Annotated in this window: 45 protein-coding genes and 3 pseudogenes (2 of these 48 cut by a window edge); 27 read left to right on the top strand and 21 right to left on the bottom strand. The window is 56.8% G+C overall.

Features of this window, described 5'->3' with window-relative positions:
• Positions 1–4,275: the 3' portion of a glutamate synthase large subunit gene (gene gltB / locus G5332_RS03620; RefSeq protein ID WP_421311118.1), read on the top strand. Its footprint begins 183 nt before the window's first position; 4,275 of the gene's 4,458 nt are visible here — the last part of the coding sequence; its start codon lies off the left edge, out of view; it ends in the stop codon at positions 4,273–4,275.
• 12 nt (positions 4,276–4,287) lie between these two features.
• Positions 4,288–5,703, top strand: a complete 1,416-nt coding sequence (locus tag G5332_RS03615; RefSeq protein ID WP_005346752.1) for an FAD-dependent oxidoreductase — start codon at positions 4,288–4,290, stop codon at positions 5,701–5,703.
• 134 nt (positions 5,704–5,837) lie between these two features.
• Here the strand turns inward: G5332_RS03615 and G5332_RS03610 are convergent, their stop codons facing one another.
• The 5 genes from G5332_RS03610 to G5332_RS03590 form a co-directional block, all read right to left on the bottom strand.
• Positions 5,838–6,599 carry an amino acid ABC transporter ATP-binding protein gene (locus G5332_RS03610; RefSeq protein ID WP_107682170.1) on the bottom strand — a complete coding sequence of 254 codons (762 nt, stop codon included), beginning with the start codon at positions 6,597–6,599 and terminating at the stop codon, positions 5,838–5,840.
• On the bottom strand, positions 6,596–7,252 hold the full coding sequence (locus G5332_RS03605; protein ID WP_421231216.1) for an amino acid ABC transporter permease: 657 nt from the start codon (positions 7,250–7,252) through the stop codon (positions 6,596–6,598). Before G5332_RS03605 ends, G5332_RS03610 begins: the two co-directional genes overlap by 4 nt.
• A gap of 57 nt (positions 7,253–7,309) precedes the next feature.
• Positions 7,310–8,083 (bottom strand): amino acid ABC transporter substrate-binding protein, encoded by a 774-nt coding sequence (locus G5332_RS03600; RefSeq protein WP_263084026.1) that lies wholly within the window; start codon positions 8,081–8,083, stop codon positions 7,310–7,312.
• A gap of 270 nt (positions 8,084–8,353) precedes the next feature.
• Positions 8,354–8,749, bottom strand: coding sequence for a nuclear transport factor 2 family protein (locus G5332_RS03595; RefSeq protein ID WP_041208475.1), 396 nt, complete (start codon positions 8,747–8,749; stop codon positions 8,354–8,356).
• 32 nt (positions 8,750–8,781) lie between these two features.
• Positions 8,782–9,408, bottom strand: coding sequence for an O-methyltransferase (locus G5332_RS03590; protein WP_323071141.1), 627 nt, complete (start codon positions 9,406–9,408; stop codon positions 8,782–8,784).
• 281 nt (positions 9,409–9,689) lie between these two features.
• On the opposite strand from G5332_RS03590, the gene G5332_RS03585 reads away from it, so the two are divergent.
• Both G5332_RS03585 and G5332_RS03580 read left to right on the top strand, forming a co-directional pair.
• The gene (locus G5332_RS03585) at positions 9,690–10,985 is read left to right on the top strand and encodes a DEAD/DEAH box helicase (RefSeq protein ID WP_421171946.1); all 1,296 of its coding nucleotides are present in this window, start codon (positions 9,690–9,692) and stop codon (positions 10,983–10,985) included.
• 98 nt (positions 10,986–11,083) lie between these two features.
• The gene (locus tag G5332_RS03580; protein WP_421171945.1) at positions 11,084–11,734 is read left to right on the top strand and encodes a DUF2913 family protein; all 651 of its coding nucleotides are present in this window, start codon (positions 11,084–11,086) and stop codon (positions 11,732–11,734) included.
• 99 nt (positions 11,735–11,833) lie between these two features.
• Here G5332_RS03580 and G5332_RS03575 read toward each other — a convergent pair whose 3' ends face one another.
• The 3 genes from G5332_RS03575 to G5332_RS03565 form a co-directional block, all read right to left on the bottom strand.
• Complete coding sequence (locus G5332_RS03575; RefSeq protein ID WP_005350974.1) at positions 11,834–12,073, bottom strand: FeoC-like transcriptional regulator; 240 nt, start codon at positions 12,071–12,073, stop codon at positions 11,834–11,836.
• Positions 12,070–14,343: a Fe(2+) transporter permease subunit FeoB gene (gene feoB / locus G5332_RS03570; protein WP_266135580.1), complete on the bottom strand. Its 2,274-nt coding sequence runs from the start codon at positions 14,341–14,343 to the stop codon at positions 12,070–12,072. Before feoB ends, G5332_RS03575 begins: the two co-directional genes overlap by 4 nt.
• Before the next feature lie 127 nt (positions 14,344–14,470).
• Positions 14,471–14,698 carry a FeoA family protein gene (locus G5332_RS03565; protein WP_005337384.1) on the bottom strand — a complete coding sequence of 76 codons (228 nt, stop codon included), beginning with the start codon at positions 14,696–14,698 and terminating at the stop codon, positions 14,471–14,473.
• Positions 14,699–14,817: 119 nt separating this feature from the next.
• Between G5332_RS03565 and G5332_RS03560 the strand changes: the two genes are divergently transcribed.
• The 8 genes from G5332_RS03560 to G5332_RS03525 all read left to right on the top strand — a co-directional run bounded on the left by G5332_RS03560 (position 14,818) and on the right by G5332_RS03525 (position 21,155).
• Positions 14,818–15,147, top strand: coding sequence for a translation initiation factor (locus G5332_RS03560; RefSeq protein ID WP_108612541.1), 330 nt, complete (start codon positions 14,818–14,820; stop codon positions 15,145–15,147).
• Positions 15,148–15,406: 259 nt separating this feature from the next.
• Positions 15,407–15,964 carry a TMEM165/GDT1 family protein gene (locus G5332_RS03555; RefSeq protein WP_005346773.1) on the top strand — a complete coding sequence of 186 codons (558 nt, stop codon included), beginning with the start codon at positions 15,407–15,409 and terminating at the stop codon, positions 15,962–15,964.
• Positions 15,965–16,127: 163 nt separating this feature from the next.
• A complete protein-coding gene (locus G5332_RS03550; protein ID WP_064339965.1) occupies positions 16,128–17,066 on the top strand; it encodes a DUF2157 domain-containing protein in 939 nt (312 codons plus the stop codon).
• Positions 17,059–18,063 (top strand): DUF4401 domain-containing protein, encoded by a 1,005-nt coding sequence (locus G5332_RS03545; protein ID WP_267517439.1) that lies wholly within the window; start codon positions 17,059–17,061, stop codon positions 18,061–18,063. Before G5332_RS03550 ends, G5332_RS03545 begins: the two co-directional genes overlap by 8 nt.
• Positions 18,060–18,578, top strand: a complete 519-nt coding sequence (locus G5332_RS03540; RefSeq protein ID WP_421311117.1) for a GDYXXLXY domain-containing protein — start codon at positions 18,060–18,062, stop codon at positions 18,576–18,578. The genes G5332_RS03545 and G5332_RS03540 overlap by 4 nt, the downstream gene beginning before the upstream one ends.
• Positions 18,579–18,649: 71 nt before the next feature.
• Positions 18,650–19,396 carry a substrate-binding periplasmic protein gene (locus G5332_RS03535; protein WP_236350882.1) on the top strand — a complete coding sequence of 249 codons (747 nt, stop codon included), beginning with the start codon at positions 18,650–18,652 and terminating at the stop codon, positions 19,394–19,396.
• Positions 19,397–19,516: 120 nt separating this feature from the next.
• Entirely contained in the window at positions 19,517–20,272 is a 756-nt protein-coding gene (locus G5332_RS03530) for a substrate-binding periplasmic protein (protein WP_216953322.1), read from the top strand.
• A gap of 127 nt (positions 20,273–20,399) precedes the next feature.
• The gene (locus G5332_RS03525; protein ID WP_216953321.1) at positions 20,400–21,155 is read left to right on the top strand and encodes a substrate-binding periplasmic protein; all 756 of its coding nucleotides are present in this window, start codon (positions 20,400–20,402) and stop codon (positions 21,153–21,155) included.
• A gap of 391 nt (positions 21,156–21,546) precedes the next feature.
• Here G5332_RS03525 and G5332_RS03520 read toward each other — a convergent pair whose 3' ends face one another.
• Genes G5332_RS03520 through G5332_RS03510 form a run of 3 tightly spaced genes read right to left on the bottom strand, consistent with a single transcriptional unit; the run spans position 21,547 to position 26,658 of the window.
• Complete coding sequence (locus tag G5332_RS03520; protein ID WP_421249580.1) at positions 21,547–23,532, bottom strand: MtrB/PioB family decaheme-associated outer membrane protein; 1,986 nt, start codon at positions 23,530–23,532, stop codon at positions 21,547–21,549.
• An 11-nt stretch (positions 23,533–23,543) separates the two neighbouring features.
• Positions 23,544–24,518, bottom strand: coding sequence for a DmsE family decaheme c-type cytochrome (locus G5332_RS03515; protein WP_227342431.1), 975 nt, complete (start codon positions 24,516–24,518; stop codon positions 23,544–23,546).
• A 55-nt stretch (positions 24,519–24,573) separates the two neighbouring features.
• On the bottom strand, positions 24,574–26,658 hold the full coding sequence (locus G5332_RS03510; RefSeq protein WP_421311116.1) for an OmcA/MtrC family decaheme c-type cytochrome: 2,085 nt from the start codon (positions 26,656–26,658) through the stop codon (positions 24,574–24,576).
• A 246-nt stretch (positions 26,659–26,904) separates the two neighbouring features.
• Here G5332_RS03510 and pdsA point away from each other — a divergent pair, with 246 nt between their 5' ends.
• The 4 genes from pdsA to nrfD all read left to right on the top strand — a co-directional run bounded on the left by pdsA (position 26,905) and on the right by nrfD (position 29,978).
• On the top strand, positions 26,905–27,516 hold the full coding sequence (gene pdsA / locus G5332_RS03505; protein WP_216953317.1) for a periplasmic diheme shuttle PdsA: 612 nt from the start codon (positions 26,905–26,907) through the stop codon (positions 27,514–27,516).
• Positions 27,517–27,669: 153 nt separating this feature from the next.
• Entirely contained in the window at positions 27,670–28,290 is a 621-nt protein-coding gene (gene nrfB, locus G5332_RS03500; protein WP_421311115.1) for a cytochrome c nitrite reductase pentaheme subunit, read from the top strand.
• The gene (gene netC, locus G5332_RS03495) at positions 28,287–28,955 is read left to right on the top strand and encodes an Nrf-like electron transfer protein NetC (protein ID WP_323912211.1); all 669 of its coding nucleotides are present in this window, start codon (positions 28,287–28,289) and stop codon (positions 28,953–28,955) included. The genes nrfB and netC overlap by 4 nt, the downstream gene beginning before the upstream one ends.
• Positions 28,956–29,024: 69 nt before the next feature.
• On the top strand, positions 29,025–29,978 hold the full coding sequence (gene nrfD, locus G5332_RS03490) for a cytochrome c nitrite reductase subunit NrfD (protein ID WP_421311114.1): 954 nt from the start codon (positions 29,025–29,027) through the stop codon (positions 29,976–29,978).
• A gap of 177 nt (positions 29,979–30,155) precedes the next feature.
• Here nrfD and G5332_RS03485 read toward each other — a convergent pair whose 3' ends face one another.
• The 4 genes from G5332_RS03485 to G5332_RS03470 all read right to left on the bottom strand — a co-directional run bounded on the left by G5332_RS03485 (position 30,156) and on the right by G5332_RS03470 (position 35,924).
• A complete protein-coding gene (locus G5332_RS03485) occupies positions 30,156–33,590 on the bottom strand; it encodes an ImpA family metalloprotease (protein ID WP_421311113.1) in 3,435 nt (1,144 codons plus the stop codon).
• Between the two features lie 297 nt (positions 33,591–33,887).
• Complete coding sequence (gene lpxH / locus G5332_RS03480) at positions 33,888–34,643, bottom strand: UDP-2,3-diacylglucosamine diphosphatase (protein WP_421171937.1); 756 nt, start codon at positions 34,641–34,643, stop codon at positions 33,888–33,890.
• Positions 34,640–35,437 (bottom strand): DUF4269 domain-containing protein, encoded by a 798-nt coding sequence (locus tag G5332_RS03475; RefSeq protein WP_421171936.1) that lies wholly within the window; start codon positions 35,435–35,437, stop codon positions 34,640–34,642. The genes lpxH and G5332_RS03475 overlap by 4 nt, the downstream gene beginning before the upstream one ends.
• A complete protein-coding gene (locus G5332_RS03470; protein ID WP_005337417.1) occupies positions 35,427–35,924 on the bottom strand; it encodes a peptidylprolyl isomerase in 498 nt (165 codons plus the stop codon). The genes G5332_RS03475 and G5332_RS03470 overlap by 11 nt, the downstream gene beginning before the upstream one ends.
• 212 nt (positions 35,925–36,136) lie before the next feature.
• On the opposite strand from G5332_RS03470, the gene cysS reads away from it, so the two are divergent.
• Together cysS and G5332_RS03460 are read left to right on the top strand one after the other, a co-directional pair.
• Complete coding sequence (gene cysS / locus G5332_RS03465) at positions 36,137–37,513, top strand: cysteine--tRNA ligase (protein ID WP_201946039.1); 1,377 nt, start codon at positions 36,137–36,139, stop codon at positions 37,511–37,513.
• A gap of 118 nt (positions 37,514–37,631) precedes the next feature.
• Complete coding sequence (locus G5332_RS03460) at positions 37,632–38,273, top strand: hypothetical protein (protein ID WP_421311112.1); 642 nt, start codon at positions 37,632–37,634, stop codon at positions 38,271–38,273.
• Positions 38,274–38,530: 257 nt separating this feature from the next.
• Here the strand turns inward: G5332_RS03460 and drt4 are convergent, their stop codons facing one another.
• Entirely contained in the window at positions 38,531–40,159 is a 1,629-nt protein-coding gene (gene drt4, locus G5332_RS03455; protein WP_421171933.1) for an antiviral reverse transcriptase Drt4, read from the bottom strand.
• A 1,069-nt stretch (positions 40,160–41,228) separates the two neighbouring features.
• Here drt4 and G5332_RS03450 point away from each other — a divergent pair.
• Both G5332_RS03450 and G5332_RS03445 read left to right on the top strand, forming a co-directional pair.
• Positions 41,229–42,584, top strand: a complete 1,356-nt coding sequence (locus G5332_RS03450) for an 8-oxoguanine deaminase (RefSeq protein WP_421171932.1) — start codon at positions 41,229–41,231, stop codon at positions 42,582–42,584.
• Positions 42,585–42,760: 176 nt separating this feature from the next.
• Positions 42,761–43,395: pseudogene (locus G5332_RS03445) on the top strand (integrase core domain-containing protein); the annotation flags it as partial.
• 63 nt (positions 43,396–43,458) lie between these two features.
• Here the strand turns inward: G5332_RS03445 and G5332_RS03440 are convergent.
• The 3 genes and pseudogenes from G5332_RS03440 to G5332_RS03430 form a co-directional block, all read right to left on the bottom strand.
• Complete coding sequence (locus G5332_RS03440) at positions 43,459–44,637, bottom strand: acyltransferase family protein (RefSeq protein WP_216953306.1); 1,179 nt, start codon at positions 44,635–44,637, stop codon at positions 43,459–43,461.
• Between the two features lie 220 nt (positions 44,638–44,857).
• A pseudogene (locus G5332_RS03435) lies at positions 44,858–45,709 on the bottom strand (IS5 family transposase); the annotation flags it as partial.
• Positions 45,710–45,802: 93 nt separating this feature from the next.
• Positions 45,803–46,538: pseudogene (locus G5332_RS03430) on the bottom strand (IS3 family transposase); the annotation flags it as partial.
• 655 nt (positions 46,539–47,193) lie between these two features.
• Here G5332_RS03430 and G5332_RS03425 point away from each other — a divergent pair.
• From G5332_RS03425 to G5332_RS03415, 3 genes are all read left to right on the top strand, one after another.
• On the top strand, positions 47,194–48,213 hold the full coding sequence (locus G5332_RS03425) for a Fic family protein (RefSeq protein ID WP_421311111.1): 1,020 nt from the start codon (positions 47,194–47,196) through the stop codon (positions 48,211–48,213).
• A gap of 403 nt (positions 48,214–48,616) precedes the next feature.
• Positions 48,617–49,399, top strand: a complete 783-nt coding sequence (locus tag G5332_RS03420) for a nuclease-related domain-containing protein (protein WP_421171930.1) — start codon at positions 48,617–48,619, stop codon at positions 49,397–49,399.
• A 198-nt stretch (positions 49,400–49,597) separates the two neighbouring features.
• Positions 49,598–51,097: a hypothetical protein gene (locus tag G5332_RS03415; protein WP_421249572.1), complete on the top strand. Its 1,500-nt coding sequence runs from the start codon at positions 49,598–49,600 to the stop codon at positions 51,095–51,097.
• Between the two features lie 96 nt (positions 51,098–51,193).
• Here G5332_RS03415 and G5332_RS03410 read toward each other — a convergent pair whose 3' ends face one another.
• Both G5332_RS03410 and G5332_RS03405 read right to left on the bottom strand, forming a co-directional pair.
• Positions 51,194–52,864 (bottom strand): hypothetical protein, encoded by a 1,671-nt coding sequence (locus tag G5332_RS03410; protein WP_421171928.1) that lies wholly within the window; start codon positions 52,862–52,864, stop codon positions 51,194–51,196.
• A 16-nt stretch (positions 52,865–52,880) separates the two neighbouring features.
• Positions 52,881–53,423: a hypothetical protein gene (locus G5332_RS03405; RefSeq protein WP_213391816.1), complete on the bottom strand. Its 543-nt coding sequence runs from the start codon at positions 53,421–53,423 to the stop codon at positions 52,881–52,883.
• Between the two features lie 495 nt (positions 53,424–53,918).
• On the opposite strand from G5332_RS03405, the gene G5332_RS03400 reads away from it, so the two are divergent.
• The 4 genes from G5332_RS03400 to G5332_RS03385 all read left to right on the top strand — a co-directional run.
• Positions 53,919–54,812: a helix-turn-helix transcriptional regulator gene (locus G5332_RS03400; RefSeq protein WP_421171927.1), complete on the top strand. Its 894-nt coding sequence runs from the start codon at positions 53,919–53,921 to the stop codon at positions 54,810–54,812.
• Positions 54,813–54,938: 126 nt separating this feature from the next.
• Entirely contained in the window at positions 54,939–55,607 is a 669-nt protein-coding gene (locus G5332_RS03395; RefSeq protein ID WP_421171926.1) for a TM2 domain-containing protein, read from the top strand.
• 12 nt (positions 55,608–55,619) lie between these two features.
• Entirely contained in the window at positions 55,620–56,309 is a 690-nt protein-coding gene (locus G5332_RS03390) for a hypothetical protein (RefSeq protein ID WP_421171925.1), read from the top strand.
• A 629-nt stretch (positions 56,310–56,938) separates the two neighbouring features.
• A protein-coding gene (locus G5332_RS03385) for a LacI family DNA-binding transcriptional regulator (protein ID WP_421171924.1) crosses the window boundary here: on the top strand, positions 56,939–57,671 show its 5' portion. It continues 281 nt past the right edge of the window; 733 of the gene's 1,014 nt are visible here — the first part of the coding sequence; the start codon lies at positions 56,939–56,941; the stop codon falls past the right edge of the window.

Genomic DNA, 57,671 nt, shown 5'->3' with positions numbered 1-57,671 from the left:
AAACCGGACAGCTTCTTCAGAGCTGTCGCCGAGGAGAAGGGATGGCACCTTGGCCGCAACTATGCGGTCGGCATGCTGTTTCTCAACCCTGACCCCGTATTGGCCCAGCAGACCCGCGACATCATCGACGAAGAGCTGGAAAAAGAGACCCTGAGTCTGGTCGGCTGGCGCAAGGTGCCCGTCGATACCAACGTACTGGGTACCATCGCCAAAGCCTCCCTGCCCAGCATTGAACAGGTCTTTGTCAACGCCCCGCCCGGCTGGGTCGACAAGGATCTCGAGCGCCGTCTCTATATCGTGCGTCGCCGCATCGAAAAGCGCGTCAACGACGACTACTTCTATGTGGTCAGCCTCTCCAACCTGGTCACCGTCTATAAAGGGCTGTGCATGCCGGTGGACTTGCCGCGCTTCTATCTGGATCTCGCCGACATCCGTATGCAGGCGGCCATCTGCGTCTTCCACCAACGTTTCTCCACCAACACCAGCCCGCGCTGGCCGCTGGCCCAGCCGTTCCGCTATCTGGCCCACAACGGCGAGATCAACACCATCGCCGGTAACCGCCAGTGGGCCAAAGCGCGCAGCTACAAATTTGCGACGCCGCTCATTCCCGATTTGCAGGAAGCGGCTCCCTTCGTCAACACCACCGGCTCTGACTCCTCCAGCCTCGACAACATGCTGGATCTCTTCCTCGCCGGTGGTATGGACCTGTTCCGCGCCATGCGCCTGTTGATCCCGCCTGCATGGCAAAAGCACCCGAACATGGATGACGACCTGCGCGCCTTCTACGACTTCAACTCCATGCACATGGAGCCGTGGGATGGCCCCGCTGGTATCGTCATGACCGATGGCCGCTACGCCACCTGCGCCCTTGACAGAAACGGCCTGCGTCCGGCCCGCTACGTCATCACCAAGGACAAGTTCATCACCCTCGCCTCCGAAGTTGGCACTTGGGACTACACCCCGGACGAAGTGCTGGAGAAGGGCCGGGTCGGCCCGGGCGAGCTGTTCGTGGTGGATACCAGCAACGGCAAGGTGTGGACCAGCTTCGAGATCGATGACGATCTCAAGACCCGCCACACCTACAAGCAGTGGATGGACAAACATTGCCGCCGACTGGTCCCCTTCGAGCAGATGGACGATAGCCAGACCGGTAGCCGCGAATTCTCCGACGACCAACTTAAAACCTATCAGAAGCTGTTTGGCTACTCCTTCGAGGAGCTGGACCAGATCATCCGGGTTCTCGGTGAAAATGGTCAGGAAGCGGTGGGCTCCATGGGGGATGACACCCCGATGGCGGTACTCTCTTCCAGCGCACGCACCCTTTATGACTACTTCCGCCAGATGTTTGCGCAGGTGACCAACCCGCCCATCGATCCGCTGCGGGAGAACCACGTGATGTCGCTCGCCACCTGTATCGGTCGCGAGCAGAACGTCTTCAACGAGACCTTCGGCCACGCCCACCGGGTGCTGTTCCAGTCACCGATCCTGCTCTACTCCGACTTCCACCAGCTGCTGGCTCTGGAAGGGGAGTACTACCGGCACAAGGTGATCAGCCTCAACTTCAAGCCCGAAGAGGGGCTGGAGGCCGCCATCCTGCGCATCTGCGAGGAGGCCAAGACTGCCGCCAGGAGCGGTACCGTGCTGCTGGTGCTGTCGGATCGCGACATCAGCATCGATACCCTGCCGATCCCGGCCGCCATGGCGGTGGGCGCGGTACAGCGCACCCTGGTGGACAACAACCTGCGCTGCGACGCCAACATTCTGGTGGAGACTGCAAGCTGCCGTGACCCGCACCACTTCTCGGTGCTGCTGGGCTTTGGCGCGACCGCCATCTACCCCTATCTCGCTTACGAAACCCTGGCCAAACAGGTTGAAGAGGGCGTGCTCACCATGTCCCTGCGCCAGGCGATGGTCAACTACCGCAACGGCATCAACAAGGGGCTCTACAAGGTGATGTCCAAGATGGGCATCAGCACGGTCGCCAGCTACCGCTGCTCCCAGCTGTTTGAAGCGGTGGGTCTGGCCAAAGCCGTGGTCGAGACCTGTTTCCGTGGCGTATCAAGCCGTATTCAGGGCGCCGACTTTGCCGACATCCAGCAGGATCAGCTCAAGCTCGCCCGTCAGGCCTGGCTGGCCCGCAAGCCTCTTGCCCACGGCGGCCTGCTCAAGTTCGTTCACGGCGGTGAGTACCACACCTACAACCCGGATGTGGTGCAGACCCTGCAAACCGCGGTGCGCTCCGGCAACTATGCCGATTACAAGGAGTACGCCCGCCTGGTGAACGAGCGCCCGGTCTCTACCCTGCGTGACCTGCTGGCCCTGAAGAAGGTCGACAATCCGGTCGCGCTGGATCAGGTTGAGCCGGCCGACAAGCTGTTCCCCCGCTTCGACTCCGCCGCCATGTCCATCGGCGCCCTCGGTCCTGAGGCCCACGAGGCACTGGCTGTCGCCATGAACCGCCTCGGCGGTCAGAGCAATTCCGGCGAAGGTGGCGAAGATCCCAAGCGCTTCGGTACCGAGAAGAACTCCCGCATCAAGCAGGTAGCTTCCGGCCGCTTTGGCGTCACCCCCCACTACCTGATGAACGCCGATGTGGTGCAGATCAAGGTGGCTCAGGGTGCCAAGCCCGGCGAAGGTGGCCAGCTGCCCGGTGACAAGGTCACCGCCCAGATCGCCCAGCTGCGTTATTCCGTGCCCGGCGTGACCCTGATCTCGCCGCCGCCGCACCACGACATCTACTCCATCGAGGATCTGGCCCAGCTCATCTTCGACATCAAGCAGATCAACCCAAGCTGTCTGGTGTCGGTGAAACTGGTCTCCGAGCCTGGCGTCGGCACCATCGCCTGCGGCGTGGCCAAGGCCTATGCCGACTTCATCACCATCTCCGGTTATGACGGTGGCACTGGCGCGAGCCCCCTCACCTCGGTCAAATATGCCGGCTCCCCGTGGGAGCTGGGCCTGGCCGAGACCCAGCAGGCGCTGGTCGCCAACGGTCTGCGCCACAAGGTGCGACTGCAGGTGGATGGCGGCCTCAAGACCGGCCTCGACATCATCAAGGCGGCCATCCTCGGCGCCGAGAGCTTCGGCTTTGGCACCGGCCCCATGGTGGCGCTCGGTTGCAAATACCTGCGTATTTGCCACCTGAACAACTGCGCCACCGGCGTTGCCACTCAGGATGAGAAGCTGCGTCGCGAGCACTTCACCGGCCTGCCGGAGATGGTGATGAACTACTTCAAGTTCATCGCCGAGGAGACCCGCGAGCTGATGGCCCAGCTCGGCGTCACCCAGCTGACCGACCTGATTGGCCGCACCGATCTGCTGGAAGCCCTGCCCGGCCTCACCGCTCGTCAGGCCAAGCTGGATCTCTCCGGCATTCTGGCCCGTCCGGTTGCTCCGGCAGGCTCCAGCCTGTTCAGCCAGCAGCACAACCCCACCTTCGACAAGGGGCCGCTCAACCTCAAGATGGTGGAAGATCTGCTGGAAGCGGTGGAAACCTCAAGCGGCGGCGAGTTCCGCTACGACATTCGCAACACCGACCGCTCGGTGGGTGCGCGCCTCTCGGGTGAGATAGTCAAACGTCACGGCAATCAGGGGATGGCGGCCGATCCGGTCAAGGTGCACTTCAACGGCACCGCAGGCCAGAGCTTCGGCGTCTGGAACGCAGGCGGCCTCGAGATGATCCTCACCGGTGACGCCAACGACTATGTGGGCAAGGGGATGACCGGCGGCAAGCTGGTGATCAAGCCCCATGTCGGCGTGGCGTTCAAATCCCATGAAGCGGCCATCATCGGCAACACCTGCCTCTACGGCGCCACCGGCGGCAAACTCTACGCCGCTGGCACTGCCGGCGAGCGTTTCGCGGTGCGCAACTCCGGCGCCCTGGCGGTGGTCGAGGGAATTGGCGACAACGGTTGTGAATACATGACCGGCGGCATCGTCACCGTACTGGGTCAGACCGGCGTCAACTTTGCGGCGGGCATGACCGGCGGCTTTGCCTACGTGCTCGACGAGTGCGGCAACTTCGCCAAGCGCACTAACCCCGAGCTGGTGGAACTGCTGGACGTGGCGGATCTCGCCATCCATCAGGAGCACCTGCGCGGCATCATCACGGCGCACCTCAATGAGACCGGCAGCTCGCGCGCCGAGGAGATCCTGGCCAACTTCGACTCCTATGTGCCCAAGTTCAGGCTGATCAAACCCAAGTCCAGCGACGTGAAATCGCTGCTGGGTCACACCAGCCGTTCCAGTGCAGAACTCAGAATCCAGGCGCAATAAGGAGGGAACCCTATGAGCCAGAACGTATTTCAGTTTATCGATGTCCAGCGGGTCGACCCGCCCAAGAAGCCGCTCAAGATCCGCAAAATCCAGTTTGTGGAGATCTACGAGTCCTTCAATCAGCCGCAGGTACAGATGCAGGCGGATCGCTGCCTCGAGTGCGGCAACCCCTATTGCGAGTGGAAGTGTCCGGTCCACAACTACATCCCCAACTGGCTGAAACTGGCCAAAGAGGGGCGCATTCTGGAGGCGGTGGAGCTCTCCCACCAGACCAACAGCCTGCCGGAAGTGTGCGGTCGGGTCTGCCCGCAGGATCGCCTCTGCGAGGGCTCCTGTACCCTCAACGATCGCTTCGGTGCGGTGACCATCGGCAATATCGAAAAGTACATCACCGACAAGGCGTTCGAGATGGGCTGGAAGCCCGACCTCTCGAACGTGGTCAAGACCGGCAAGCGGGTCGCCGTTATTGGCGCCGGCCCGGCGGGTCTTGCCTGTGCCGATGTGCTGGCACGCAACGGCGTCACCCCGGTGGTGTTTGACAAATATCCCGAAATTGGCGGCCTGCTCACCTTCGGTATCCCCTCCTTCAAGCTGGAAAAAGAGGTGATGCAGCGTCGCCGCGAGATCTTCCAGGGGATGGGTGTGGAGTTTCGTCTCGAGACCGAAGTGGGCAAGGACATCACCTTCGCCGATCTGCTCGGCGAGTTCGATGCGGTCTTCCTCGGGGTCGGTACCTACAAGTACATGAAGGGTGGCTTTGCCAACGAAGAGGCGCCGGGCGTCTATGACGCCCTGCCCTACCTCATCGCCAACGCCAACCGCTTGCTGGGGTTCGAGAAGGCACAAGCCGACTACATCGACTTCGCCGGCAAGCAGGTGGTGGTGCTGGGCGGTGGCGATACCGCCATGGACTGCGTGCGTACCGCCATCCGTCAGGGAGCCGCCAAGGTGATCTGCGCCTATCGCCGCGACGAGGAGAACATGCCGGGCTCCAAGCGGGAGGTGAAAAACGCCCGCGAGGAGGGGGTTGAGTTCATGTTCAACCTGCAACCGGTAGCGGTCGAGCTGGATGCCAGCGGTCGCACCGTCGGCATCAAAGTAGTGAGCACCGAGCTGGGTGAACCCGATGCCAATGGCCGCCGCAATCCGGTGGTCATCGAGGGCTCAGAGCAGGTGTTGGCCGCCGATGCAGTGGTGATGGCGTTTGGCTTCCAGCCCAACCCCCAGCCCTGGATGGCGGAGTTCGGCATCGAGCTCGACAACCGGGATCGCATCAAGGCCCGCGAGCAGGCGGAGTATGCCTTCCAGACCAGCAACCCCAAGGTGTTCGCCGGTGGCGACGCGGTACGCGGCTCCGATCTGGTGGTGACCGCCATCTACGAAGGGCGCAAAGCGGCCGAAGGGATCATGGACTATCTGGCGGTCTGATCCGACCGGCCAAGACCCTGATGCACTTTCACAATCAGCCCCGCCAATGCGGGGCTCTTCTTTTGAGGCTAGGAATTTAAGGCTCGGTGTTCTCGCTGGCGACTTATCACCTATCGCTCCCGTCCGGGGAGCGGCTAGATGCTCCAGCTCTCCGGCAACCGCTCGGTGAGGGTGGAGATGTACTCGAAGGTACGCGCCCGCTTGGGAGTGGTGAACATCTGGCGTGCACTGCCTGCTTCCACCACCTCACCCGCCTCCAGAAAGATCACCTGCTGCGCTATCTGGGCGGCCAGCCGCAGATCGTGGGTGGCGATTAGCATGGTGGTTCCCTCGCGGGCCAGCTGGCGCAGCACCGTCACCACCTCCTGGGCAAGCTCGGGATCCAGCGCCGAGGTGGGTTCATCACAGAGCAGTACCTTGGGCGATGGCGCCAGCGCCCTCGCAATGGCAACCCGCTGCTGCTGGCCACCGGAGAGGGTGGCAGGCACCGCCTCGGCCTTGTGCCTGAGCCCCACCTTGTCGAGCAGTTGCAAGCCGCGCACCTCCGCTTTCGCTCTTGGCCACTTCAACACGGTCACCAGCCCCTCAATCACGTTTTCCAGCACCGTCATGTGCGGGAACAGTTGGAAATTCTGGAATACCATGCCGGTCTGCTGGCGCAATGCCTGCACGCTCTGGCGAGGCAGATGGTGAGAAAAATCGAGTTCGCTCCCCCCCAACACCAAGTGCCCCGCATCCGGCCGCTCCAGCACATTGACACAGCGCAACAGGGTGCTCTTGCCACTGCCCGAGGGGCCAATCAGGGCGGTCACACTGCCCGCCACCATGGCAAGATCGATCCCCTTGAGCACCCGCTGCCCGCCAAACTGCTTCTCGATACCACGCAACCGGATCATAGGGCGACCTCCCGGGTCTCTTTGTGGGTCAACTTGCGCTCCAGCCGGTCTTGCAAGGTGGAGAGCACCGAGCTAAACAGCAGGTAGATGATGGCCGTCTCTATGTAAAGGATCAGCGGCTCATAGGTGACAGAGGCGAGCCGCTGGGCCGCCTGAAACAGCTCAGGCACGGTCACTGCCGCCGCCAACGAGGTGTCCTTCACCAGCGAAATAAAGGTGTTGGAAAGCGGTGGCACCGCAATGCGCGCCGCCTGCGGCAGGATCACCCGCCACATCACCTGGGGCCAGTTCATGCCAATCGAATAGGCCGCCTCCCACTGCCCTTTCGGGATCGCCGCCAGAGTGGCACGGATGATCTCAGAGCTGTAGGCGCCGATGTTGAGGGTGAACCCGATCACCGCGGCGGTGAAGGCATCCAGCACAATGCCAGCACTCGGCAAGCCATAGAAAATCAGAAAGAGCTGCACCAGCAGCGGCGTACCACGAATAAGCCAGACATAAAAACGAACCAGTGCCACCAATGGTGTCGGGCCATATAATCTGGCCAGCGCCACCAGCAAGCCGAGCAATATTCCCAAGACAAAGGTGATCAGGGTCAGTGGCACGGTAAAAATAAGCCCCGCTCTAAGCAGGGGCCAAAAAGAGTCGATCATTAACTGCAACCAGGCTGGCACGTTAATTACCTCGCTAGTTATTATTTTCCGGCAATATTATTGCGAGACATCAGTACCAAAATACTTAAGAGATATTTTCTGGTAGCTACCATCCTGTTTGGCAGTGCGCAGTGCCTGATTGATAGCGGCCAGCAATTCCGGCTGTCCCTTGGCGAGCAACACTGCCGATTGATCCCCCTTCGCCTCGGTCGCCGCCACCCTCAATTTGGCATCCGGTTTCTGTTTCTTGAAGTCGAGGAACGAGAGGCTGTCATTGATGGTGGCATCCACTCGCCCGGTCAGCACCAGCTGTAGTGACTGGTTGAAGCCCTCGGTGGCGACCACCTCGGCGCCCGAGGATTTCGCCAGCTGAGCAAAGTTGCTAGTCAGGGACTGGGATGATTTCTTACCCTTCAGATCCGCAAAGCTGTTGATGCTGTGATTATCGCTGTGCACCACGATCACCGCTTTGGAGGTGATGTAGGGATCTGAAAAATCATACTTTTTCAGCCGCTCCGGGGTGATGGCCACTTCGTTGAGCACCAGATCGTAGCGCTTGGCATCCACCCCGGCGATGAGACCATCCCACTTGCCTTCGACAAACTCCGGCTTCACCCCAAGGCCTTTTGCAATCAGCTCGCCAATCTCCACATCAAAGCCGACCAGCTTGCCGCTCTTGTCGTGATAGGTGAACGGAGGATAAGCCCCTTCGGTACCAATCTTGATCACGCCACTATGCTGAATCGCCGCAAGGGAGGATTGTGCCTCGGCAGAAGTCACCAAGGTCAACGGAAGGGATGCCAGTAAAAAGAGAGTGTGCCACTTGTTCATATTATTTACCTCGTTATATTTTTATTTCCCATGAGTCGCCAACGACAACCATATTAATGAAACCGTCTCTTGCATGGATGATGCAAATATCTAAAAACTCAGATGTATGCCTTGCAAATATCGAGCTGGCTTAGGCAAAACATATCGCGCCATATCCCATGTCCAAACCATGAAATATGGTGATATTTAGCGAAATAATGGATAACGAGGGTGGGATGGCTTGAACATGGCAAACACCGCCAGCCATCAGAGTGACCGGCGGCGCTCTTTTTAGACGAGTTCTGGCGTGCGGGTTAGCTTGCTCACCCAGGGACGGCGCCAGGCGGGGGCCTCATACTGTTCCGGCCAATATTCGGTCTGCTGCACAATGCGATCGCCCTCGACCCGATGAAAGGTGATGGCCCGGGCATGCACGACCCCATCGGTGATCTGCACTTCGCTCACCACCTCGTCTCCTTGTGCCAGCAGGCGGACTATGGTGAAACTCCACGGCCCGGCGGCCGGATAACGGCGATTGATCTCGACAAAGTTGCAGCGCCCGAGGATCCGCTCCCCCGATTGCGGCCAGTCACAGACAAACTCATCCCCCAGCCATCGCGCCGCTCTGGCAAAATCATTGCTCTGCATTGCCTGCCAGTAAGCTTCCACCACTGCCACCGGTTTCATCACTGCCACCTCCCTCTTCATGTTCAGGTTGCTCACACTCTCACCACCAGCCACTCCCCCTTGCCCACCGGCACCAGCGAGGTGACAAAACGGGGATCCTGCGCCACTTCAGCCATCCATTCCGCCAGCTCCTCCCGATGAGAGATGGCATTATCGACCACCAGCAAGCCGCGCGGGGGCAAGAGACGCTGCAACTGCGGCCACCACACCCGGTATTGCCGGCGATCGGAATCAAGAAAGATGAGCGGGAAGCCCGCCGATGGCAGGGTGGGCAACAGCGCTCCCGCCTCCCCGGCCAGCTGGGTGATCCGCCCGGCAAGACCGGCTTGTTCGAAATTGGCCTGCGCCAGTGCCCGCTTGCTCTCATCCCGTTCGATGGTCGTGACATGACCATCGAGCCGGGCCACCGCCTCGGCCAGCCAGAGGGTGGAGTAACCGTTGGAGGTGCCGATCTCGAGCACCGCCTGCGCCCCGCGGGTCTGCACCAAAACCGCCAGCAACTCGCCGGTATCGCGGGTAATGTTGAGCATCTTGTCGGCGCGATCCGTCTGCGCCAGGTCGTGCTGCTCGCCAAACTGCTCCAGCGCCTGCTTCAGACGCTCAAGGGGGGTATTGGCCCTCGCCGTCTGCAGTGGCAAACCGCGCTCGCACCCGGTCATCGCCCTCTCCTTTCATGACTATCAATAGCCACTATCCTTACGGCTGGCATTTTTGGAGTCAAATGGCGGCGACCAAAACCTTGCGCCGGTTAAAAAAACCGATAAAAAACTCTGGCCAATTGAGGCAGAATTTGCTGCGCCTATCTGTTACACTTCGCGCCCGCCATTTTCAGGCTGCGCTGATGCTTTATCAGGGTCGGCCACCAGTGGCAATCCGCGACCGTTCGCCCATGCCGGCTTGTCAAGCCGAACACAATCCAGTTGGATCACAGGAAACCGATATGAGATTTGAAGCATTCGATTTTGCCCCCGAGATTTTGCGCGCAGTCTCGGAGTGCGGTTATCAGGAGATGACCCCTGTGCAGCAACAGGCGATCCCGGCCATTCGCCGTGGCCGCGATGTGCTGGCCAGCGCCCAGACCGGTACCGGCAAGACCGCCGCCTTCGCCCTGCCCATCTTGCAGCGTCTGGTAGACAATCCGGCGCCGGTCCAGCCTTCCAACGCCCGGGTGCTGATCCTGACCCCGACCCGCGAGCTGGCGGCTCAGGTGGCGAGCAACATCAATGACTTCGCCAAGTATCTCGATGTCACCACCATCACCATCGTCGGCGGTGGCAAGCAGGACGTGCAGGCCAAGAAGCTCAAAGCGGGCGCTCACATCATTGTGGCCACCCCGGGCCGTCTACTGGAGCACCTCACCGCCTGCAACCTCAGCCTCTCCACCGTGGAGTGTCTGGTGATGGATGAAGCAGATCGCATCCTCGACATGGGCTTCAGTGCCGATGTGCAGAAGATCCTGCAAGCGGTCAACAAGACCCGTCAAAACCTGCTCTTCTCCGCCACCTTCTCCGACGCGGTGAAGAAGCTGGCCAACCTGATGCTGGACAGACCGCAGATCGTCAGCGTCAACAAGCAGAACTCCACCGCCGACACCGTCAGCCACACCGTCTATCCGGTCGAGCAGAAGCGCAAGCGCGAGCTGCTCTCCGAGCTGATTGGCAAGCAGAACTGGCAGCAGGTGCTGGTGTTCGCCAGTACCCGCGAGAGCTGTGATGTGCTGGTCGAGGAGCTGAACCTCGACGGCATCAAGTCCGCCGTTGTCCATGGCGAGAAGGCCCAGGGCAACCGTCGCCGCGCCCTGCGCGAATTCATGGAAGGCAAGGTACGGGTACTGGTCGCCACCGAGGTGGCAGCCCGTGGTCTGGACATTCCGGATCTGGAGTACGTGGTCAACTATGATCTGCCGTTCCTGGCGGAAGATTACGTGCACCGCATCGGCCGTACCGGTCGTGCCGGCAAGCGCGGCATGGCCATCTCCTTCGTCAGCCGTGAAGAGGAGCGTACCCTGCTGGAGATCGAGGCCCTGATCGGCCAGAAGATCCGCCGCATCATGGTACCGGGCTATGAGGTGAGCAGCCGTGACGAGCTGATCAAACAGCTGCAGGAGCGTCGCCGCTTCGGCAAGCGTCCGCAGCGTGAAGATAACGCCGTGGCCCAGGTGATGGCCGAAGCCAAGCTGCAGGGTCAGCGCCTCAAGCGTCTGGCCGCCGCCAAGAAGCCCCGCCAGCCGAAATAAGGCGGACAGTTGCTCTATTGAACCGCAAAGGCGCCACTGGCGCCTTTGCCATCTCTGTCATCGGTGTTGACCCCTGGTGGTCAACTCAAGGATTGCTTATGACCTCTCCGACCTACAATCAGGCCCTGCTCGAGATGGCCACCCAGAGCCTGGCCGAACTGGCCCGCACCGCCGAGCAAAAGGCGGGCAAGCGCACTCCGGCGCAAGAGAGCCACTTTCTCTGCACCTGGATGGCCGACTCCCTCAAGGAGAAGCGCTTCTCCCGTCTGGTGATGGAAGATTTGAAAGCTTGGGTGCAGCTTGGCCGCACGCTGGGTGCGGGCGCCGATCTCAAGGGATTGCTGGAGCGCATCGCCTTCCAATACCAGTGCGCCATGACCAATCCGCAGCAATTGGGAGCCAAGCTGGCGGCCCTGCTGGAGGATCTGACGGCGGCAGGCTGGCTGGTGCTGACCGAGAGCGAGGTGAACGCCAAGCTGCGCCTGCAATCGGGCGGTCAAGCGAGTCTGGTGGTAAGCCATAGCGAATATGAAGGCCATATCGAGGACGGTGAGCTTGTCAAACCCCTCACCCTCTATGTGCGCGGTGATGAGCAGGTGCTGGCCGAGGCGGCCTTCAAGCACGGCCTGCTGCTGAGCCAGGGCAACAAGAAGACCACCCTGGTCAAACACCACAAAGCCTACCGGCTGATGCCGAACAACGCCCAACCGGCGCTGGCACTGCTGAGCGAGGCTCGCCAGAGCGCCTGATCCCGCCAGTGTGCAGCAATAAAAACGGCAGACCCTCATTTAAAGCAGGGCCTGCCGTTTTTTATTGTTCGATGTTTGGTGATGAGGTTGGGTAGTCGTTTAGCGGATCTTGATGCCAATCTGGCCCGCGTCACACCACTCGAACATCACCTCCTCGCTCTTGCCGCAGCAACTGCCACCACAGACCCGACTCTCGCGCTTGATGACCCGCCCCTTGCGCATCCAGACGCCGAGCATGGCCTCCACCGCATCTTCCGAGGTGTGGAAGTGGCGAGCCAGATCACGCCGGCTCACCTTCTGCTGCGCGGCGAGGTAATCCCCCAGCTCGCGCAGGATCATAAGGTCACCACCTTGCGGGCGACGATGTCACCGTGACGGCGACCGGCCCACCAGAGCAGTACCAGAGAGAGGCCATAGCTGACGATCCAGAACAGGCTCTGCTCCGGATGAGCGGCGAAGGTGGCCACCTGATAGAAGAGGGTCGCGCACATAAAGGCCATATAGTTGCACCAGGCCGCGGTAAAGAGGGCCCACTGGCGACCGGTTTCCCGCACCAGGGCACCCATGGCGGCGGCGCAAGGCATGTAGAGCAGCACGAACAAGAGGTAGGCAAAGGCACCAGCCGCCCCATCGAAGTGGGTCTGCATGTTGCCGTAGGTGGAGACATCCACTTCCTGCGCCTCGGCGGCAGCTTTCTGGTCGTCGAGGTTGCCAACATCAAGCCCCATAGGGTCGCTCGGGTTGATCTCCGCCAGATTGGCTGCCACGGCATCGATCGCCTCATGGAAGCTGGCCACCAGCGAGAACTCGCTCGCCTCCTCTTCATCTGCGCCACCACCGGCGTAGAGGCTGTTGAGGGTACCGACCACCGCCTCTTTGGCGAAGATACCGGTGACGATACCGACCGTAGCCTGCCAGTTGTCATCGCGCACACCGATGGGGTGCAGCACCGGGGTCACCGCTTGGCTGATCTTGCTAAGGACCGAGCTCTCCTGCTCCTGATGGCCAAAGCTGCCATCGGTACCCAGGGAGTTAAGCACGCTCAGCACGGCAACCACCAGCACGATGGTTTTACCGGCGCCAAAGACGAAGGATTTGAGCTTCTGCCAGGTCTTGATGGCAACGTTGACCGGACGCGGCCACTCGTAATCCGGCATCTCCATCACCATGGAGTCGCTCTTGCCCGGCAGCAGGGTATTGCGCAGCAGCAGGCCAGTGAGCACCGCCACCAGAATACCGATGAGGTAGAGACCGAACACCAGGTTCTGGCCTGATTCAGGGAAGAAGGCCACCGCAAACAGGGCGTAAACCGGCAGACGGGCACCGCACGACATGAAGGGGGCCATGGCGGAGGTCATCAGCCGCTCCCGCTCGGAGTTGAGGGTACGGGTCGCCATCACCGAGGGGACGGTACAGCCAAAGCCCATCAGCATCGGCACGAACGCCTTGCCCGGCAGGCCGAGGCGGCGCATCAGGGCATCCACCACGAAGGCGGCGCGGGCCAGATAGCCGGAGCTCTCCAGTACCGCGAGGAACAGATAGAGGCAACCAATCACCGGAATAAAGGTGGCCACGGTCTGCAAACCAACCCCGAAGCCGTCAGCCAGAATGGCGCCCAACCATTCGGGGGCATTGATCAGCCCCAGCAGGTGGTGCACCCCATCGACAAACAGGGCGCCGCCCATGATGTCGAAGAAGTCGATAAAGGCGCTGCCCACCTTGATGGCGAACATGAACATCAGGTACATGACAAACAGGAAGAAGGGGATGCCAATCCAGCGATTGAGCAGCACCCGATCCAGCCACTCACTCTGGGCCTCGGTGAGCTTGCCCTTCTGCTGGCGAGCCTGTTGTACCCACTGGTGGATATGGCCGTAGCGGATATCTGCCAGTTGCAGGTCGATATCCTGCCCTTGATGAGCGCGAGCTACCACATTGGCGGCGGCCGCCTGCTGACCGGGCAGCAGGGTCTCCTGCATCACCGCATCCTCTTCCAGCAGGCGCAGGGCGCGGCCACGGGTAGTGAGGTGATGCGGGGCGAGCAGGGTCTCCAGCTCCGCCAGATCGGTTTCAAGCTCTTGGCCGTAATCGAGTTGCAAGGCTGCTTGCGGCTGACCGATAAACTGCCGGATCTGCTGCTTGAAGGCGGCAACCTGCTTGCTGTTGTGGGCAGAGAGGGCCACTACAGGGCAACCGAGGGATTTGCCGAGCTTGCTATCGTCGATGACGATGCGGCGCTTTTGCAGGATATCCAGCTTGTTGAGCACCACCACCATGGGCAGGCCCAGTTCGCGCAGTTGCAGCGTGAGGTAGAGGGAGCGCTCCAGATTGGCGGCGTCGATGACGTTGAGCAGCAGGTCGGGTTGTTGGCCCTGGGCAAAGCGGCTGGCGATCTGCTCGTCCAGACTGCCATCCTGACCCGCCAGGCTATAGATGCCGGGCAGATCCATCAGCTTGAAGTGATGCTCACCCGCGCTGAACTCACCCATCTTCTTGTCGACGGTGACGCCACTCCAGTTGCCTACCTGCTGGCGGGCGCCGGTCAGGGCGTTGAACAGGGAGGTCTTGCCGCTATTGGGGTTACCTACCGTTACCAGGGAATAATTCATACCAGCTCTACCTCTATTTTCTTCTGAACCCGCCGCGCGTGTGGCAAGCCGCTTTGCAGGTTCGACTTCTTGTCTCTGAACCGCTCCCGGTGACGTTTCTTGGCCGGAGCGGCAGCCGAGCAGGGGGTTATACCGGCTCGACTTCTATTTGCTGGGCCAGACTCTTTTGCATGGAGAGACAGATCCCCTGGCACTGGATCTGGAGCGGGTCCCCCAGGGGGGCGGAGCGCAGATAGATGACTTCAGTCTGGGGCAACAGGCCCATCACCATCAGTTTGCGGCGCAGCGGCCGGGCGAGCTGATTCATATTCTTGATGCGAGCACTCTGTCCCGGTGACAACTGCGTGAGTACCATGACTGACTCCTGAAGTTAAACAATAATAATTCGCTTTTACTTGGGGCATTATAAGCTGTGTCTTCAACTTTTATTTGAGTAAAATCAAACTCCGCTTAGCTAACCCATAAAGTATTGCCATGAGTCACGACAACAACAGCCGCCTCGTTTACAGCACAGATGGCGGCATGATCAAGGAGCAGAGCGCTCCCCAATCCGCCTCCCCCTTCCCCACCGACGGCACAGTGCGCATTCGCCGCGAGACCAAGGGGCGCAAGGGTGCAGGGGTGATCACCATTCATGGCATACCCGCCGATCAGCAAAAATCCCTGGCCACCCTGCTCAAGAAAAAGTGCGGCACCGGAGGCGGTATCAAGGAGGGAGTGATCGAGATCCAGGGGGATAAACGGGACCTGATCAAAACCGAGCTGGAGAAAGCCGGTTTCAGCGTCAAGCTGGTGGGTGGCTGATCCCCTTGTCACTCATGCGGTTTTTCCCTAGAATGCCCGCTCCCATCGAGGGGGAGTAGTCTCGCACGCCGGTGCCATCCATTGCATGAATACCGGTTTGCGACCCTGATCAACATACTTGGTGCCAAATCACCATGGTCAGGGTGATCCATGCAAGTCATGGATTTGACAAGACCTTTGACGGGCCAGTGCCAATACCGGGGACGGATGGCGCAGGCTTGTCTTTGGTTTATAACAATTCCGTCCCCCGGTCATTTTTATGGAAGCCTTGTTAACCTCAACCCTCAGCGTCGCTATTGCCGAAATCGGCGATAAAACCCAGCTGTTGGCGTTGCTGCTCATCTGCCGTTTTCGCAAGCCCTGGCCCATCATCGCCGGCATGCTGGCGGCTACCTTGCTCAACCATGCGGGCGCTGCCTGGATTGGCGAGTTCATCAGCCGCTGGCTCGATCCCAAGATAATGACCTGGCTGGTCGCCATCGCCTTTATCGCCATGGCTATCTGGATTTTGGTGCCAGACAAGATGGATGACGAGGAGAGCCCGCTGGATAAATACGGCCCCTTTATGGCCACCTTCGTGCTCTTCTTTATTGCCGAGATTGGCGACAAGACCCAGATCGCCACCGTGCTGCTGGCCGCCAAATATGACTCGCTGGTGCAGGTCATTACCGGGACCACCCTCGGCATGATGCTGGCCAACGTGCCTGTGGTGCTGATCGGCAAGCTGGGGGCGGACAAGCTGCCGCTCAAGGGGATCCGCATCGCCTGCGCCATTCTCTTCGTCGGCCTTGGGGTGAGCACTCTGATCTTTGCCTGATGGCCCGTATCCGATGACCAAGCCCTCCCCTGTGGAGGGCTTTTTTGTTTACTGGTGTCTATTGCGTAACCCGCTGTCGCAACCACCAGCCGCAGAGCCAAGGGGCAGTGCACGGTTGCGGGTGCCTCATGCCATAATGGGGCAAACCTCGCGGAGTCCCCCCATGCACAACGTATCAAGAGAGACGCTTCTCGAATGGGTCAAACAGGGACGGCTGGCGCCAGAGAAGCTGGCGGACGCCCTGACCCTCGCCGATCTTCCCCCCCATCCGGCGCGCTGGCAGTGGCTTTTTGACCGGCTGTTGCTCTGGCTCGGTGCCCTCTGCATCGGGGCTGGCCTCATCTTCTTTGTCGCCTTCAACTGGCAAGAGCTGGGCCGGGTCTCCCGCCTTGCGCTGCTGGAGGCGCCGCTGCTCGCCATGCTGCTTCTGCTGTGGCGCAAACCGCTGGGGGATACCCCCCGTCAAGCGCTGCTGCTGGCTATCGCCCTCAATATCGGCGCCCTGCTGGCGCTGGTGGGTCAAACCTACCAGACCGGCGCCGATCCCTGGCAGCTGTTCGCCACCTGGGCGCTGATGCTGGTGCCGCTGGCGGTATTTGGCCAAAGCCCCCTGCTCTGGACCTTAAGCTGGCTGCTCGGCCAGCTGGCGCTGGTGCTCTACTGGCGGCTCGGTTTGTTCACCTTCTTCTTTACCTTCGATGAAGAGGGATTGGGCTGGTGCCTTACCCTGCTCAACGCTGCCCTCTGGGCTCTGCTTCTGCTGGCACCTGCCCGCTGGCGCCTGATGCCAAGCTGGCTGGCGGGTCTGGCCGCGGGTCTGGGGGCCACCCTGCTCACCCTGCTGGCGCTGTTTGATGCCGCCTCCCCGCTGGTGTGGCCGCTCTGGCTTGGCTGGCTGGCCGCGGCCTATGCCCTTTGGCATCACAGATTTATCGCCGGACTCGCCATGGGGTGCCTCAGCCTGATTGCCGTCATCCTCGCGGCGCTGGGCAAGTGGATGGAGCCCGACATCAACGGCTTCTTGCTGCTGAGCCTGATTGCCATCGGCCTTTCTGTCACCGCCGCCCGCTGGCTGCAACAACAACGGAGGTCTCATGAGTGATCTGACCCTTTGGCAAGCACTGCAACAGGCCAATCTGGTGGAGGGGGATCAGCCCCGTGATACCCAGCCCCACTGGTCGAGCCGCTTTCTGCTCGGGCTGGTGGGCTGGATTGCCGCCCTCTTCCTGCTCTTTTTCCTGTTTCTCACCTTCGAGCAGCTGACCCGCGAAGCCAATAGCGCCCTGCTGCTGGGGGCCGTGCTGCTTGCGGGGGCCTACGCCCTCAATCGCAGCCAAAGCGGCGATCTCTGGGATCAGTTCGTGCTGGCCCTCACCCTGGCGGCCGATGCCTGGCTGCTCTATGGCCTGCTCGATCAGCTGGACCTTCATCACGCCCTGCTCTGGTTTGGGTTGTGCCTGCTATCCCTTGCCATCGCCGTGCTGTTCGATCACTGGCTGGTGCGGCTGTTTCACAGCGTGGCGGCGGCCCTGCTGCTCACCCTTGGTCTCGCCTGCCTCGGGCTGCAACTGCTGGCGCTGCCGCTGGTGATGGCGGCCATCACCTTCTGCTGGCTGCGGGCAGATAGGGATCCAGAGCGTCACCAGCTCTACCACTCCATCACGTTGGGGCTCGCCCTCTCCCTGCTGGTGCTGGGCCGTCTGCACCACCCATTGTGGGATGGCGGCAGCAGCGTGCTGGACGAACTGGGGCTGTCCCGCCTGCCGCTCTGGCTCAATCCGCTGATCTGCGCCGCCCTGCTGCTGGCGGTGATGGTGAAGCTGAGGCTCCCCCTGCTGTTTGGCCTGCCACTGGTGCTGATCAGCGCCATCATCCCCGGCATGGGGGCGGGCGCACTGGTACTGATCCTCGGATTTTATGCCGGCAGTCTGGGGCTGATGACCCTCTCGGCCCTGCTGCTGCTCGGCTATGGCTCGCTCTATTACTACGATCTGGGGCTCACCCTGATGACCAAATCCTGGCTGTTGCTGGGCTCCGGCATCCTGCTGCTGGGGGCCCGCCAGCTGCTCACCACCTTCGCGGCAAGGAGCGACTCATGAAACCTGTCACCCGACAACTCGCCCTGTTGCTGAGCGGCCTCGCCATTCTGGCGGGCATCAATGCCACCGTCTGGCGCTATGAGCACGCCATGAGCAGCGGCGAAGTGGTGCTGCTGCGGCTCGCTCCGGTCGATCCCCGCTCCCTGATGCAGGGGGATTACATGCGGCTCAACTATGAAATTGCCCGCGAGCTGACCAGCCGCGACACCCGTACGGCTCAAAACAAGGGCAGCGATACCCTGGTGATCCGCCTCGATGCCCATCAGGTGGCCACTCTGGTGGCCGATGGCAAACCGGATCGGCTCACCAGCGATGAGCGGCTATTGCAGGTGCACCAGAGCGAGCGGCAGTGGCAGATTGGCCCCGATGCCTACTTCTTTGAAGAGGGCACGGGAGAGCAGTACGAGGCAGCCCGCTACGGCGAGTTCCGGCTGCAAGCGGATGGCAAGACCCTGCTGGTGGGGCTGCGGGATGAGGCCTACCAGCCCATCGGGCAGATCCGCGCCCGCTGGTAACGGCAGTGAGTGGCTATTTACTCTGTTCATGGTCACACTCAAGGGAAGGTTGATCGCTAAGGATGTTCCCAATGAGGATATGGCTGATCTGTCATCTGTTGCTGCTCTGCTGGGCCTCGACGGCCCGGGCTGATCTGGGCAAGCTCGAGTACCTCACCGAAGAGTACCCCCCCTACAACTACAGCGATCCGCAAGGCCAGCCCACCGGCCTTGCGGTCGATCTGCTGCAGATGATCTGGCAACACAGCGGAGTGACACCCCAGCCGGTGCGCATCCTGCCCTGGGCGCGAGGTTATTACTTGCTAACCCAGAAGCCCAACGTGGTGCTCTTCTCCACCGCCCGCACCCAGGCGCGGGAGGATCTCTTCAAGTGGGTCTGCCCCATCGGCTACTCGGAGTACATACTGCTGGGCCGCAAAGCGCAGAACATCACCCTGACCGCCTTCGAACAGATGAGCCAATACAAGATCAGCGCGGTGCGCTCGGATGCCGCCGAGCAACTGCTGCTCAACAACGGCATGGATGACAACAACATCATCCCGGCCAACCGCCTGTCGCAGGGATTGAAGATGCTGCTCTCCGGCCGCGCCGACCTGCTCGCCACCAGCAAGCTGGCGGGATATGACGCCATCCGCGAACTGAAGCTCAATAGCGACGACTTCAATGTGGCCATGGTGCTGAGCGCCGAGCAGCTCTGCTACGCCTTCAGCCGTCAGGTGCCCGACAGCGAGATCACCCTCTTTCAGCAGGGCCTGACCCGCGCCCTCGCCTCGGAAGAGTTTCGCAAATTGCAGGCCAAATACCTGCCGGTGCGCTGACTCTCGGCTGCGGCTGGGATGGTCCCTCAGTCGCACTATGGTTGCCCTCAAGGAGCTGGCTATTGCGAACTCGAGCCGTCACACTGTTTGGCATTGTCGATATAGTGAAGGATCTCTTCCATGCGGAAATGGCATCTCTCCCACATCCTACTCCTTCTGTGGGCCAGCTTTGCCCGTGCAGATCTGGACAAGCTCGAATACTGCACCGAAATCTCCCCGCCTTTTAACTTCAGTGACGCAGAGGGTCAGCCCACCGGCCTTGCCGTCGAACTGCTGCAGATGATCTGGCAATATAGTGACCTTTCCCCCCAACCAATACGCATTCTGCCGTGGGCCCGCGGCTACAAAGAACTAAGCAGCAAGCACAATGTGGTGCTGTTTGCCACCGCACGGACACCCGAACGGGAAGCGCTTTTCAAGTGGGCCTGCCCCATCGACAACTCGGACTTTGTGCTTCTTGGCCGCGCAGCTGACAAGCTGACCCTTGTCTCTGCCGAACAAATGAAACAATACAAGATTGCGGTGGTGCGCTCGACCGTATCGAGTCAGCTGTTGCAGGAGCGGGGTCTGGATGAAAGCAACCTTGTCGAGGCAAACCGTCTCAGCCAGGCGGCCAAAATGCTCGCCTCGGGCCGTACCCATCTCTTTGCTACCAACAAGCTGGTCGGCTATCAAACCCTCAAGGACCTCAACATGGATCTGAATGACTTCAATGTGGCCTTTGTGCTCGACAGCAAGCCACTCTGCTATGCCTTTAGCCGTCAGGTGCCAGACAGGGATATAAGCCGCTTTCAACAAGCTCTGGATCGTGCCCGGGCCTCCCCTCAATTTTCGCAACTGCAAGCCAAATACCTGCCACTGCGCCAGTCTCTCTGACCCTCGCAACACAGCACAACATGCCGGCGGCCTCCTGCACTTTTTGCCAAACTGCAAACCCGCCTTGGCGAAATCATCCGGCTTGGTCACAATTGAGCATAGGTATTCCCTTGAGCAGGATAGAGAAATGAAACCATGGATCGGGTTGGCCACACTGCTTGTTACCTCCTTTGCCAACGCCAGCCCCGAGCTGGCCAAGCTTCACTACATTACCGAAGAGTACAAACCCTACAACTACGCCGATGCAAGTGGCGCCCCCACCGGCCTCGCGGTCGAACTGCTGCAACTGGTATGGAAAAAGACCAATACCCCAGCGCAGCCCATCACCATCATGCCTTGGGCGCGCGGTTACTACCTGCTGACCCAAAAGCCCAATGCGGTACTCTTCTCCACCGCCCGCACCCAGGCGCGGGATCCTCTGTTCAAATGGGCCTGTCCCATTGGTTACGCCGAAATCGTGCTGGTAGGGTTGGCCGAGCGCAATATCACCATCACCAAGCTCGATGATGCCAAAGCATTCAATATCGGGGCGGTACGGGCTGATGTGGGAGAACAGTTGCTACTCAACAACGGCTTTGACGAGACCAAGCTGATGGCAGCCAATCGGCTGGCACAAGCGCTGAAGATGCTCACCTCAGGTCGGATCGATCTGGTCTCCACCAACAAAACCACCATGGAACAGCTGATCGTGGAGCAAAAACTCGACCCCGCCCGCTTCAAGGAGCAGTGGGTACTTAGCTCGGAGCAGTTCTGCTTCGCCTTCAGCCATCCGGTAAGCGACGAACTGGTCAAAGAGTTCCAGACCGGCTTGACCCAGGTGCTGGCGAGTAGTGAATACCCGCTGCTGCACAGCAAATACTTCCCTGCCCCCGCCGCCAAATAGCGGCGCAGCGAAAAGCGCCAACAACAAGGGGCCCGCTGCGGGCCCCTTCGCTTTTTACCATTTGCTCTCACCTGGCCACGTACCAGCACAGCAGCAGCCACCTTGTGAAGGGCGATAAGCTGTTCGATATCGAGCCCCACGACGGCGCCATTCACACCCGCCACTTGTCGCCCACCATCACCCGATCGGCCCGTTCGGCGCCACACAAGATCAGCGGCCTAACGTCGCAGTGCCGCCATGCAACCCAGCTGCTGGGAAGATCTGAAATATAGAAAATCAATTAGATAGCAACATGCCTCGCGGCATCCAGGCATCAATTGCTATCCGCATTCGGGTGTCTGTGCCGGGCATGAAAAAGGGGAGCCAGGCTCCCCTTGTGGCACTTGCGGCGTTAGAACTTGTAGAGCCAGGAGATAGCGGTGAAGTAACCGTTATAGTTCTGGTTAACATGACCCATGCTGTACTCCTCACCGGTGTAGAGGTAGTCCACATCGTGGTAGAACTCGTAGCGCATATCCCAGCGCAGTGACTGCTTCTCGTCGAGCTGATAGAGGGCATAGCCTTCCAGACGGTGTTGCTTGCTGGTCAGGTCGGGGTAGTCATAACCCTTGCTGGCATCTGTCTGGCCACGGCCATAGGAGAAGCTGTAATCCACCCCCAGTTCCAGCGCCAAATCAAACGCCTTCTTCTGGCTTAGACCCACTCCCAGAGTAGTGATTTGGTCACGAACCCGGGTCGAATAGGGATCCCAGTCCGGGGCACCGGTGTAAGCATGGTTCTGGCTTGAGGTGATCCACTGTACATTGCTGAATAGATGGCCACTGAGATTCTCATCAAACTGCTGGTTAAGGGTCAGATCGATACCATAGTCCTCCCCTTCACTGAGTCCGATGTCAGGCTCCGGATAGTTTGCCCGTGCCCACCACCCTTCCAGCGAGGAGCTTAACTGCTCGCTGAAGGCATACTGCAGATCGCCACGCAGCTCGAACCTGTCACGATTGGCCAGATAGAACTGACGCAAGGTCGGGCTGACATTGGTATTGTTATTCTTCCACTCAGAGCCATCCCGGGTGCTCCAGGAGAGTTTCCCCCCCAGTTGCAGATCACCCACCGGGCGATAGCGACTCTTGAGGAACAATGTCTGCTCATCCGTCTTGCGACGATCCGCGTACTCCCGTTCATCGGCACGATACTGGTAACCCCCGGTTACCTTGACCGATCGACTAAGGCGGTAATCCGCTTCCAGATTGGCTTTACTGTGAGAACGATCCCCCGGCTGCCGTTGTTTGCCAATAACAACCTGCTTGTCCGAGTTGTCCTGCCGATCCCGGTATTCGCCCCCGGCCCGCAGAGTCAAATCCCGGCCAAAACGCCCCACCCATTTGGCATTGGTCTGGATGGTATCGATCTCACCGTGGAAATCGCTCTGGGTGATCGGCACCTGCCGGAAGGCGGCTAGATTGCCATCCGACGTTGTTCGGCTGCTGAGAATGCGACCGCTCAGACTCTGCCGGTTCCAGTTGTACTGGCCGGATAAACTGACCTGATGGAAGCTGTTGTCGGGTTCGTAAGCCCGCTCATTGGCATAGGGGTCGCTGGCCGAACCGAAATAGAATGCGGTCTCCTCGTTGCGATAGAGTGAGCCGTTGTAGGCCAGATCAACCAGCCAGCCTTCACCCAGGTAGCTGATGCCACTCTTGACCAGGGTGGTACTGCTGCCATCGACCAGCTTGGGTACAAAGCCCGGCATGCTGCCTATCCCCGGGATGCTGGACTGATAAGTGGCCAGCGTTGCCTCTTTTTTCTCATAAGAGAAATCGGCATAAGGGCGCCATGGGCTCTTGGGGGTATAGGCAAGCCCCATAGTCAGCTTCTTGCGGACCACCTCCTTGTCAAATTCGGCCAGCGCACCAGCCGCCATAGGCACATCGTCAGAGCGATAGACACTCTTGCCATGGCTGTTCCAGTAAAAGGGGGTTTCGGAGTAGCCAATTTTGGCGCGCGCGCCATCATAGAACCCTTGCTCCAGTGACATGCTGAAACGGCGCATTCCAAGATCCCTGGCCTCGAGTGCGCCATAACGGGATCCCTCTCCCCGATACTGCAGGTCAGCGTTAAAGATCCCCTGCATGCCGGTATCGTTGGCGGCGGGCACCCAGTTGCGAAAACGGGTCGCGCCATCATCGTTGATGTAGCCTGTCCCCAGCCCCACCTCACCAAACCAGCCACTCTCGCTTTCACAGGATGCGCAGCGCCAGCGCGCGGTTTTGGCCTCCCTGGCCGATTGCAGAGAGTAATCCTCGACAGCCAGCGGCTCCTCGGTGGCATGGGCCGAGAAGATGGTCAGCAAGGAGAGCCAAAGTGTTGAATGTTTCATGACTTCTCTCCTCAACGTCGCAGGGACTGCCCATTCGGATGGTTGGTCCCGTGGATCTGGTTATGACAGTTCAGGCAACTGCCGCCGCGCACCTTGAGATCCCCCTCGGGGATGGACACGTTGGCATGGGGGGCGCTGTGACACTCCTGACACAACTGGGGCACGCGCTTGTTGAGCAGCGCCTGATTGATGGAACCGTGGGGGCTGTGGCATAGAGAGCAATCCTCGGTCACCGGTTCGTGCTCCCACAGGAAGGGGCCCCGCTTCTCGGCATGGCACTCGTAACAGCTCTCGTTGACGGTTGGCTGTTTCAGGCTGGCCTCATTTTGTGACTGATGCGGGTTGTGGCAGCTGGAGCAGGGCATTTCGCCATTCAGGATGGGATGACTGGTGCGCTTGTGCAGATCCGATTTCTCTGCGGCATGGCAGCTGGTGCAGGTCTCGACCTGTTTCTTGCTGTCCATCACCGGATCCTTGGCCTGGTGCAATGTGTGGCAGCTGGTACAGGAGAGATCCTCGACCGCATGAACACTGGCATGCCAGCCCATCCGGTTGGTATCGGTATGACAGGAGAGACAGACACTGTTCTGCTTCTCGACCGGCACAGGTGAATCGGGACCAAAGGTGATCATCGGCTCCCGTTTCTCTCCTTTGCGAGGATTGCGCGTGTGGTTGCCTGCCGGACCATGACAAGCTTCACACTGCCGGTCGGCCATGGGGCCATTCTGGTTGCCCAGATTGCCGTGCACACTGTGGAATATGCCGGTCGCGGGTTTGCGTGAATCTGAATCGTGGCACTTGAGGCAGGTATCAGCTCCCTTCGGGGAGTATTTTCCCTGGTCAAATTTCTTGTCCAGAGCCGATTCAATCTGGAGTCGCGGATCTGCATCGCCAGCGGGTTGCGCGGCATCGCTCTTGGCCCAGGCTGACAGGCAGCTCAGGGCCAGCATGCCAGCCAATAACCACTGCGTGATGGTCTTTTTCATCTTGTTTCCTTCAACGGCGAAGGGCCAGGGGTTACCCCCTGACCGCAGGATTTCATCAACGGAAGTCGTAGACCTTGTGAACCTTGTCGACACCCTGCTCCTGCCCGACGGCATGGCAAGAGGCACACTGTTCAACACCGGTTGCGGCTTCGATCGTCTCTGTACCAAAGACGGCGCCGTTATTCTTCATGTGGGTAGCCCACTCATCCCCTGCCACCGGGCTATCCGGCTTGACCAACCCCAGCGGTGATTTGAGGTGGCAGCTGGAGCAGACCACCAGCACCGGGCTGAAGTATTTGGGCTGTTTGTTGTCAGCCGTGGTGGCGACCAGAGAGGGGCGCGCGTTCTGCTGGTTGGGCAGGTTGTATTGCCCCTGGGTATGACAGGACTCGCAGTTGCTGATATCGCCCGGGAAGGTAGCACTTCCCCCATGTTTGGCGCCCAGCGCGTGGAAGGAGTGGACGTGATATTTCAGGTCCCCCGGCACCCCCGCATAGAACGAGGTACGGGTCGCGTTGTGGCAACTGGTGCACTGGCTCATATCCTTGGCCGCATGATTGCTCATGTGGACTGCCAGATCCTTGTGACAACTGTTGCAGGAAGCGAGATCCGCACCGGCCTTGAGCAGATAGCTGCTGTCGATGCCCCCTTCGGCACGGAAGTAGGCGTTGACCGGATTGATGGCGATCAGGGAGAGTGCGCTGGCAGTGCTGCTGCAAGGCAGCAGATCCCCTGCGGCAAACGCCCCGTTGCGATCGGCTTTACGCGCCACACAGACTCTCAGATCGGCGATGGTCGCGGCCAGGGTGCCGTTGACCTCGTTGCCTGTCTCTTTGCTGCACAGGAAGCGACCTGTGCCCTGGCTGACACACTTGCTGAACTCGATCTTGTTGCCAGTGGCGAAAGTCTGCGGGTTGGTGGTGGCCAGCTCGAATCCCTGGCCCTGATCCCAATTGACCAGAATGGCCGGATTGCCATCTTTGACATATTTCAGCACGTCATTAACGCTCTCGGCCGGCGTACCGTCGACGGTGACGGTCAGTTCGATCTCGATATTGGGAGCGGCATAGCGAACGTCATCGAACGTGAACTGCAGCTTGTCGCGTCCAATCGCCTCGTTGGCCATGTAACCCAGGTGGACCATGTAGGGGGACTTGCTGCTGGCCGGATCAGCGCCATGGCACTGGGTGCAGACTGCGCCACTGTTTATCTTGCCAGTGATGTGAGCATCAAAACCTGTGGAGCTGGTTGAATCGGCATGACAGGCACCACACGCTTTTTCCTGGGCATGTTGCCAGTTACCGGCATTGAGGGTGGCTGGCGTGGCGTCCTTGTGACAGGTATCGCAGTTGCGCGAGTCTTGCGGGAAGTGGCTGACCGTCTTGGTATCCGTACTATCCAGATTGCCATGGTACTTGTGCACTATGGTCGTCAGAGAGCGGCGGGTAGCAATGGCCGGATTGCTCTCGTTGTGACAGGTGACACAGAGTTTGGGGTCAGCGCGATCCGCGTGTTTGATCGCTTGCTTCATGTGACAACTGTTACAACTGCTCTGATCCACGATATCCCGGGTCAAAGCGGCGCGCGTCCCAGCCGGCACCCAGTCCAGCACATAGTTGGTGACGGGGACATTGTTACTGCCACCAAAAAAGATACCCACACGATGAGTCGCCGTTTCATCCCAACTAATCACGCCATTGTTGCTCTGTGAATCAGCAGGATAGGGATCCGGCACTGTGGTGGGGTTAATAGCAAAGGTGTAGCGATATTGCCCATTGCCCAGTGACTCCAGCTTGCCGCTGTTTTCACTGGTGGCTTTGCCGGAACGGTAGATAAAACTCTTCCAGATGGCCGGGTCTTCACGTGTGGCATCGCGGCCGGGGATCACCTTGTTGAGGGTGAATGAGGGGATCGTAGCGCCCAGGTCGTAACCCGAGCCCTGTTTGTCCGTCACGTTGAACTGTACCGAGAGCTGACCATCCGGGGTGAGAACCGGTGTCGACGCCGAGATAATCAGAGATCCAGGGGTTCCTGGAGGAGGGGTGGGTGGCTCACTCTTGTCACTGCCATCCCCCCCGCCACCACAGGCCGAGAGGGTGAGCACCATTGCAGCTGCCACCAGCGCTTTCCAGTATTTCATCTTGTTTATCCTTTTTTATCGGATTTTTTATTTCATGTATGAGCTGTCTCAGAAAAGTCCCAAAAACATGCAACATTGAAGCCTTTTGAGCCCCACCTTGGTCAAAAACCATTTCCCCCCGAATTATAAGGTTTATGTGGCTCTCGACGTTGACAGAAGTCTCAAAAGCGGGACTAAGCCCACTTTTTCGAATAAAAAAACGGTATAAGCTGTCTTTTGCGATTTTTATGTCAAGAGGAGTGCAAAATGAAGCGAAGCATGAAATGGGAAGTGGTGGGGTTATCTCTGTTGATTGGTTCAATTGGGCCAGCCTTTGCCGGGGTCGACGAGATGGCCAAAACATGTAACGCATGTCACGGTAATCAGGGGATCAGCTCACATACAGATATTCCGACAATCGCCGGAATAGCAGAATCTAATCTTGCGGAGCAGATGCGAAGCTACCTAGATGGCCGCCCTGCTAAGACCGTTAATCATGTCACCGGTGACACCAGCAAACAGGGAAACATGACCGACATTGTTAAGGGTCTTAGCGACGATCAGATCGACGAATTGGCAGCTTACTATGCCGAACTGCCCTACCAGCCGATGAAGCAGCCGTTCGATGCCGCACTGGCCAAAGCAGGACAAAAACTGCATGAAGAGTCTGGTTGCAAGAAGTGTCACTCCGAAGGTGGCTCCGTTGCCGACGATGAAGCCTCCATCCTCTCCGGTCAGCCAAAAGGTTACATACTGATGGCCCTGCAAGAGTTCAAGGCCGGCAAGCGCAGCAATGACGAGAAGATGAATAACGCCATCATTGCCATGAGTGATGCCGATCTCCAGGCGTTGGCCGAGTACTACGCCAGCCAGCAATAACCAAAGCGGTCAGGTTTATCCATTGATCAAGCCCCCACTCTGTCGTGGGTGGGGGACTCTTGCCCGTTTCTGGCATTTTGGGAGGTATTTGTCGCTCTTTTTCTTGTCAGGGGGTGGATAACGCCGCTGAACCTCTTTGATCCGGAGTCCAGTATGAAAAAAATAATGCAGTGGGCCTTGCTTGCCACGATCTGTCTGGGTGCAAGCGAGTTTGCCCTCGCAGCGACCGCCGTCGAACCAGCGTCTGCTGCCGTCAGCACTGTGGCCGATAGCAGTGCCGCCGATGCACTGGCCGCACGCCAGGCCAAAGCCGCGAAGAAAGCCGCAGCCGAGAAAAAAGCGGCCGCCCGTTTCGCCAAGTGTGACAAGTGCCACGACGGAAACGAGGGGATGCATGGCAAGCATGCCAGCGTCACCAACCCCAATACCAATGAAGCGGTGACCTGTACCAACTGTCACGGCAACCCGTCAGCCCAGCACCGCAAACAGCGTGGCGGCATTGTCGACGTGATGCGCTTTGGCGACGATGCCTTCCCGCTCAGCCAGCAAAACGGCGTCTGCATGAGCTGCCATGAGCCCGATGATCTGCGCAAGGCGCTGTGGGCTCACGACGTGCATGCGACTCGCGTGACCTGCACCAGCTGCCATCAGTTGCACCCGGCCAAAGAGCCCATGGTCGGCATCCCCGAGAAGGCCCGCATCAAGCTGTGCGTCGACTGCCACAGCAAGCAGCATGAGGCCAGGCAGCAAGCCGCGGCCAAGGAGGGCACATGAGCACGACCCGTCGCGAGTTTATGGTGGGGATGAGTGCCAGCGCCTTGATCCTGATGACGGGGTCGCCCCGCGCCCTGGCCAACAGCATGACCATCGGGGGGGTGCGCTACGGCATGATCCACGATGAGACAGCCTGCATCGGTTGTACCGCCTGCATGGATGCCTGCCGGGAAGTCAATCAGGTGCCACAAGGGGTAGCCCGCCTGCAGATCCTGCGCTCCGGCCCTGTGGGTGAATATCCGGATCAGGAGTACCGGTTTTTCCGCAAGTCCTGCCAGCACTGTGATAACGCCCCCTGTGTGCATGTCTGCCCGACGGGTGCATCCCATATCCGGGCCGAGGATGGCATCGTCGACATTAACCCCGATCTCTGTGTCGGCTGCCGCTACTGTCTGGCGGCCTGCCCTTATCAGGTACGCTTTATCAACCCGGTCACCCGCATTGCCGACAAGTGCGACTTTTGCCGCAAAACCAATCTGGCCAACGGCAAGCAACCCGCCTGTGTCGAAGCCTGCCCTACCAAGGCGCTGGTGTTCGGCAATCTGGATGATCCTCACAGCCCGATCGCCAGACGGCTGGTTCATGAAACCACCTATCGCTACAAACAGTTCCTCGGTACCTCGCCCAAGATGTATCGGGTACCAAAAGGGGAGATAAAATCATGAGTCCACATAACCCGCATCATGGCGGTATCCCTCTGCAGATGGTGAGTAGCGAAACGGGAGGTGTGTACCATGTGGCATAACGCATTTCACTTCGACTCACTGGTCTGGGATGGTCCCATCGCCATCTACCTCTTTCTGCTGGGGATCTCCGCCGGTTCAGTCACCCTCTCGGTGCTGTTGCGCCAGCGCGGGGCCGGCAGCGAGAACGGCATCATCAGGGCGACCGCCATTCTGGCCCCGCTCAGCGTGATACTGGGGCTGCTGATCCTCATCTTCCACCTGGCTCGTCCCTGGACCTTCTGGAAGCTGATGTTCCACTATCAGTTCGATTCCGTGATGTCGATGGGGGTCATGCTGTTTCAGGTCTATATGACGGTGTTGTTTGCCTGGCTGGCGGTGGTCTTCAGAGCCGAGATCGAGGGGTTGCGGCGACACCTGCTGGCGGACAGGTTCGCCTTCATCGATACCCTGATAGGCAAGTTGGCACAGCTTGAGCGACTGCTTACTCCCCTGTTGTTGTTGCTGGCCGTACTGCTGGGGGCCTATACCGGCTTCCTGCTCTCGGCGCTCAAGACCTACCCCATGCTCAACAACCCGATCCTGCCGGCGCTGTTTCTGGTATCCGGTATCAGCTCGGGGGTAGCCTCCACCATCTTGCTGGCGGTGACTCTGTTCAAGGAGAGCAGCCATAGCAAGGGGGTGAGCTTTGTGCACCGCTTCGAGCGTCCCATGGTGGCTATCGAGATCTTCTTGCTGGTCTGCTTCTTCACCGGCCTCTACTTCGGTGGCGGCCAGCGGGAGGCAGCGATGTGGGCGGCCATAGGCGGCGGCTTCTGGTCGCAGGTCTTCTGGTTTGGCGTGATTGGCATAGGCATCCTGCTTCCCCAACTGTTGGGGCTGTTCAGCTCGCCAGCTCGCCAGCACCAGCACTCCCACCTGGTGCTGGTCTGCAGCCTGAGCCTGGTGGGGATCTTGCTGCTGCGCTACTTCATCCTCTATGCCGGTCAGATGACGGTGCTGTAACATGGCTGCGTGGATGGGCCAGAGATGTGTTTAGTCCTTACACAGGCTTACACATTTTCGGCTCGTTCTTCTCCACGCAGACTCCCCAACCTTCTCGGCATCCACCATGGGGCCAAAGGCCGGATAAACAACAAGCGCCCAGCCGGGCGCTTGTTGTGGTTATCGTGATGACCGGATTCAGGGTGTTGGGCAAGCGCTTGGCGAGCCACTGTTGCGGGGCCAGAGGGTGGATCCGTCGCTTTCAGAGAGCGGCAGGAATGTGACGCCTTCGCTCATGTTGGCTGGGGGAAGGTCATCCTCCAGCACATACATCCCCATCGGCAGGCTGCCATAACGCTGGTTGGCCTGCACCTGAGCGACCGCGAGGCTTGAGTAACGCAGGCCGAGCAGATCGAAATGATTGCGCCAGTCCCAACCGGTGAGCCGACTGAGTGCAACCAGCATAAAGTCATTGCCCGGTATGTCGCGCACCCGTTTGCCGCCATAGACCGCATGCCCCGAGTAGGGGAACAGGCTAAAGCCGAGCCTATCCTTGCTGGCATTCCACTGCACTTCACTGTCGGCTGCCGCGCCGAAGATCCGTGAATGCTGATAGAGCAGGGTGAAGAGAGTGAAGCCATCGTTCAGCCGGGTGCCATCAGTCAGGAGCATACGGTGGGCGCGTAATGCCATCTGGATATAAAACGCCATGCGATAGCCGTTGTGGACGGCGTAGGCATTGCTCTTCCAGGGGGCTTCGTAGCGACTCTCGCCGGTATCGAGCACCTTGCAGTTGGCCCCGAGCACGACGCGGTTGCCACTCCTGTCCCGTACCTGCGCCGCATCAGACATGAACACATAGAAGAGATCCTTGTGATTCATGTGTCCATCCTTGATGGGCGCCGTGTTGCCATCTCTCAGATAATGGGCGCGCCACTTCACCACATAAGGGAAGATGTTGTTGGAGTTTTCCCCCGCCCGGCTGCCGTAGCCACTCCAGTTGTCGGCATCGTCTGCCGCAGCGTACTGCACGTTCAACCGGTTGGTCTGTAGGTTGTGGCCCAGTTCGTGATTGTCGAGCCAGCCGGTCGGGCTGATGCTGCCGGAAGAGTCCCACGGGTTGCCACTGCAACCGCTGCCGCAATGGGCATTCTGGTCATAGTTGGCATGCTGGATGATGGTGCGGGTATGGAGCGATTCATCGAGACACCCCTCCCCCAACAGTGCCACGCAGGCGTTTTTAACATCCGCAGGCAGCGACTCATCGAGCCCCTTGCCCTGAATTTTCAGGCCCGCCAGGGTGTAGACACCATTGATGTGATCCCGGGCGATGCTGTCGAGCAGGGCATTGGTGTCGGGGATGACGCCACCCACCGCCTTGGTGAAGCGATCCCGGCGCAGATGCTGTTCGGCGCCATCGGCCCGCAGATCGATATGGGGCAGCTCGGTTTGTTCCAGCCGCTCGTTGAACTCTCGTATCTGCTGCTCATCACTGAAATCCATGATGGCCGGATGACGGGTGACGCCCGTGGCGCTCACCTGGACGGCCAGCGATGCAGCCGCCCCTTCCAGATAGAGGTAGATAGGGCCGCCATAGGGCGAGGTGAAGGTGACACTGCCCCCCTTGGCCAAGATCAGCCGCCCGGTGGCCAGCTCCAGCGGGGCTCGATAGATCTTCTGCTCATAGGCGCGATTGGTATTGGGCCTGTGGTAGTTGAGTCGGACGGTAGCGGACACATCGGCGTTATCGGTGCGTCTCAGGGTGATGGTTTGTCCCGGCAGGGCATACCAGCCGGTGGTGGTCCACTGCCCGCTGTAGGGAACCGCAATGCGCCGACTGTCGGTGAGCGTTGCGGGATAGGCGTAGTGAGCCGCTTGTCTCTTCACCACCTTGTTGCGATCGGTGACGTACTCCCCCAGATCGGGCTGGGCCGGGGTACGGGTGCGGGCATAGCTCACCAGCCAGTCGGCAAACATCGCCTGCTGCCAGGATTGATGCTCATCCCAGGCAATCGGGTAGTCGATGGCGGCACGGTATTTGTCGGCCAGCAGCAGGGTGGCGGGCAACAGTGTCACGCCGTCACGGGCAAAGGGACTGATCCCGGCCTTGTCGAGGGTGATGGCCCCATTTCTCAGCCAGTCGGCACCCAGCTTGAACTGCTGGTTGAAGCTCTCCGAGCCACCGCAATTGATAAAGTTGCCGCCGCAGCTATCGAGCCACTGGGTAGTGAAGTTGCGATCCAGAAGGTTGCCAAGCAGGGTATCGACCGCCATCAGCTGGGCGTCGGGTGCCATGATGGTGTTCACTGCCAGATCGCTGGCTCTGAGTTTTGACCAGTAGTTGCCCCAGGTAACCAGCCCCATATCGAGATAGAGGGGGCTTAGCAGCGGGCTGGCATCGCGCCGATAGTTGGAGAGCAGCAGCGGGATCCCGGCCGCTTTGGCCTTGGCAATCCCCTGTGCGATCCCCTGATACCCCAGCCCCTGGCGGTCGATATCGCTGATCACGATAAGCTCCGGCGCCATGGTATCGATGCAGTCACTCAACGCCTGATAATCGCAGGTATTGGCCGGGTTGATGCTGTGCTTGTCGGGATAGATCGCCTTGAGCCAGTCCCGCACGCCTTCGTTATGGGGAAAATACCAGCTATCGGTGCGGCTTGGCATCTGGGCGGTGAGGATGCGCAGGCCATCGCTATCCTTGCCCCGGGTCAGCCAACCAATCAGCCCCTTGAGCAGCGCCTCGCTCTGCGCTGTGCGGTCAACGGAAAACAGGTTCGCCCCCATGGCTGCCTGACGGTAATCGGCTTGCTCTGAGACCATCACCAGCCCCCGGATCTCGCTCTCCCCCTTGCCATTGATGTTGGAGGGGAGCAGGGTCACCGTGCTCTCCGGTTGGAAGCTGGAAAAGGTGATGGAGTCGTGGCTCGGGTTCCAGCTGATCTGTGCCATTCCGTGATAGAGGCTGCGAACCAGCTCAGTGCGGTGCGTCTCACTGTCGGCAATCGCCGCACGGGCATGGGCGATCAGGGATTGCTCGCTGGCAAGGGTATGATCTTCCCGGGCAATCGCATTGGCGGCATCGCTGATAAAGCGAGCCGAGATCTGACAATCGGCGCGCATGGGTGCTGTGGTATAGGTGTTGCCCGTCAGTGTGCCCTCACATCCTGCGATCTGCGCCAGCACGAAGCCACTCTCGGGCTGCACGGTGAAACGGCCCTGTTCACCGGCGTTCAGACGCAGGGCGTCGGGGCTGAGTGCGCCCCCCTGAGAAGCTTGGGTGGTGGCGTTGAAATAGACGGCGGCACTCTCCTGCGTGAAGCTGGCCGAGATCTGGCAATCGCTGCTCATGGGGCCAGTGGTATAGGTGAGGCCGTCCAGGGTGCCATCACATCCGCTTATCCCGGTCAGGAGGTAACCGCTGTCAGCCTGTACCGAGAAGCGCCCCTGTTCACCCGCCGCCAACCGCAGGCTGGTGGGGTTCAACTGTCCGCCCGCGCTGCTCTGGCTGGATGCCTCGAAATAGTTGGGGGTGACAGGGGGGCGGATAGGGGTCTCTTCCTGTTCGCCATCACCGCCGCCACAGCCTGTGATCAACAGCGCCAGTAAGGGAGTGAGAACCGTCTTTTTCATTGTCTGATACGTTCCTTGTGTTACGACGGGTAGGGGAGTCGGTAGTCTAATGAGCTGCCTTGCTTATTTCAACGCTGATTGAATGGTCATTTTGCTTTATTTTCAGCATCTTGGATGTTTTTTTGGCCGGCTTTTGCCGTATTTGGTGTTGCTGGTGCAGCAGAACCGATAGGGATGGGGCGAGCCCCCCATCAGCACAGGCCATACCAGCCTGAGCTCACCGTAATGAGTCGCTTCACCGGGTTAACAGGGGATGCTGGGCCGCAGGTTTTGCCTGCAACCCTCGCAGGGGGGATGTCAGACGGATGGGTGAGCGGCGGGGCCGATCGTTGCCAGCGCCCGCATTTCCAGCCGCTGCTCGCCGGGGCGGCAGATCAGCACCGAGCCTTGCTCGAACCAGTCTCCCAGCACGATGCGGCGGGCATGCTGGCCGTCCAGGGTGAAGTCGTGGATGGCGGGTCTGTGGGTGTGGCCGTGGATCATCATCCGGCAGTCGTGGGCGCGCAGGGTGTCGTCCACCGCCGCGGGCGTCACATCCATGATGATCTGGCTCTTGTGGGCATTCTCCATCTGGCTTTGGCCGCGCATCTTGCTGGCGATGGCCTGACGGCGGGCAAGCGGCAGTCGCAAAAAGAGCCAGCGCAGCCATTTGAGCTGGGTGATACGACGAAACTTCTGATACCCCAGATCCAGGGTGCAGAGCAGATCGCCGTGGCTCAGCACCACCCGCTCCCCATAGAGGTCGATCACACAGGGGTCCCCCAGCAGGGTCATCCCCGCGCGCTTGGCAAACTGCTGGCCCAGCAGAAAGTCACGGTTGCCGTGGATAAAGTAGATGGGCACGTTCTGCTGGCTCAGGGCCAAAAAGGCATCGGCCATCTGTTGATGGAGCGGATTGGGGTCATCATCGCCAATCCAGAATTCGAAGAGATCCCCCAGCACATAGAGGGCATCGGCGCCGGGGGCGTCGTGCTCGAGAAAGCGCACCAGTGCCGCGGTCATATCGGGCCGCTGGGCAGAGAGGTGAATGTCACTGATAAAGAGGGTGCTCATGATGTGGGGATCGGGCTCTCGGTCGAAACAGGGCAAACAGGGGTGGCAGAGATAGTAGACACAACAGGGGACGGATCGTGTGCTGCGGGCGCCATCGCGCTAGTTGAGGTATGGATATCGTCACGGGATGGCGGCTGCCATGCCAGCTCGGCCAGATTGCATCCCTCCAGCGTCAGCAGCGCTTCATAAGGATCGCCCTCCAGCCCCAGCAACCGGCACATGGCCGCCTCCCCTTTTAGTCCCTCTTCAAGGCGCAGACGTAGCACGTCACGGTAGAAGGCATCACCAAAACGCTCTAGCAGGGCCGCCATCAAGGTGAGGTGGCGCCAGCCGTTCTGCATCTCGATGGGAGCTGGGGTGACATAGAGCTCCAGTAGCCAGCAGGCATCGCTCTTGTAGCAATCGCTATCGATACTCTTCTGCTCGAGGCAGGAAAAGGTGCGCTCCAGCAGCCAGACATTGTCGCCTTTGTCGCTCGCCTGCCAGCCTTGCTCTGCAAAAGTAGCGGCAAACTCGGCGGGATCTGGATGCTGGCAGAGGATATCGAGATCGCTGCCCGGCCGATCCAGGCCGATGGCGAGCGTGCTCACCAGTGCCATATCGGCGCACTGCGCGGCCAGCTCATCCCACACACCGGCGGTGAGCAGGGCATGGGCCGAGCGCTGGCGCGGGTTGCCGTGGGCCAGATAGTCGAGGCGGCGCCAGTTTGGGCTGGCAGTGGAGGAGGCAGATGGAAAAACTGCGGCCGGGGCCGCAGTTTTGTCAGTGCCGAGTCGGCAGAGATCAGTCAGCAAGGGTCACCTTGGTGATCACCACGTCTTCTACCGGCACGTCCTGGTGGATGCGGCCGTAGTTACCGGTCTTGACGCCCTTGATCTTGTTGACCACGTCCATACCGGCAGTCACTTCACCGAATACGCAGTAGCCGAAACCCTGGGTGGTAGCGGATTTGAAGTCGAGGAAGTCGTTGTTGTTCACGTTGATGAAGAACTGGGCGCTGGCAGAGTGCGGCTCCATGGTGCGGGCCATGGCGATGGTGCCGATCTTGTTGGAGAGACCGTTGGCCGCTTCGTTCTTGATGGGAGCGCGAGTGTCTTTCTCTTCAAAGCCCGGGGCATAGCCGCCGCCCTGGATCATGAAGCCGTCGATGACGCGGTGGAAAATGGTGTTGTCGTAGTGACCGTCACGGCAGTATTGCAGGAAGTTGGCCACGGTTTCCGGGGCTTTTTCAGCGTTCAGGGTGAGGGTGATGTCGCCGTGATTGGTGTGCAGAGTGACCATGATATGTCCTTTCATTTGATGCGGGCGACCAAGTGCCCGCAGGTGTATGGCATAAAGTGGTGGCAATTCTAGCCCATCAGGGGCTGGCGGCATAGTCTCTCTGGCGCCGTAACCGTGCTGGCAGGCGGGATTGGCCACGTTTTCTGCCTCGTTTTCTGCCCCTGAACGGGGTATTATGACCAACCATTTTACTCACAGGCAGTGGTTAGAAGATGCTGAAGATATACAACACACTCACTCGTCAAAAAGAAGAATTCAAACCTATCCACCCGGGCAAGGTGGGCATGTATGTGTGTGGTGTAACCATCTACGATCACTGTCATATCGGCCACGGCCGCACCTTCGTCGCCTTTGATGTGGTCGCTCGCTACCTGCGTTACGCCGGTTACGACCTTACCTACGTGCGCAACATCACCGACGTGGATGACAAGATCATCAAGCGTGCCGCTGAAACCCGCGTCACCTGCGACGAGCTGACCGAGCGTCTGATTGGCGACATGCACGCCGACTTCGACGCCCTCGGCATGGTGCGCCCGGATATCGAACCGCGTGCCACCCAGCACATCGAAGAGATCATCGAGCTGGTGCAATCCCTGCTGGATAAAGAGCACGCCTATGTGGCCGATAACGGCGACGTTATGTTTATCGTCGAATCCTACGCCGACTACGGCAAGCTCTCCGGTCAGGATCTGGAGCAACTGCAAGCCGGTGCCCGCGTTGACGTGGTCGATGCCAAGCGCAACCCGCTCGACTTCGTGCTGTGGAAGATGTCCAAACCGGGCGAGCCGACCTGGGAAAGCCCCTGGGGCCCGGGCCGTCCTGGCTGGCACATCGAGTGCTCCGCCATGAACTCCAAGCACCTTGGCAACCACTTCGACATCCACGGCGGCGGCTCCGATCTGCAGTTCCCGCACCACGAGAACGAGATCGCCCAGTCCTGCTGCGCCCACGGTGGCGACTACGTCAACACCTGGATGCACAGCGGCATGGTGATGGTGGATAAAGAGAAGATGTCCAAATCCCTTGGCAACTTCTTCACCATTCGCGACGTCTTGGCTCACTACGACGCCGAAACCGTCCGTTACTTCCTGATGTCTGGCCACTACCGCAGCCAGCTCAACTACTCGGAAGATAACCTGAAGCAAGCCCGCGCCGCGCTGGAGCGGATGTACACCGCCCTGCGCGATCTGCCGGTCGCCGCTGCTGCCGGTGGTGACGAGCAGGTAGCGCGCTTCAAGGAGGCGATGGACGACGACTTCAACACCCCGGAAGCCTACTCCGCCCTGTTCGATCTGGTGCGCGAGATCAACCGCCAGAAGGGTGAAGACATGGCCGTTGCCGCTGCGCTGGGCGCCCGTCTGCGCGAGCTGGGCGCCGTGCTCGGCATCCTGCAGCAAGACCCCGAGGCTTTCTTGAAGGGTGACGAAGCGGACGAAGAGGTTGCCGAGATCGAGCGCCTGATCGCCGAGCGCAATCAGGCCCGTGCCGACAAGAACTGGGCCGCGGCCGATGCCGCCCGCAACCGTCTCACCGAGATGGGCATCGTGCTGGAAGACAGCGCCGGCAAGACCAGCTGGCGCCGTGCCTAAGGGCCGCCGGTTGACGATCTGACGCAGAGCGCAGCCCTTGGGCTGCGCTCTTTTTTTCAGGGCCCGGCGCTTTGTTCAAGGCGCGGCCCATGCAAGTGAACATAAGGAAGATGGCACCATGAAGATATCCAGCTGGCCCGTGCTGGCACTGGCCCTCTCTGCGGCGGCCCTGATCGCCCCGGCCCATGCGGGCACCACCACCAGCGGCAAACTCGATCCAGCCGCCAGTGCCCGCGCCAAGGCCAAGGTGGCCCAGTTTCTCGACTGGGAGCGCCAAGTCAAACCGAGCGGCCTCTATCAGAGCGATCTCGGCGGCACGCTGCCCACTATCGTCTCCCCCGAGCTGCTCTGCCTGCTCAATGCCGCCTCCAAGGCGCGCGAAATAGCCACTCGCGAGGCCCCCGACGAGAAGCCCCCCTTTGTCGAGGGCAACCCCTTCCTGCCCAACGCCTGGGATAACCTGCTGGGCTCGGAGATCCTCTCCTCGCGCGCCATCGCCGGCAGCCGGGATCGCAGCGAGGTCAAGGTGCGTTTCACCTTTGGCGAGCCGGGCACCCCGCTTGACGCCCCCAGCGGCACCTACCGTTTTGTCAGCACCTATCTGGTACTGGACGGGCCGCAAGGCGCCCGCATCACCGATATCGACGCTGGCGGCAGCTGCGACTTCTGCCAATCCGGCAGCCTGCGCGCCGCCCTCTATGAGACGCTCACCGCCTATCCCGCCGCAGGGGGAGAGCAGTGCAAGGGGTTGGGGAAATAGGGTTTTGGTTGGAATAGAAGCGTGTTTGGGGAATGTAAATAAAAACCGCAGCTCAAGGCTGCGGTTTTTTTGGGGGTGAAAATACCATTCTCGATGGTGTTTCGCCGCTGCAAGCGCTGCTTGGCAAGTGATTTTTTGAAGCCAAACAGAATTAGCCAACGGTAAATATTTTGTTGGTTCCGTTCTAATCTTTAGTGCCTATCACACGTAGGTACTGAATAGATAAATGTGAAATCTATGATTGAGGGGGTAAATAATTAAAACTCAACAGGTGTGTTTGAAAAAATATCTTTGAGCTGTTCAGCTTGTATCTCTCTGAGAATTTCATCACATTTTTCTTCATGTTTAGTTTTAGAGTTTCTAGGTATGAAATTTACGTTATGTTGTTTTAAAGTCTTAAAGACAGCATTTTCCTCTATTTCTTGGTAGGGTGCATCAATTATTCCCTTGTAATACATTTGATATAGTAATAGCCAATAGTTATCTTTAGTGTATATATCTGACGATACTATTTCGTTTGTAAAGTCAATAATTTTATTGTTGTGTTCATTTTGCTCTAACAATAGAGATAATGCGGCACAGTCTTGGCTTTTTATAATTTTATCTGCAGTTGATTCATCGCATGTTAAATTATGTTTCAACATTATGTGCAATGGCCAGCACATACCATCTGACCGTCTTGAAAGTGCATTGATATCGATTATCTTATTCAGTTGCTCTAGTATCTGTTCAGCAGGATAATTTGTTAGGTCAATGATTCTATCAATTAAGGGTACTAAAACGGGGTAGTGCCAAGATAAATTTATAACAGAATCCAGTAAGTTGATTGCAGCATAATCATCAATGTGATTAAGAATGATGCTTATGGCATATTTCAACACGCTACCATCAGGCGTTGTTTTATTTAAACGAATCGCTTGATTTATGAATGTCAACGTTTCTGATGTTGTTAATTTATTTTCACCGTCATGTTCATTGGCCAATCTGCTAGGGAGGAATGAAATTAATGTTAATATCCACTCATCTTCTGTTGGCGCTGGTAATGTCTCAATCCATGTTTTCTTTAAGTTTAGGGTGAGTTTGTAGATAGATAAGTAATTTTCTAGATCCAAGATGAAGTCATTAGCATGTTCATTTGTATCACAATAGCATGTGTAGTCATCGATATACCTTATGAAGTGATATCCTTTTCGATTTAGCGCTTCATCTACGGATTGTAAAATAACCTCTACCAAGATACTGGATGTGGCAGGGCCAATTGGTATACCTTGTGTTTCATTTCTTTTGGTTCTTCTTTGATGAAAATCTAAATCTTCAGGCCAAGATTTTTTCTCGTTTTCTTTGAGTCGTCTTTTAGATTCTTCAACACCAACAATGGCCCATGGAATTGCATGTGTGTATATACTGTGAAAACAATTGCTAATATCTGCATGTACTCTAAAACGCTTTGTAAACTCAGCGCATAGGGCTCGTCTAATTTTTTCTGATGGATCGTCGTAATTCATGACAAGTAGGCGCTTTTCATTGTGATGAAAAGTTGGTTTTATTTGGCTGCAATGGTTTTTTGTTATTTTTCTTATTTCATCCCAGTTCTCGTGAATACAGCTTGCAAGATGTGAGTAAGCTTTTGGATGAATAATTCCAAGTAATCTAGGAATGTTATTGAATCTTGTTGAGCGATACTCTGTAAGACTATACCCTAAAGTTTTTCTTACTTTTGCTGCTTGTAATTTAACGAGGGATGTCAGGACTTCTGGAGTAAACTGTCTCGAGTCAAATGATGGAGGTAGTTCACTTAACCCTAATCGTTGATTCGGGAAGTAATTGTATCTAGAAAGAGCTTCAATAAGTAATCTTTTTTCTTCTTGGCCACCTTCAATAAACATATTGAATTTCCTGTATAAATAAGGGACGTAGGTTCGATTAGCGAAGCGTAATCGGACGTTCGAGAAATAAGGTGTTATTACGGTAAAATACTCACTATCGGGCCTTCAATATAAAACCACTGTTCGATAAGCGTGGGTACCGTTCGTTGTTGTACTCACCATGATTTTTTTCACCTATGCAACCATGTCGATGGCGCTTGTTGCATAGGTGCGACAATCTGCTCTCGCCATGGGATGGGCGAGGGGGTGGCTGTGAGACAACAACCCGCCCGATCTTTGCCCCGAATAGGTTGGGGGGTGTTACAGCGGTGCAATGCGCTGCGCTTGTTGCACCCTACGCCTGTTAACTGGCCTCGGCACTGCGGGTTGGCTGTTGCCCCCTGTTGTTCGCCGGGGTGAGCCCGTTTGGCCATTACCGTAGGGTGCAATGAACGAAGTGAATTGCACCTCTATTCGACGCGGGTTTGCTTGCAGCGTCAGGCTTTGTGGATTGCGCCATGGGCTTCACCTGCAAGGGGTGCGGTTAGCACGGACGATTACGCTTCGCTAATCGACCCTACCGACCCTGCTGGCGAAGTCATGCCAACGGGGTTGGCGACCCCTCACCCTAACCCTCTCCCGCAGGGGAGAGGGGACGGTTACCTTGGCGCAGGGGCGGGAGACCGGCTGGTCTCCGTTAAGGACGCTACCGCCCCTGACTGTCGCTGCCACATTGCGCCGTTGACCTTGGTTTGGGAAAAGGGGCCAACAGGCGCCGCCAAATATCTTACGGATTCATTGAGCGCTTAACTATGGCGACCATCACGCAACTATCAGAAACCAGAGGTTTTTTTGCGCTGGCACAAGCTTTTGTTAATCACTGGTTGATTAATTGCGGGGTAAACCTTGTGTGGATGGTCGCCTTGGGTAATCCGTCGCTATCACCTTGATTCAAAACGGCGATCACAGACTTTTTGCGCCGTATGTCTAGACTGGGTTGGCCGCGGTCGCTGACCGCCGCCTCTGGATCAGCAGACAGGGTATAACTGAGCTGGCTCACCCCTATGTGTCACTGATGGAGGAGTCGGCCATGTCCGCTACCCGTATCTGGATTAAAAACCCCCTTGCCACCTTTACCCCCGAAACGGTCGATGGCCGCGGCGGGCTGGTGATTGAAAACGGTCTGATAAGCGAGGTGCTGGCGGCAGGCCAACAGCCTGCCCGACCGTGCGAACAGCTGTTCGATGCTCGCGACCATGTGGTGCTGCCGGGCCTTATCAATACCCACCACCACTTCTACCAGACCCTGACCCGCGCCTGGGGGCCGGTGGTCAATCAGCCGCTCTTCCCTTGGCTCAAGACTCTCTATCCGGTCTGGGCCAGATTGACGCCCGACGCTCTGGCGCTGGCGAGCAAGGTGGCGATGGCGGAGCTGCTGCTCTCGGGTTGCACCACGGCGGCCGATCACCACTACCTCTTCCCGCGCGGGATGGAGGAGTCCATCGATATTCAGGTGGCGGCGGTGCGTGAGCTGGGGATGCGCGCCATGCTGACCCGTGGCTCCATGAGCCTTGGCGAAGATGAGGGGGGCTTGCCGCCGCGCCACACGGTGCAGGGGCAGCAGCAGATCCTCGATGACAGTCTGCGGCTGGTGCGCCAGTATCACGAGCGCGGCGCCGGGGCGCAGATCCAGATTGCGCTGGCCCCTTGCTCCCCCTTCTCGGTGACCGAGGAGATCATGGTGGAAAGCGCCAGACTCGCGGCCGAGCTCGATGTGCGGCTGCACACCCATCTGGCGGAGACGCTGGATGAGGAGGCGTTCTGCCTTGCACGCTTTGGCCTGCGCACCGTCGATTATCTCGAAAAGGTGGGCTGGCTTGGCGATCGCACTTGGCTGGCCCACGGCATCCACTTCAATCCGGACGAGATTGCGCGGCTGGGGGCGGCGGGCACCGGGGTGTGCCACTGTCCGGTCTCCAATATGCGGCTCGCCTCCGGCATCTGCCCGACCCTGGATCTGGAGGCGGCCGGTGCGCCGGTGGGGCTAGGGGTGGATGGCTCGGCCTCTAACGATGCCTCGAACCTGATGCAGGAGGCCCGTCAGGCGCTCTATCTGCAGCGGCTGCGCTACGGCGCCGAGCGCATCACTCCGCGCAAGGTGCTGGAGTGGGCGACCGTAGGCTCGGCCCGGCTGCTCGGGCGCGGCGATCTCGGTGAGCTGCTGCCCGGCAAGCAGGCAGATCTGGCGCTGTTCAAGCTCGACGACCTGCGCTTTAGCGGCAGTCACGATCCCATCGCGGCCCTCATCTTGTGCGGCGCCGAGCGGGCCGATCGGGTGATGGTGGGTGGCAAGTGGCGGGTGGTGGATGGCGCCATCGAGGGGCTGGATATCGAGCAGCTTATCGCCCGTCACAAGGTGGCCGCCGCGGCGCTGGTGCATGGCTAGCCGACTCTGGTGCCACTCCCTGGCTGTATGGAGTTGGTATTCACCTGACAGTTGTCCACAAAAGGGAGTGGTCATATGGCTTCAAACCGGATAACAAAACAGTGCCCCCTACTGTGTTATCTGGAGTCACCGTAGACCTGCAACGAGAAAAACTCAGCCTGCCAGAGCTCGCCAAAGAGCTCAATGACGAGTAACTTCGCCTGTTCGAGCGTCTCAGCCCAGAGTTTCGAGAACGTCAGATTGAGGTCCACTACACCGGAGAACTGGTGGCTGTCGACACCTTCTTCGTCGGCGCGATCCAAGGGGTTGGCAGGTGTATCTGCAAACCGTGCTGGACTGCTACAGCCGCCACGCCTGGGGACGGCTCTACACCAGCAAGCTGCCGGTGACCTCGGTCTATGTGCTCAATGAAACGGTACAGTCGTTTTTCGAGGCCCACGAGGCACGGGTCTATACCATCCTGTCGGATAACGGGCGCGAGTTCTGTGGGCGCCCAGACCATCATCCCTACGAGCTGTTCCTGCAACTGGAGGGGATTGAGCACCGGACAACCAAGGTACGCAGGCCGCAGAGCAACGGCTTTATCGAACGGCTGCATCGCACACTGCTGGATGAACACTTCCGTATCAAGGGGAGGACGACCTGGTATGAGTCGGTAGAGCAGATGCAGACAGACCTGGGTAGCTACCTGGCGCACTACAACACCCAGCGGCCGCATCAGGGCAGGATGATGGAGGGACTGACGCCCTACAGCATGTTCAAGAAGGGTCTGAAATTGCTACCGAAGGAAGTGCGCTCTAAAGTAGCGTAAACAAGACACCGGCTTGAGGCCGGTGTCAGGTGATAACTAGATCTGTACAGCAGCTTAATAGACTTAATTTAAATGACTAACGGCCACTTCATTATTAACTCTACAGTCATTTTTTTTGATAATAAAGTAGCCAGCCAATTTTTTACCAACTCGTTGGGATGGCTTTTCCACTAGCTTATGTAAAACCCAAGATAAAAATATGCACCCACCAGTCACAATCAACAGTGAAACCCAAGCTTTCATGCCAAGATCGAGTAAGATTCTAAGCGCTACATAGCCAGCGACACCATGTATCACATAAAGTGGGTAGCTTATATCTGCCAGGAAATCGAAGAACTTGTTTGACCTGAAAAAATCCTGATACGTAAATGCAAAAATGAAGGTCAGCAATGCAAATGCATAGCTCCATGCTACCGTTATTCCGGCAGCTGCGGGGCCAATATACCATTGCAAACAGAAAAGGCAAAAAATCACTCCAATTAAAAGATATGCTTTGTCTCTTTCAATACGACCACGTTGGACATAGTGAAACACCACCCCAATGAACATATATATAATATATTGCGACACTGTCATAAAGGTCATTGCCAATTGCCACAACCTTGCATCCGTATTACCCCAACCGGGAATATACTTATTAATAACAATCGATGCTATGAAGATAAATATCGGGGCTAAAAAAACCATGGTTGATTGCTTTCGAAATAGCACAATCAATAACGCACAGACAAAATAAAACTTCATTTCTATCTCTAGCGTCCACACTATTCCATCAATACCTCTTGACCATAAGACATCTCTAATACCAGGTATGTAATGAATCAATACCTCTTGAGTAGTGAATGGCCACTCCCTTGAAAAATAATGTGAGCTAATTAAAATGGCAACCAACGTAATACTAAAACCTACAATATATGTTGGCACAATTCGCAGCATTCGATTGATAGTAAAACCAAACCAACTTGTTTTTTGCAAAGAAAATGGAATTACGAAGCCACTAATGATAAAAAATAATGCTACACCATATGCCCCCCAATTAAATAATGAAAATGCGTTTAATAATGAAACATAAATAGGAATTGCATGCGTTTCAAAGGGAAGCATTGGCGCATTTGTTAACACCTCTACAGCTGCACGGCTTGACCAAAAAACGCCATAGTAATGTGAAATAACTACAGCTAATGCAGCAAAGCCTCTTAGAGTGTTTGCGAAATCAATCCTATTGCTTTTCTGGTTTTGCATATGGTTGACGTAGATAGTGAAAGATTGACAAATTGTAACATGAACTCAAGCACAGTCTGTAGTGGTCAACTAAATCCGGACTCTTGATTAGGCGGATCCTCGGCTTTTGCTGGCGTGACCCCGTAATTGTGTTGATGTGGATGCCGCCAGTTGTAGTAATCGGCGTTGTTGCCCAAATCCCCCAGCAAGTCATGACTTCCCCAGCCCCTGGTGACCGCAACACTCGGGGTTTTCTGACAGGTAGACCCAGGGTATTGAGTTTGTTTATGGCGCTTACATACGCCATGACTTCTCCCACTTGGCCGTTTAGTTACGCAGACTGATTTTCCCCGCCAACAACTGCTTGAACCGATACATCACCGTCTCGGCCAGCGAGCGACGGTGATACCCCGATATCTTCTTCCAGTCCGCTAGCCCTTCCTTGCGCATCACAACACAGCATCATTTCTCGGGTGTCCCTTTTCCATAACGCCGTGCTTTCGCTAGTCAGGATACAGGCTGTCGCCCCCTGTGCGCTAGATAAGCTGATGGCTGGCTTTACTGTCGTCGGCGCCATCCGCATAAACATGTCCCAGCGAGACTTCCGCCGCCACGATATCGTGGCTCACCGGATCTACCGCCAGATGCAACTTGCGCCACACTCGCCGTTTTTCGGCGCAGTGTTTGCTGACCTTTCACTCACCTTCACCAAACACCTTCAGCCCGGTTGAGTCGATAACCAAGTCGGTAACGCGTCCCCTTGGGGGGAGCGATAAGCCACTTTCACCATACGGGCTCGCTTGCAGACACAGCTATAGTCCGGTGCGCACAACGCCAGATTCCTCAACTCGAGCAGGGAGTCGAGTAGTCCCCGAGTGGCCCGCGGGGTGAAGTTGAAAATTCCCTTGAGCATCAGGAAGGTACAGATGGTCTGGTTGGTGTAGAACTGGCTGCGGCCTTGCCGTCCGTGATAGTCGTGGTGAAACCAGTTGCTCATGGCCTCGGCATCAACCCAGAAGGTGGGTGAACCACGGTGAATCAAAGACTTGTTGTATTTAGGCCAGTTGGTGATGGGGTGCAGCGAAATGCCCATGATGCAAACTTGAAGAGGATGGTGATGAGCAGATCACCGAGTCCTCAGCTAGTTCCATTCAAGCTGCATCGATTTGGGCAACAACGCCTAGCAATCCATCAGGTAATAGCTGATATCCAGCTTCGCTTCCCGCAGGTTCAGGTATCCCGTTGCTGGGAGCCACTGTGACTTCAAGCTTCTGAACAGCAACTCCATCGGGACGTTATCCCAGCAGTTACCACCATGATTCATGCTCCAGGCCATGCGATAGCGCCACTGTCGTTGCCGAAATGCCCGACTGCCCTATTGGCTGCCCTGGTCGGAGTGAAACAGCACACCCTGATTGACAAGCCCGCTGCTGATAGGGCATCTCCAGAGCTTTGATGGCCAGATCTACATCAGGCTTACCAGAGATCGTCCAGCCCACAACTCGCTGGGTATGCAGGTCGAGCATCACAGCCAGATAATGCCAACTAGCCCCTGCCCAAACCTAGGTGATATAGCCACACCTGATTGAGTTGCTGGACATCAAATTTGCGGGCCAGCAGATCGGGAATATCCGGTCGTGCAGACCGGGCACCTTATAACGGTGTGCGCCCGGCTGTTTGGATGCCAACCCGGATTCCTTCATCAGGTTACGGACTTTGAATCGGCCAATCTGATACCCCAGCGTTCGCATCATCGACATCAAGGCGCGACTGCCTGCGGAATCCCGGCTCTCTTTGAACAAACGGCGCAACTAACGGCACTGTTGCATGCACTCACGGTTAATTACTCTCCTACGAACCAGATAATCATAAAAACAGAACGAGGGAGCATCGCAAGCGCAGCAGACCAAAGTGATGAGGGCTTTCCTCCAAGTCCTGTCAGGGATATCTAACGGGCTAAATGATCTGAGAGTAGTAACCAAAGCGAAAACAGGGACCGTAGAGCAGGACGGAGCCTCTCAGACCACCAGTCAGAGAACATTAGGCACCACGCAGCGCTTTCATGGCCATGAATACCCGGTTGGAGAATGGAATAACTTACCGGGTAAGGAGTGGTGGAAGTAAGCGGCCATACCCTGCCCCACGAGGTAAATCCCTCGGCTATATACAGACCCCTATAAAAGCCTGCCTTCAGCAGGCTTTGTTGTTATGAAGCAGTGGACTCGACACAATCGCTGTCGCCATTTTGGCGCCATTTAGGAAAAAGAAAAAGGCCACTATTTCTAGTGGCCTTTCGTAACTCTTTGATTTTAATGGTGCCCGAGGCCGGAATCGAACCGGCACGACGCGAACGTCGAGGGATTATAAATCAAGGAGCTTCGTTTGCATCTCATTGCATGAAATAGCAAGTAGATGGAGCGAGTAACACCGCAAGTTCGCAACAAATCGCACTCCGTCATAGAACATCGCATACCGCTTATCACAGAATTCGCAAAGATACGCCGCCGTGTTGGTCTTGCCCCCGATCTGATAATCTCTGAGCCTTCGCATTTGCAATCGTTTCAGTCGGAGTCCCCCATGGCAGCCTATTCCCCTCCCTTCACCCTGACCCACGCCATGTTGAGCCGGGTGGCGGAGATCGCAGAATTGGTGGGGCAATGGCGCTCGACGCAGAGCTCGCAAGTCCCCATGCTGCGCCGGGAAAACCGGATCCGCACCATCCAGGCATCCCTAGCTATCGAGCACAACACCCTGAGCCTGGATCAAGTCACGGCAGTGATCGACGGCAAACCTGTACTGGGATTGCCCCGTGAGATCCAGGAGGTGCGCAATGCGTTTGCCGCATATGAAGCAATGTCGGCTTGGGCCCCTACCTCTTCTGCGGATTTGCTCAGGGCCCATGGACGTTTGATGCACGGGTTATGCGATGACGCAGGGCAATGGCGTAGCAGTGGGGTCGGCATCTATCGAGGTGAGCAATTAGTGCATATGGCTCCCCCCGCGACTCAGGTTCCGTGTCTGATGGAACAACTGATGCAATGGTTGGCAGAAACAGAGGCCCATCCCTTGATCGCCTCTTGTGCCTTGCACTACGAGTTGGAGTTTATCCACCCCTTTTCAGATGGAAATGGTCGTATGGGACACTTGTGGCAAACGGTGATCTTGAGCCGTTGGCAACCAGTGATGGCCTTCCTGCCGGTGGAAGCGATCATCAAAGAGCGCCAAGAGCACGACTACCACCAATTAAGTCAGGCCGACAGGCTGAGTGACTGCACCGATTTTATTCTGTTTCTGCTAGAGGCGCTGCGAGATGCGTTGGCCGAAGCGATTACCGCACAGCCGACATCTCAGCCCACCCCGCCAGAAAAAGTGAAGGTAGAAACGCCGGTAGAAATGAAGGTAGAAATGCGGGCAAAAACACCGGATGCAGTGTTGGCGATCTTAGCGAGCGAGCATGCCCTGACCCTGACACAAGTAGCCGAGCGAATAGGCAAATCGACCAGCACGGTGGAGCGAGCAGCTGCTGCATTGGTTAAAGCGGGGCGATTGCGCTTTGTTGGTCCGCGCAAGGGTGGGCATTGGGAAGTGTTGTCATAGGACTGCTTGCTAAGGCCACCGAGTGAGTTGCTACAGCCGCCCAGCTTCCGGGTCGCATCAGTAAACATATAACCAGCCAAGTAAACCCAAGCGCAACGAACCCCATTTGCGCACAAAGGAGGCGCAGTAACTCTCTGTTTTATCTCACTAACACCACAAGGTGTAAGATCTCCATTGGGGATAATCAGATACTGTGATACTTACCCCACATCCCAATGGATAGACTCCTATAGGTCAGCTAACCTGACCTCACCACATTCCCCAAAAGACGCATGAAATGGAACTCTCGTCGCTCGCGGTATCTGTTCTGGCAACTTCTGGCTTGTTCTTGGGCCCGATATTCTTATCAGTTGGGATCATCTTGCTAATAAGAAAGAGGCTTCGCTCACATAGGGTCAGCCCGTTGACCGCCGACCTGCTCAGGCCAGCGGGTCACACCCTGCAACAGCAAATCCAAGACCTACAGATAGACCTCTTTTCCCAAATGCTATTCACGCCATTGACCATGATGATGATCGGGTTCTACCTCTTGTTACAGAGCTACATCGATAAGAAGGCTATGAGCACGACTGTGATGCTGATTTCCGGGGTAGTCATGCTGGGTCTCTTTATCTATGGCACAACCAAAACTTACAAAATGGCCAACAAGGTTCAACACCTCAAGCTGGGTTACTCCTGTGAACTGGCAGTGGGTCAGGAGCTGGACCAAATCGTTAGGCCCCAACAGCACCCCTATCGGGTTTACCACGATATCCCGTTTGATGGCTTCAATATCGACCATTTGATCATCTGCCCTAACGGGGTCTTTGTCATCGAGACTAAGGGTCGCTCCAAACCCATCAACAATGGAGAAAAACAGTTCAAGGTTCGGGTCGAAAATGATGCGCTTCACTTCCCAAACCATGTTGAAAAAGCGCCGCTCGAACAGGTCCGCCGTAACGTCACCACTGTGCGTAACTGGCTCAACAGTGCAACTGGGACCGAAGTCCCGGTAGGTGGCGTTCTGGTTCTACCTGGCTGGTTTGTAGATTTACGCCAGAAGATCACCTTCCCCTACATCGTCAGTGCCGCTGCACTCCCCAAGCAACTCCCCCAATTTAGGGCAGGCTCACTAGAACTGGCTCAGATTCAGGCCATAGCGCACCAAGTAGAGCAAAAAGTACGGGACGTTGCCAAGGCTGGCTAAGAGACCTTCATTGCCGACTGATACGCCATCAGTCAGCAAACTTATCCCTCCCCCCCTTGAATGCCCCTCAGTTTGAAGCTCTTGGGGTATAGAGAAATACAGGGGGATTCGCAGCGATGAATTTGAAGCCACCCATTGCGGGTAAAAAGCCAGCGGCGCTATTGTACTAATTCTTTTTTTGCACAAGGAGTGTGCTCGATGTCTATCTCGCCCATGGATCTCGCAACTTATTACGGTGTCGATGACATTCCTGCTGCCCTATCGATAGGCGATAACCTCCATAGTTTGCTCGTAGCCATATTCAGGAATGAACCTCTGAATCCGCCCCGCTGTGACATTCTAGCCAACTATGACCTTAACGCCTTGAGAGGCTTTATCAACGGCGATATGACTCTCCCTGAGTTCAGACGCCAATCTGCGGTAGAACAGGAGCAGCGCCGTTCTAAATCTCTTTACTATAAGGGCCGAAAGATTGTGCATCGCTACCAACCTTCAATCACGAAGCCATTGGCTGCTCAGCCAGACGACAAAGCTAATATAGAGAAGACCAGACAAAATCCCACTTGGGATTACCTGCAGAAATTTCGGATCAAAAATGGTCTGGCCGATGGCCAGAATTCTGTGTCCCTCCCCCCGCATGAACTGGCCAGACAATTCTGGGTGGATGATATCACCAGTGCGATCACGGGCGGTGCCAGGTTGCACAGCCTCCTTGTCGCTGCTGGACAAGGCGCGACGATATCAGCAGCTAACAGACAATTTCTCTTGAACAGGGGGTTGAATGCCTTGCTGCGCTTCTTGACCGGTGAACTATCCCAAGAGCAGTTCGACCAAAAAGGAAAAGCGGAACAGGAGCAACGAAACGAGCTGGCGCAACAGAAACAACGCGAGATCGCCGCTCAGAAGGCCGCAGATGAAGAACGTTATAAAGCCGAGCAGAAAGCCCGAAGTGTGCGACTTGAGGCTGAGCGGATTCAACGTGAGAGTGACCCCAAGTACATCGCACGGATGAAGAACCAAGCACTCAGGGAGAAGTATGGTGTCACTGGATATGTCGAATCACATCACCTCAAACAGCTCATGGCAATCCTTCTCAAGCTGGATGCAGGTACGCGGCTACTGGAGACTGAAACCATCTGGCTCAAGAGCAATGGCCGTGAGTACGAGACAAAGGAGATTCTGCATAGCTACAACCGACTCGAAGCTGATCACTGGCTAGCAGAGTACCGCAACAGCAAGAACCCATGGAGTGCAGTCAATGCCAGCGGACACTTGCGTAAATGCGCAGCATCGAATGAGGCGATTGCGCTGCTGAGTGCCATCCCAGGCAAGAGGCAGGTTCAGCCCAAGCTGAAATCCGCCATTCTCACCACGCATGGTGGCGCGATGCGTGACCATGGCGAACATGCTGCCGCATTCAACATGGGTGCTGAAGCTCACCGTCTTCAACCCAACAACTTTCGCCCCTGCACACTACTTGGTGCAGTCTGTATCGAGCTTGGCAACATTAGTGAGGGACATGAGTGGTATTGCAAGGCGGAAGCCAGAGGCGCTGGCCGTGACAGCATTATGTCGGATGTCAGGTCGCTTCTTACCCGGATGACAGCCGATAAACGTGAAGCAGTTATCGCAGAGCTGTTACGCATTCATCCCGAACAGTATCGATGGCTAACGAAGTGGCGTCAGGCCAAGGCATAATTGACATTATTGCTAGCAAACTGAAAGTGAATCGCTACCCGTTACTGAGAATGGACTGGATGTGTTTAGAACACTGGTAGCGATTCACCCTTTTTATTAAGCCAGCTTCGCCATTGTCGAGAAGATGCCTTCAGTGGTCGAATCGATTTCGCTTTGCAGCAACTCATCAATCCGGCGCGATTGGATTTCGCGATTCACACCAAACAAATCCATCTTATCCAGCAGGTGCATGACCAAAGAAGTGACGACAGCAGTCAACATGGATGAAGCAATGATCGCAAGCCACTCTGGCATGCCAGAACTGCTTAGCCATGATTCAATGGCAAGAGAGGCAAAGATGGATAGTGAGCCCGCGAACAGTTTCAGCAGGGCATCGCCTTTCTGGGTCGACGTAGTTTTCTCATCCCGCAAGATAGGAATAGCGCTCATCAATATCTTGAACCCTTCCTTCACCAGTCGCATGACTTGCTTGAAGACACCAACAAAGCAATTAAGAATGCCTTCCATTAGCATCGAAAGGAAGTTCTTAAAAAAGCCCAGCGCGGTATCTTTGAGCAACGGAAGTGCATGAGACCACAGGTGGTCTTTCATTCTCCCCAAGCGGATCTTAAGGGCTTCCGAAAAGCTGTCGGCCCCAACCCCCTCCTCGATACCATTCTTGATACAATCGCTCAGCTCATAGTAGATGGGCTTTATCGCGAATATGATCACGTTGCCTAGCGCATAGTGACTGGATGCATTGGCCGCATCCTTCCCTAGCGTGATCTGCACTTCGTTGTCGAAGAGAACGTTTTTGGCTACGGTCACATTGGTTTTGGTATCAATAGCTTGTTGTGCCTTATCCATCGCCTCGATCTGGTTTTGCCGGGTTTTCCTATCTTCATCGCTAAGTTTGTGCTTTTTGTTTTTGAACTGGGCATACCCTTGGTCTAATTCAGCCTGCAACTCATCCCGCGTTTTGTCGAACTTGCCGATATTAGAGCCGGCGTTGTTTTGCTTGCTGGTGACGGCATAGTTTTCATCAATGTTGATGATGGTTTTGATGTCGTCCAGATGTAGCGCCTTATTGCTCTTTAGCGAGTTGCAAATCTCAGCACAAGAAACGATGTGATCCGTTTCAGCATAACGATCACTTCTTCCCTCACTATTGGCCTGAGCTTTTGTCAGGAAAATGTCCTTTCCGTCGTACTCATCTTTGGCACGATAATCGCCATTAAAATGAGCCTCCTTCTTGGCTTTCATCTTTTTACCATCACGCATCAAGAGTTCTTCATCTTTGCGCGTCATGGATCCGCCATTGAAGCTCGAATGACTACCGAACTCCGCAATGTTGTCCCGCTCATTCAGGTTTTCGGTATAGCTATCTACCATTGGGCTACTGTTTGCAGCATTCGCATAGGTAAACACCTTGCACTCCTGATACAGGCGGGAGGCAGTTAGCCCCTGCTTGGTGCCCATCTTGAAAGCCCGCATAACACCGTCGAACAAGCTGAGGAAGACAGGCTCCAATATTTTTTCGATGGCACTGCCTGTGTTCAGGCTATCCAGAAGAGCCTGAGCCTCTCTTTGAGTAGCTATGGCATCCGTGTCTTCAAGCTGGTTACTGAAGGCTTTTGCCGAATCAGCACCTTCAATGAAAGCCTGATCAACCGGGGTGTCTAAAAACTCCACCATCGTTGAAGGCGATGCAAGCGCTCTTGGGGTTTGTACATCTCTGGCTTGACGCATCTTTTCCAGACGGTCTAAATGTTGATTTTTAGTTGTCATATCGCGCCGACTCCCATTACGCTGCTGCCAGCTTGTTCCAGATCTCAACAAACTCAACATCAGCTTTAGTCGGGTTTTCTTCAATACTCGCCATGATGTCAACGATTTCGGTGAACATTCGCTTGTGATGCGGCTTATCAAAGCCCTTTTCTCTGATGAGCGACCAGACCGTTCTCAAGTTTGGCGGGGTGAGTGTCATTTCCCTGACTTGATCTTGGACGTGTTTGGATCGCGTTTGCACCTTGCCAATGCCGAACACCAAGTCTTCCAAAGCTTCGACCTTGTAGACTGGCAATGACCCATTAGCGCGGGCACAGCTAATGCCGACTGCATAGGCGCAAATGATGAGATCATCACGCTTGCTCGCTTCTTCAGTCATCGCCTTGATGCTTTGATGTAACTGAGCAAGTTTGGCAGCATATAGAGCTTTCCCTTTTTCCTCCCCCTTTTTATAGCCATCGGCATGACCTTCTTTTTTGCCAGATTCTTTGCCTGCAAAATACGTCATTAAGATTGCCGCAACCCCCCCGACTCCTACCGCTATTCTTCCAAAGCTCATTGGCCGCTCCCTCTTGTTGCCATTATTATGAATGGTGAATAGTCTGCCATAACAATATAGCTAGCTGTAATTCCCACACTGCGAGGCGTTGATGCGATAAACCTACTGGATTTGACATTACATGAGTAGGTAGCGGGATCACAATCACAGGAATTCTGACGTATTCTTCACACCAAGCGAAGTGGGTGTGTGCTCCTATTCTATCCAACCCTCTTTCGGTATCTCCCTCAGTGGCAAGATACCGGTATCGCAGTTAAGTAGCTCAATAGCATCAACTCAGGCCATCTCTGGACAAGCAGCAACAACCTCACCGAACGGGCCTTCCTGGCCCGCTCAACCGCTTCTCGCCGGTTGATAACAAAAACCCTCACCTGATGACAAAAGCCCATCGCCGATGATGGGTTTTGTGAAAAACTGCCTGCAATCCAATTCGTCACGCCGTGTCGCGGCCTGTTTGGATAATCCGCGACACGGTTACTCCCCTTCTGTGATGGTATGCACGAACACGACAAGATTGCTCAGCGCCTCGGTATGCTCCTCACCCGCCTGTACAGTGGTGAGAAGCTGCACCTGAGTGATCTGGCCACCGAGTACAACGTCACCGTGCGCACCCTGCAGCGGGATTTCAATCAACGCCTCAGCTATCTACCGATAGAGCACCGCAGCCAGCAATACTGGCTGGATCCTGGGTTCCTCAATCACAAGAACGACGGAAAGCTGCGCAAGCTGGCCGAGCAATTGGGCATCACCGACTTGTTCCCTCGTGCCAGTGAACATCGTCTGGGTCAGCTGCTGGACAGGGGCAATCCATGTCTCTTTGCTATCAAGGGATTCGATGCCCAGTCCACCGACTCACTGAGCCACCAGTTACCGGTATTAGAGCAGGCACTGACCCAGCATCTGCAATGCTGGCTCATCACCAAAGACCAGCGCAAGCAACTGTTTAGCCCCTATCAGCTCGTCAACTACAAGGGCACCTGGCACTTGGTCGGCGCCAGCGAGGGGCGGTTGCAAGCCTATCCGCTGAGCCACATCGCACTGGTTGAGCTATCGCAACAGACCTTCACCCGTGACGCGTACATTCAACGACAGATCGATACCGACCCGACGCTCTGGCGCTCCGGCATGATCGAGGTGCTCCTCAAGGCCAGTGCCGCCATCGCCATCAACTTTCAGCATCGCCCGTTGTTGCCCGAGCAGGAGATTGTCAAAACCCTGGATGACGGTGCGCTGTTATTGAGCAGTCGCGTACTCGATGCCAATCAGATTCTGCCTGTCATCAAATCCTGGATGCCGGGGCTCACCGTGATCTCGCCCGGATTTATCCATGAGCAGATCGTCCGCGATTTGCGCCATTTATTGACCCTGATGAGTCAGGCTCCGCCCTGACCTATTTGTGACAAAGATCCCAGTTTATACATCTGGCGACAGCGCCTGACATGCCGCGACAACACCTGTCGCCGCTGTTTCACATTGTCGTCAACCATCCCGCAGTCGATATCCAAGGAGTCATGCATGAACACCATCAGCCTGCAAAAAGTGTCCGACAACACTCTTTGCTCCACCAGTCCCTATGAGCCACTCTTCGAGCATGTCGCCGCCCATTTGCAAGCTCAGGGTGGCACATTAAAAACCATTGAGCGTACACAAGGCAGGATCGAAGCCGCCTGGAAATATGGCTTTAACCCTTTCGGTATGCGTATCACCGTGAATTTCACCTCTCAAGGCAATGAGACCATACAGCTCACCCTCAATGGCTCGTTTGTCGATGCCATCGATACCTTCGGCGCTGCAAAGAAGAAAGCCAGGGCAATCACGGATGAACTGCTGAAGCCTATCGATATCGCAGCATGGCCGATTAAAGAGGGGGCAACAGCCTCCCCGCCCCCCTCTGCCGCAACCACTCCCCCGCTGGCACCGCTAAACGGCGCAAACACCGTTGCGCACCATGGCAAGCGCAAGGGGCTCACCGCTGTGCTCGCATTCTTGGGCGGCAGCATTGGTCTGCATAAGTTCTACACCGGGAATTGGGGCTGGGGGCTTATCTACTTAGTGCTCTGCACCACCGGCCTTCCCCTGATCTTGTCCGTGATCGAGTTCATCCGTGTTTTGTGCCTGACACAGGAGGAGTTTGACCGTCGCTATAACTACCGCCCCATATCCGCGTTTTCATGGGTGTGGTGAGGAGCGCCTTGTATGAACATAAAAACTGCAGTCGGTTTAATGATGCTCTGCTCGACAGGCGCTTATGCTGGCGTACTCAGCATGCTGGATGTGGCAGCCCTCAAGGAAAGCGAGCTGGAGATGTGCCCGGACATCTCCGTCGAGAAGATGGTCAACAGCTTTTTCGAAGACCCCGAGTGGACCGGCGGGAAAGCGGCGGATGGTCGGAAGTTGGTGAATGTCAGCGGCACCATCACCTATGCCAGTCAGCCCGCACGGGCCATGGTGCAGGTCTGGATGCAAGACGATGGTTTTTCTGTGGAGGCGCTGGAGATTAACGGGCGACCACAGCCAGAGGGAATGCTGGATCTGCTGCTAGAGAAAATGTGCCAAAGCGCCAGAGGCGCCGACCATACCGGCGATCCACAGCAACAAGCCGTGGCGCTGCCGTTCACGGGAACCCGCTATTTCAACTTCGGGGGTGAAAATGGGATTCAACAATCCATCACTATCGCCCCCAATGGACGTGTCACATTGAGATCCCATGGTGCGACCTCTGTCTCTGTCGATTATCAGGGCACGTATGAAAACCCACTGCTGACCCCGGCGGGTAACTACCGCGTTCATGCCGACAAGATATATGTCACCGACGAAGGCGGAGACTTCCCCGACTCATCAGAGTGCGAGGTCATCGTGTGCGAGACAGAACTGTCTGCACCTTGATGTGCTGAGGCCGAAACACTGCGAAAAGCGGACGGTACTCATAGCCTGGAATGTGGCACGGACGGCGTAAACTGGGGGTCCTGTCAGTGATCCGGCACCATAGAGCAGAAAACGCAGAGGTCAGGGCCGGTCGGCACTGGCCTCTTTTTCACACAGCTTAGCTATAACTGAACATTCCTGACTAATGGCCGAGCCGCATCCCCCTCCCCTGATTTAGGGTCAATCGCCCAAATGAAAATCCATCATCCTGCGCAACACGCTTGAAATGCGCATTGCCGATTGTACGTAACCATCTGATTTATTGACGAAGAAGTTATGGGTGTAACAGCGCTATTGGGGATACACTGAATCGCCCCTGTGCTCTAGACACATCCCATTGACAGACTGGATAGTATGCTCCTTTGGCTGCAGTCCAACTAAGTAAGGAAAACGGCTCGGGAGCTTATCCCCTTTGTCTCAGATTAGCCTAGACCTCATTTGAGCCCCACCCTGGGGCAACCGCAGGCCATTCCCACAGTTTTTGTTCAAATTGAACAATGTCAACTAAATTTTATTATTATAATAAAATTTGATATGCTCATGAAAAATGGAATGCATTATCAATCGTCTTGACAGGAAAGCAACAACTGATGGCAACAATTAATGATATTTGCAGAATCACTGGATTTTCCAAGGCAACCGTATCACGCGCCATTAATGAAACAGGTCCGGTTAAAGAGTCAACCCGAAAATTGATTCATGCTGCCATGCAACAACTCAACTTTCGTCCTAATTTGGTAGCACAGGCGTTAGCAAATAAGAGTGGCAATAGTATTGGTTTGGTTGTATCAGATTTTGACGGTGCACACTTTGGGCATTTATTAAAGAATGCAGCCTTGGTTGCAGACCAAACAAATAAGCAGCTGATTGTGACCGATGGCCATAATGAACCAGAACGAGAAAAGCAGGCTATTTATTCACTGGTAGATCGTCGCTGCAGCGTGTTGATTGTATATACCCGGCATATGACTGAAATTGATATGTTGTCCATTCAGCAGGAAATTGGGCTACCAATCATCTTTATCGGACGCTCACTACCTTCCCATTGTGGTTATTCGATTTACTTTGATAATGAACACGCCACCAAACAAGCAGTGAGTCACCTGCTCTCCCTAGGCCACACTAGGATTGCCTATTTTGGCCCACCAGCGATCACGCCAACAGGCATTGCTCGTATGGACACATATCGGAAAATGTTATTGGAATGGGGTATTGAGTATCAAGAACACTGGTACCAATGCAGCAGCTTTAACATCGCGGAGGGTTATCGTGCGGCAAAGCAATATCTCACAAAAGGGGGTGGATGTAGTGCCCTCTTTGCCG

Origin of the sequence: Aeromonas sp. 603757 (assembly GCF_049171255.1) — a bacterium.
Taxonomy (GTDB): domain Bacteria; phylum Pseudomonadota; class Gammaproteobacteria; order Enterobacterales; family Aeromonadaceae; genus Aeromonas; species Aeromonas veronii_A.
The sequence above is the reverse complement of the archived record's forward strand: the minus strand, read 5'-3'. Positions and strand labels throughout refer to the sequence as shown.

Coding starts and splice junctions, on each gene's coding strand:
- G5332_RS03510 (WP_421311116.1), bottom strand. CDS start 26,658: ATGAAATACTGGAAAGCGCTGGTGGCAGCTGCAATGGTGCTCACCCTC.
- drt4 (WP_421171933.1), bottom strand. CDS start 40,159: ATGTTTATTGAAGGTGGCCAAGAAGAAAAAAGATTACTTATTGAAGCT.
- G5332_RS03600 (WP_263084026.1), bottom strand. CDS start 8,083: ATGAACAAGTGGCACACTCTCTTTTTACTGGCATCCCTTCCGTTGACC.
- G5332_RS03485 (WP_421311113.1), bottom strand. CDS start 33,590: ATGAAAAAGACGGTTCTCACTCCCTTACTGGCGCTGTTGATCACAGGC.
- G5332_RS03405 (WP_213391816.1), bottom strand. CDS start 53,423: ATGAGCTTTGGAAGAATAGCGGTAGGAGTCGGGGGGGTTGCGGCAATC.
- G5332_RS03555 (WP_005346773.1), top strand. CDS start 15,407: ATGGAAGCCTTGTTAACCTCAACCCTCAGCGTCGCTATTGCCGAAATC.
- G5332_RS03520 (WP_421249580.1), bottom strand. CDS start 23,532: ATGAAACATTCAACACTTTGGCTCTCCTTGCTGACCATCTTCTCGGCC.
- G5332_RS03390 (WP_421171925.1), top strand. CDS start 55,620: ATGAACATAAAAACTGCAGTCGGTTTAATGATGCTCTGCTCGACAGGC.
- G5332_RS03450 (WP_421171932.1), top strand. CDS start 41,229: ATGTCCGCTACCCGTATCTGGATTAAAAACCCCCTTGCCACCTTTACC.
- G5332_RS03590 (WP_323071141.1), bottom strand. CDS start 9,408: ATGACCGGGTGCGAGCGCGGTTTGCCACTGCAGACGGCGAGGGCCAAT.
- G5332_RS03415 (WP_421249572.1), top strand. CDS start 49,598: ATGTCTATCTCGCCCATGGATCTCGCAACTTATTACGGTGTCGATGAC.
- G5332_RS03550 (WP_064339965.1), top strand. CDS start 16,128: ATGCACAACGTATCAAGAGAGACGCTTCTCGAATGGGTCAAACAGGGA.
- G5332_RS03400 (WP_421171927.1), top strand. CDS start 53,919: ATGCACGAACACGACAAGATTGCTCAGCGCCTCGGTATGCTCCTCACC.
- G5332_RS03560 (WP_108612541.1), top strand. CDS start 14,818: ATGAGTCACGACAACAACAGCCGCCTCGTTTACAGCACAGATGGCGGC.
- G5332_RS03545 (WP_267517439.1), top strand. CDS start 17,059: ATGAGTGATCTGACCCTTTGGCAAGCACTGCAACAGGCCAATCTGGTG.
- G5332_RS03610 (WP_107682170.1), bottom strand. CDS start 6,599: ATGATCCGGTTGCGTGGTATCGAGAAGCAGTTTGGCGGGCAGCGGGTG.
- G5332_RS03565 (WP_005337384.1), bottom strand. CDS start 14,698: ATGGTACTCACGCAGTTGTCACCGGGACAGAGTGCTCGCATCAAGAAT.
- G5332_RS03595 (WP_041208475.1), bottom strand. CDS start 8,749: ATGAAACCGGTGGCAGTGGTGGAAGCTTACTGGCAGGCAATGCAGAGC.
- netC (WP_323912211.1), top strand. CDS start 28,287: ATGAGCACGACCCGTCGCGAGTTTATGGTGGGGATGAGTGCCAGCGCC.
- feoB (WP_266135580.1), bottom strand. CDS start 14,343: ATGAATTATTCCCTGGTAACGGTAGGTAACCCCAATAGCGGCAAGACC.
- G5332_RS03605 (WP_421231216.1), bottom strand. CDS start 7,252: ATGATCGACTCTTTTTGGCCCCTGCTTAGAGCGGGGCTTATTTTTACC.
- G5332_RS03580 (WP_421171945.1), top strand. CDS start 11,084: ATGACCTCTCCGACCTACAATCAGGCCCTGCTCGAGATGGCCACCCAG.
- G5332_RS03410 (WP_421171928.1), bottom strand. CDS start 52,864: ATGACAACTAAAAATCAACATTTAGACCGTCTGGAAAAGATGCGTCAA.
- cysS (WP_201946039.1), top strand. CDS start 36,137: ATGCTGAAGATATACAACACACTCACTCGTCAAAAAGAAGAATTCAAA.
- nrfB (WP_421311115.1), top strand. CDS start 27,670: ATGAAAAAAATAATGCAGTGGGCCTTGCTTGCCACGATCTGTCTGGGT.
- G5332_RS03540 (WP_421311117.1), top strand. CDS start 18,060: ATGAAACCTGTCACCCGACAACTCGCCCTGTTGCTGAGCGGCCTCGCC.
- G5332_RS03615 (WP_005346752.1), top strand. CDS start 4,288: ATGAGCCAGAACGTATTTCAGTTTATCGATGTCCAGCGGGTCGACCCG.
- G5332_RS03535 (WP_236350882.1), top strand. CDS start 18,650: ATGAGGATATGGCTGATCTGTCATCTGTTGCTGCTCTGCTGGGCCTCG.
- G5332_RS03585 (WP_421171946.1), top strand. CDS start 9,690: ATGAGATTTGAAGCATTCGATTTTGCCCCCGAGATTTTGCGCGCAGTC.
- lpxH (WP_421171937.1), bottom strand. CDS start 34,643: ATGAGCACCCTCTTTATCAGTGACATTCACCTCTCTGCCCAGCGGCCC.
- G5332_RS03575 (WP_005350974.1), bottom strand. CDS start 12,073: ATGATCCTGCGCGAGCTGGGGGATTACCTCGCCGCGCAGCAGAAGGTG.
- G5332_RS03470 (WP_005337417.1), bottom strand. CDS start 35,924: ATGGTCACTCTGCACACCAATCACGGCGACATCACCCTCACCCTGAAC.
- G5332_RS03525 (WP_216953321.1), top strand. CDS start 20,400: ATGAAACCATGGATCGGGTTGGCCACACTGCTTGTTACCTCCTTTGCC.
- pdsA (WP_216953317.1), top strand. CDS start 26,905: ATGAAGCGAAGCATGAAATGGGAAGTGGTGGGGTTATCTCTGTTGATT.
- G5332_RS03440 (WP_216953306.1), bottom strand. CDS start 44,637: ATGCAAAACCAGAAAAGCAATAGGATTGATTTCGCAAACACTCTAAGA.
- G5332_RS03395 (WP_421171926.1), top strand. CDS start 54,939: ATGAACACCATCAGCCTGCAAAAAGTGTCCGACAACACTCTTTGCTCC.
- G5332_RS03530 (WP_216953322.1), top strand. CDS start 19,517: ATGCGGAAATGGCATCTCTCCCACATCCTACTCCTTCTGTGGGCCAGC.
- G5332_RS03515 (WP_227342431.1), bottom strand. CDS start 24,518: ATGAAAAAGACCATCACGCAGTGGTTATTGGCTGGCATGCTGGCCCTG.
- nrfD (WP_421311114.1), top strand. CDS start 29,025: ATGTGGCATAACGCATTTCACTTCGACTCACTGGTCTGGGATGGTCCC.
- G5332_RS03460 (WP_421311112.1), top strand. CDS start 37,632: ATGAAGATATCCAGCTGGCCCGTGCTGGCACTGGCCCTCTCTGCGGCG.
- G5332_RS03425 (WP_421311111.1), top strand. CDS start 47,194: ATGGCAGCCTATTCCCCTCCCTTCACCCTGACCCACGCCATGTTGAGC.